General features: G+C 67.0%; 47 protein-coding genes and 6 pseudogenes (1 of these 53 cut by a window edge). 36 read left to right on the plus strand and 17 right to left on the minus strand.

Annotated elements, in window-relative coordinates; all coding sequences use genetic code 11:
* Nucleotides 1-22: 22 nt before the first annotated feature.
* From ACFVT5_RS14580 to ACFVT5_RS14610, 7 genes are all read left to right on the plus strand, one after another.
* Nucleotides 23-1,051 carry a LacI family DNA-binding transcriptional regulator gene (locus tag ACFVT5_RS14580; protein ID WP_389886230.1) on the plus strand — a complete coding sequence of 343 codons (1,029 nt, stop codon included), beginning with the start codon at nucleotides 23-25 and terminating at the stop codon, nucleotides 1,049-1,051.
* Between the two features lie 106 nt (nucleotides 1,052-1,157).
* Nucleotides 1,158-2,429: an extracellular solute-binding protein gene (locus ACFVT5_RS14585; RefSeq protein WP_389886232.1), complete on the plus strand. Its 1,272-nt coding sequence runs from the start codon at nucleotides 1,158-1,160 to the stop codon at nucleotides 2,427-2,429.
* 9 nt (nucleotides 2,430-2,438) lie between these two features.
* Nucleotides 2,439-3,422, plus strand: coding sequence for a carbohydrate ABC transporter permease (locus ACFVT5_RS14590; protein WP_389886235.1), 984 nt, complete (start codon nucleotides 2,439-2,441; stop codon nucleotides 3,420-3,422).
* Between the two features lies 1 nt (nucleotide 3,423).
* Entirely contained in the window at nucleotides 3,424-4,329 is a 906-nt protein-coding gene (locus tag ACFVT5_RS14595; protein ID WP_389886238.1) for a carbohydrate ABC transporter permease, read from the plus strand.
* A gap of 6 nt (nucleotides 4,330-4,335) precedes the next feature.
* Nucleotides 4,336-5,409 carry a glycosidase gene (locus ACFVT5_RS14600; protein WP_389886241.1) on the plus strand — a complete coding sequence of 358 codons (1,074 nt, stop codon included), beginning with the start codon at nucleotides 4,336-4,338 and terminating at the stop codon, nucleotides 5,407-5,409.
* Entirely contained in the window at nucleotides 5,406-6,620 is a 1,215-nt protein-coding gene (locus ACFVT5_RS14605) for a Gfo/Idh/MocA family oxidoreductase (RefSeq protein WP_389886243.1), read from the plus strand. Before ACFVT5_RS14600 ends, ACFVT5_RS14605 begins: the two co-directional genes overlap by 4 nt.
* Nucleotides 6,620-8,266 (plus strand): glycoside hydrolase family 13 protein, encoded by a 1,647-nt coding sequence (locus tag ACFVT5_RS14610; RefSeq protein ID WP_389886246.1) that lies wholly within the window; start codon nucleotides 6,620-6,622, stop codon nucleotides 8,264-8,266. The genes ACFVT5_RS14605 and ACFVT5_RS14610 overlap by 1 nt, the downstream gene beginning before the upstream one ends.
* Nucleotides 8,267-8,663: 397 nt before the next feature.
* Here the strand turns inward: ACFVT5_RS14610 and ACFVT5_RS14615 are convergent.
* Nucleotides 8,664-8,840: pseudogene (locus ACFVT5_RS14615) on the minus strand (site-specific integrase); the annotation flags it as partial.
* Nucleotides 8,841-8,909: 69 nt separating this feature from the next.
* Between ACFVT5_RS14615 and ACFVT5_RS14620 the strand changes: the two are divergent.
* A pseudogene (locus ACFVT5_RS14620) lies at nucleotides 8,910-9,011 on the plus strand (IS5/IS1182 family transposase); the annotation flags it as partial.
* 32 nt (nucleotides 9,012-9,043) lie between these two features.
* On the opposite strand, the pseudogene ACFVT5_RS14625 reads toward ACFVT5_RS14620, so the two are convergent.
* A pseudogene (locus tag ACFVT5_RS14625) lies at nucleotides 9,044-10,114 on the minus strand (DUF418 domain-containing protein); the annotation flags it as partial.
* Nucleotides 10,115-10,363: 249 nt separating this feature from the next.
* Here ACFVT5_RS14625 and ACFVT5_RS14630 point away from each other — a divergent pair.
* The 3 genes from ACFVT5_RS14630 to ACFVT5_RS14640 all read left to right on the plus strand — a co-directional run bounded on the left by ACFVT5_RS14630 (nucleotide 10,364) and on the right by ACFVT5_RS14640 (nucleotide 12,399).
* The gene (locus tag ACFVT5_RS14630; protein ID WP_389886249.1) at nucleotides 10,364-11,020 is read left to right on the plus strand and encodes a GNAT family N-acetyltransferase; all 657 of its coding nucleotides are present in this window, start codon (nucleotides 10,364-10,366) and stop codon (nucleotides 11,018-11,020) included.
* Nucleotides 11,017-11,919, plus strand: coding sequence for a PaaX family transcriptional regulator C-terminal domain-containing protein (locus ACFVT5_RS14635; RefSeq protein ID WP_389886251.1), 903 nt, complete (start codon nucleotides 11,017-11,019; stop codon nucleotides 11,917-11,919). The genes ACFVT5_RS14630 and ACFVT5_RS14635 overlap by 4 nt, the downstream gene beginning before the upstream one ends.
* Before the next feature lie 99 nt (nucleotides 11,920-12,018).
* Nucleotides 12,019-12,399, plus strand: a complete 381-nt coding sequence (locus ACFVT5_RS14640; protein WP_389886253.1) for a toxin Doc — start codon at nucleotides 12,019-12,021, stop codon at nucleotides 12,397-12,399.
* Nucleotides 12,400-12,472: 73 nt separating this feature from the next.
* On the opposite strand, the gene ACFVT5_RS14645 is transcribed toward ACFVT5_RS14640, so the two are convergent.
* Complete coding sequence (locus tag ACFVT5_RS14645; protein ID WP_389886256.1) at nucleotides 12,473-13,132, minus strand: helix-turn-helix domain-containing protein; 660 nt, start codon at nucleotides 13,130-13,132, stop codon at nucleotides 12,473-12,475.
* Between the two features lie 110 nt (nucleotides 13,133-13,242).
* Between ACFVT5_RS14645 and ACFVT5_RS14650 the strand changes: the two genes are divergently transcribed.
* Nucleotides 13,243-13,593, plus strand: coding sequence for a hypothetical protein (locus ACFVT5_RS14650; protein ID WP_389886259.1), 351 nt, complete (start codon nucleotides 13,243-13,245; stop codon nucleotides 13,591-13,593).
* A gap of 572 nt (nucleotides 13,594-14,165) precedes the next feature.
* On the opposite strand, the gene ACFVT5_RS14655 is transcribed toward ACFVT5_RS14650, so the two are convergent.
* Nucleotides 14,166-15,035 carry a hypothetical protein gene (locus tag ACFVT5_RS14655; RefSeq protein ID WP_389886262.1) on the minus strand — a complete coding sequence of 290 codons (870 nt, stop codon included), beginning with the start codon at nucleotides 15,033-15,035 and terminating at the stop codon, nucleotides 14,166-14,168.
* Nucleotides 15,036-15,440: 405 nt separating this feature from the next.
* Between ACFVT5_RS14655 and ACFVT5_RS14660 the strand changes: the two genes are divergently transcribed.
* The 3 genes from ACFVT5_RS14660 (at nucleotide 15,441) to ACFVT5_RS14670 (ending at nucleotide 18,392) form a co-directional block, all read left to right on the plus strand.
* The gene (locus ACFVT5_RS14660; protein WP_389886265.1) at nucleotides 15,441-15,698 is read left to right on the plus strand and encodes a trypco2 family protein; all 258 of its coding nucleotides are present in this window, start codon (nucleotides 15,441-15,443) and stop codon (nucleotides 15,696-15,698) included.
* A 543-nt stretch (nucleotides 15,699-16,241) separates the two neighbouring features.
* Nucleotides 16,242-17,834, plus strand: a complete 1,593-nt coding sequence (locus ACFVT5_RS14665) for a multicopper oxidase family protein (RefSeq protein ID WP_389886268.1) — start codon at nucleotides 16,242-16,244, stop codon at nucleotides 17,832-17,834.
* 180 nt (nucleotides 17,835-18,014) lie between these two features.
* Nucleotides 18,015-18,392 (plus strand): hypothetical protein, encoded by a 378-nt coding sequence (locus tag ACFVT5_RS14670; RefSeq protein WP_389886271.1) that lies wholly within the window; start codon nucleotides 18,015-18,017, stop codon nucleotides 18,390-18,392.
* A gap of 83 nt (nucleotides 18,393-18,475) precedes the next feature.
* Here ACFVT5_RS14670 and ACFVT5_RS14675 read toward each other — a convergent pair whose 3' ends face one another.
* From ACFVT5_RS14675 to ACFVT5_RS14685, 3 genes are read right to left on the minus strand one after another with little or no spacing between them, the layout of a single operon-like run.
* Nucleotides 18,476-19,552 (minus strand): MAB_1171c family putative transporter, encoded by a 1,077-nt coding sequence (locus ACFVT5_RS14675; RefSeq protein WP_389886274.1) that lies wholly within the window; start codon nucleotides 19,550-19,552, stop codon nucleotides 18,476-18,478.
* Nucleotides 19,545-20,051: a hypothetical protein gene (locus tag ACFVT5_RS14680; protein WP_389886276.1), complete on the minus strand. Its 507-nt coding sequence runs from the start codon at nucleotides 20,049-20,051 to the stop codon at nucleotides 19,545-19,547. Before ACFVT5_RS14680 ends, ACFVT5_RS14675 begins: the two co-directional genes overlap by 8 nt.
* Complete coding sequence (locus ACFVT5_RS14685) at nucleotides 20,048-20,485, minus strand: helix-turn-helix domain-containing protein (RefSeq protein WP_389886279.1); 438 nt, start codon at nucleotides 20,483-20,485, stop codon at nucleotides 20,048-20,050. Before ACFVT5_RS14685 ends, ACFVT5_RS14680 begins: the two co-directional genes overlap by 4 nt.
* A gap of 279 nt (nucleotides 20,486-20,764) precedes the next feature.
* On the opposite strand from ACFVT5_RS14685, the gene ACFVT5_RS14690 reads away from it, so the two are divergent.
* Complete coding sequence (locus ACFVT5_RS14690) at nucleotides 20,765-21,106, plus strand: hypothetical protein (RefSeq protein ID WP_389886282.1); 342 nt, start codon at nucleotides 20,765-20,767, stop codon at nucleotides 21,104-21,106.
* A 120-nt stretch (nucleotides 21,107-21,226) separates the two neighbouring features.
* Nucleotides 21,227-21,727, plus strand: coding sequence for a hypothetical protein (locus ACFVT5_RS14695; protein ID WP_389886285.1), 501 nt, complete (start codon nucleotides 21,227-21,229; stop codon nucleotides 21,725-21,727).
* Here ACFVT5_RS14695 and ACFVT5_RS14700 read toward each other — a convergent pair.
* Together ACFVT5_RS14700 and ACFVT5_RS14705 are read right to left on the minus strand one after the other, a co-directional pair.
* Nucleotides 21,706-21,846, minus strand: coding sequence for a hypothetical protein (locus tag ACFVT5_RS14700; RefSeq protein ID WP_389886288.1), 141 nt, complete (start codon nucleotides 21,844-21,846; stop codon nucleotides 21,706-21,708). The two genes, ACFVT5_RS14695 and ACFVT5_RS14700, sit on opposite strands and share 22 nt — an antisense overlap.
* A 348-nt stretch (nucleotides 21,847-22,194) precedes the next feature.
* Nucleotides 22,195-22,728: pseudogene (locus ACFVT5_RS14705) on the minus strand (IS982 family transposase); the annotation flags it as partial.
* On the opposite strand from ACFVT5_RS14705, the gene ACFVT5_RS14710 reads away from it, so the two are divergent.
* Entirely contained in the window at nucleotides 22,722-23,219 is a 498-nt protein-coding gene (locus ACFVT5_RS14710; RefSeq protein ID WP_389886711.1) for a hypothetical protein, read from the plus strand. The pseudogene ACFVT5_RS14705 and the gene ACFVT5_RS14710 sit on opposite strands and share 7 nt — an antisense overlap.
* Here the strand turns inward: ACFVT5_RS14710 and ACFVT5_RS14715 are convergent.
* A pseudogene (locus tag ACFVT5_RS14715) lies at nucleotides 23,220-23,401 on the minus strand (rhamnose isomerase); the annotation flags it as partial.
* Between ACFVT5_RS14715 and ACFVT5_RS14720 the strand changes: the two are divergent.
* Together ACFVT5_RS14720 and ACFVT5_RS14725 are read left to right on the plus strand one after the other, a co-directional pair.
* Nucleotides 23,375-23,509, plus strand: a pseudogene (locus ACFVT5_RS14720) (substrate-binding domain-containing protein); the annotation flags it as partial. The pseudogenes ACFVT5_RS14715 and ACFVT5_RS14720 sit on opposite strands and share 27 nt — an antisense overlap.
* A 151-nt stretch (nucleotides 23,510-23,660) precedes the next feature.
* Nucleotides 23,661-25,502: a twin-arginine translocation signal domain-containing protein gene (locus ACFVT5_RS14725; RefSeq protein ID WP_389886291.1), complete on the plus strand. Its 1,842-nt coding sequence runs from the start codon at nucleotides 23,661-23,663 to the stop codon at nucleotides 25,500-25,502.
* A 537-nt stretch (nucleotides 25,503-26,039) separates the two neighbouring features.
* Here ACFVT5_RS14725 and ACFVT5_RS14730 read toward each other — a convergent pair.
* From ACFVT5_RS14730 to ACFVT5_RS14740, 3 genes are read right to left on the minus strand one after another with little or no spacing between them, the layout of a single operon-like run.
* A complete protein-coding gene (locus ACFVT5_RS14730; RefSeq protein WP_389886714.1) occupies nucleotides 26,040-26,264 on the minus strand; it encodes a hypothetical protein in 225 nt (74 codons plus the stop codon).
* Complete coding sequence (locus ACFVT5_RS14735; RefSeq protein ID WP_389886294.1) at nucleotides 26,261-27,268, minus strand: LacI family DNA-binding transcriptional regulator; 1,008 nt, start codon at nucleotides 27,266-27,268, stop codon at nucleotides 26,261-26,263. Before ACFVT5_RS14735 ends, ACFVT5_RS14730 begins: the two co-directional genes overlap by 4 nt.
* Nucleotides 27,269-27,273: 5 nt before the next feature.
* Nucleotides 27,274-31,290, minus strand: a complete 4,017-nt coding sequence (locus ACFVT5_RS14740) for a glycosyl hydrolase (RefSeq protein WP_389886297.1) — start codon at nucleotides 31,288-31,290, stop codon at nucleotides 27,274-27,276.
* 245 nt (nucleotides 31,291-31,535) lie between these two features.
* Here ACFVT5_RS14740 and ACFVT5_RS14745 point away from each other — a divergent pair, with 245 nt between their 5' ends.
* From ACFVT5_RS14745 to ACFVT5_RS14770, 6 genes are all read left to right on the plus strand, one after another.
* Entirely contained in the window at nucleotides 31,536-31,706 is a 171-nt protein-coding gene (locus tag ACFVT5_RS14745; protein ID WP_389886300.1) for a hypothetical protein, read from the plus strand.
* A gap of 243 nt (nucleotides 31,707-31,949) precedes the next feature.
* A complete protein-coding gene (locus ACFVT5_RS14750; protein ID WP_389886669.1) occupies nucleotides 31,950-33,380 on the plus strand; it encodes an arabinose isomerase in 1,431 nt (476 codons plus the stop codon).
* Nucleotides 33,377-33,949 (plus strand): helix-turn-helix domain-containing protein, encoded by a 573-nt coding sequence (locus ACFVT5_RS14755; RefSeq protein ID WP_389886303.1) that lies wholly within the window; start codon nucleotides 33,377-33,379, stop codon nucleotides 33,947-33,949. The genes ACFVT5_RS14750 and ACFVT5_RS14755 overlap by 4 nt, the downstream gene beginning before the upstream one ends.
* Nucleotides 33,950-34,030: 81 nt before the next feature.
* The gene (locus ACFVT5_RS14760; RefSeq protein WP_389886305.1) at nucleotides 34,031-35,239 is read left to right on the plus strand and encodes a phytanoyl-CoA dioxygenase family protein; all 1,209 of its coding nucleotides are present in this window, start codon (nucleotides 34,031-34,033) and stop codon (nucleotides 35,237-35,239) included.
* Between the two features lie 55 nt (nucleotides 35,240-35,294).
* Entirely contained in the window at nucleotides 35,295-36,458 is a 1,164-nt protein-coding gene (locus ACFVT5_RS14765; RefSeq protein WP_389886308.1) for an SGNH/GDSL hydrolase family protein, read from the plus strand.
* A gap of 328 nt (nucleotides 36,459-36,786) precedes the next feature.
* Entirely contained in the window at nucleotides 36,787-36,909 is a 123-nt protein-coding gene (locus ACFVT5_RS14770; RefSeq protein WP_389886311.1) for a hypothetical protein, read from the plus strand.
* A 123-nt stretch (nucleotides 36,910-37,032) separates the two neighbouring features.
* On the opposite strand, the gene ACFVT5_RS14775 is transcribed toward ACFVT5_RS14770, so the two are convergent.
* The 4 genes from ACFVT5_RS14775 to ACFVT5_RS14790 all read right to left on the minus strand — a co-directional run bounded on the left by ACFVT5_RS14775 (nucleotide 37,033) and on the right by ACFVT5_RS14790 (nucleotide 42,927).
* Nucleotides 37,033-38,748, minus strand: a complete 1,716-nt coding sequence (locus ACFVT5_RS14775; protein WP_389886313.1) for a hypothetical protein — start codon at nucleotides 38,746-38,748, stop codon at nucleotides 37,033-37,035.
* Between the two features lie 205 nt (nucleotides 38,749-38,953).
* Entirely contained in the window at nucleotides 38,954-39,760 is an 807-nt protein-coding gene (locus ACFVT5_RS14780; protein WP_389886316.1) for a helix-turn-helix domain-containing protein, read from the minus strand.
* A gap of 153 nt (nucleotides 39,761-39,913) precedes the next feature.
* Nucleotides 39,914-41,875: a DUF2264 domain-containing protein gene (locus ACFVT5_RS14785; protein ID WP_389886319.1), complete on the minus strand. Its 1,962-nt coding sequence runs from the start codon at nucleotides 41,873-41,875 to the stop codon at nucleotides 39,914-39,916.
* Nucleotides 41,872-42,927 (minus strand): hydroxyacid dehydrogenase, encoded by a 1,056-nt coding sequence (locus ACFVT5_RS14790; RefSeq protein WP_389886672.1) that lies wholly within the window; start codon nucleotides 42,925-42,927, stop codon nucleotides 41,872-41,874. The genes ACFVT5_RS14785 and ACFVT5_RS14790 overlap by 4 nt, the downstream gene beginning before the upstream one ends.
* 231 nt (nucleotides 42,928-43,158) lie before the next feature.
* Here ACFVT5_RS14790 and ACFVT5_RS14795 point away from each other — a divergent pair, with 231 nt between their 5' ends.
* The 10 genes from ACFVT5_RS14795 to ACFVT5_RS14840 all read left to right on the plus strand — a co-directional run.
* The gene (locus tag ACFVT5_RS14795; RefSeq protein WP_389886322.1) at nucleotides 43,159-44,037 is read left to right on the plus strand and encodes an AraC family transcriptional regulator; all 879 of its coding nucleotides are present in this window, start codon (nucleotides 43,159-43,161) and stop codon (nucleotides 44,035-44,037) included.
* A 404-nt stretch (nucleotides 44,038-44,441) separates the two neighbouring features.
* A complete protein-coding gene (locus tag ACFVT5_RS14800) occupies nucleotides 44,442-45,296 on the plus strand; it encodes an ABC transporter permease (protein ID WP_389886675.1) in 855 nt (284 codons plus the stop codon).
* A gap of 62 nt (nucleotides 45,297-45,358) precedes the next feature.
* Nucleotides 45,359-46,222, plus strand: a complete 864-nt coding sequence (locus ACFVT5_RS14805) for a carbohydrate ABC transporter permease (protein WP_389886678.1) — start codon at nucleotides 45,359-45,361, stop codon at nucleotides 46,220-46,222.
* Nucleotides 46,223-46,419: 197 nt separating this feature from the next.
* A complete protein-coding gene (locus ACFVT5_RS14810; protein WP_389886325.1) occupies nucleotides 46,420-48,081 on the plus strand; it encodes a sugar ABC transporter substrate-binding protein in 1,662 nt (553 codons plus the stop codon).
* Between the two features lie 165 nt (nucleotides 48,082-48,246).
* Nucleotides 48,247-50,790 (plus strand): glycoside hydrolase family 78 protein, encoded by a 2,544-nt coding sequence (locus ACFVT5_RS14815; RefSeq protein ID WP_389886327.1) that lies wholly within the window; start codon nucleotides 48,247-48,249, stop codon nucleotides 50,788-50,790.
* Between the two features lie 222 nt (nucleotides 50,791-51,012).
* Entirely contained in the window at nucleotides 51,013-52,155 is a 1,143-nt protein-coding gene (locus tag ACFVT5_RS14820; protein WP_389886330.1) for a glycoside hydrolase family 99-like domain-containing protein, read from the plus strand.
* Nucleotides 52,156-52,458: 303 nt separating this feature from the next.
* Nucleotides 52,459-53,511, plus strand: coding sequence for a LacI family DNA-binding transcriptional regulator (locus tag ACFVT5_RS14825; RefSeq protein ID WP_389886333.1), 1,053 nt, complete (start codon nucleotides 52,459-52,461; stop codon nucleotides 53,509-53,511).
* Between the two features lie 298 nt (nucleotides 53,512-53,809).
* On the plus strand, nucleotides 53,810-54,250 hold the full coding sequence (locus ACFVT5_RS14830; protein ID WP_389886336.1) for an Lrp/AsnC family transcriptional regulator: 441 nt from the start codon (nucleotides 53,810-53,812) through the stop codon (nucleotides 54,248-54,250).
* A gap of 213 nt (nucleotides 54,251-54,463) precedes the next feature.
* Nucleotides 54,464-57,424, plus strand: coding sequence for an aminotransferase (locus ACFVT5_RS14835; RefSeq protein ID WP_389886339.1), 2,961 nt, complete (start codon nucleotides 54,464-54,466; stop codon nucleotides 57,422-57,424).
* Nucleotides 57,425-57,638: 214 nt separating this feature from the next.
* Nucleotides 57,639-57,671: the 5' end (the start) of a flavin monoamine oxidase family protein gene (locus tag ACFVT5_RS14840; RefSeq protein WP_389886342.1), read on the plus strand. 1,356 nt of this gene lie beyond the right edge of the window; the window shows 33 of its 1,389 coding nt (coding positions 1-33); its start codon is at nucleotides 57,639-57,641; its stop codon lies off the right edge, out of view.

Here is a 57,671-nt window from a genome sequence, read left to right on the forward strand (position 1 = left end):
GTCGCAAGAAAGCGGTACGCGCATGACCCGTCGTCCCACCATCGCTGATGTGGCGAAGCTGGCCGGGGTGTCCCGTGCGACCGTTTCCTTCGTCCTCAACAACCGTCCCGGCGTGGCGTCGGACACGCAGCGGCGCGTCCGGGCCGCGGCCGAGGAACTGGGGTGGACGCCCAGCTCCAGCGCACGGGCACTGTCCACGGGCCGGGCACGTGCGGTTGGACTGGTCCTGGCCCGCGAACCCGAACTCATCGGCACCGACCCGTTCTTTCCCGCGTTCATGGCGGGTATCGAGACGGTCATCTCCGAAACCGGCGACGGTCTGATGCTCCAGATGAGCCGCCCCGAGAGCGAGGTGGACACCTACCGCAGGCTCGCGGCCGACCGGCGCGTGGACGGCGTGTTCCTCACCGACCTGCGCGCCGACGACACCCGTCCGGCCCTGGTCGCCGAACTGGGCCTGCCGGCCGTGGCCGTGGGAGCGCCGGGGGCCGGCACCGGTCTGCCGACGATCAACCTCGACGACCGACCCGCCGTCCGCGAGGCCGTCCGGCACCTGGTCGGCCTGGGGCACCGCGACATCGCCTACGTGGCCGGTCCCGACGAGTTCGTGCACGCACGGCGCCGCCGTCAGGCATGGGCGGACGCACTCGCCGAAGCCGGCCTCCCGCAGGGGACGTTACTGCCGGGCGGCTTCACCGCCGAGGGCGGAGCACGGGCCACCCGGACGCTGCTCGCAGCGCCCACGCCGCCTACGGCCATCGTCTACGGCAACGACCTGTCGGCCACGGCCGGCATGGCGGTCGCCCAGGACGCCGGACTGCGACTGCCCGGCGACCTGTCGGTGGTCGGCTTCGACGACGTCCCGCTGGCCTCCTACACCAACCCTCCGCTGACCACCTGCCGTGCCAACCCGGTGTCTTGGGGCCGGGCGTCCGCCCAGGCACTGGTGGAGCTGATCGAGACGGGCACCACCGGCGACGTGGAACTGGAGCCCGCCGCCCTGGTGGTGCGCGGCTCCACCGGCCCCGTGCCGGTCCGCCGGGACATGTGACCCCGCGGCACGCCGGCGCGGCTCCGCCCCCGGGACGGGGCGGGGCAGCCACGTACCGGCCGTGCCGTACCGCAAGCGATTCATCCAGCCAGAAAAGGAACCTCCAATGAAGAAGGCCCTCCTCGCCATGCTGCCGGTGGCCGCCCTGGCGCTCTCCGCATGCGGCAGTGGCGGATCGGACTCCGGCGCCTCCAACGACGCCCGCGGCCCCGTCACGATCTGGTACTCCAACAACGCCCAGGAAGTCGCGTGGGGCAAGAAGATGGTGGCGGACTGGAACGCCGCCCACCCCAAGGAGAAGGTCACCGCCCAGGAGATCCCCGCGGGCAAGAGCTCCGAGGAGGTCATCGGCGCGGCGATCACAGCCGGCAACGCACCGTGCCTGGTCCTCAACACCGCACCGGCCGCCGTACCCGGGTTCGAGAAGCAGGGCGGCCTCGTTCCCCTCGACGACTTCCCCGACGGCAAGCAGTACCTGGAGGAGCGCGTCGGCAGCAGGCTTTCCCAGTACGCGTCGCCGGACGGCAAGTACTACCAGATGCCATGGAAGAGCAACCCGGTGATGATCTTCTACAACAAGGCACTGTTCAAGAAGGCCGGGCTGGACCCGGAGCGCCCCAAGCTGTCCAGCTATCAGGACTTCCTTGAGACGTCGCGCAAGCTCGTCGGCAGCAAGGCCGCCAAGGCGGCGATCTGGCCGGCTCCGACCTCGGAGTTCTACCAGTCCTGGTTCGACTACTACCCGATGTTCACGGCGCAGACCGGCAAGCAGTTGGTCCAGGATGGCAAGGCCCAGTTCGCCTCGCCCGACGGCATCAGGACCGCACAGCTGTGGAAGAGCATGTACGCCGACGGTCTGGCGCCGAACGAGAGCTACAACGGCGACGCCTTCGCCGACGGCAAATCCGCCATGGCCACCGTCGGTCCCTGGGCGGTCTCCGTCTACGGTGACAAGGTCGAATGGGGCGCTGTGCCGGTGCCGACCGCCGACGGCACCCCCGGCAAGGGCACCTTCAGTGACGAGAAGTCCATCGGCATGTACACCTCCTGCAAGAACCGCGGGACGGCCTGGGACGTCATGAAGTTCGCCACGGGCAAGGAGCAGGACGGCAAGTTGCTGGAGGCGACCGGCCAGATGCCGATGCGCACCGACCTGGCTGCCGCCTACCCGTCCTACTTCGCCTCGAACAAGGCGTACAAGGTCTTCGCGGAGCAGGCCGAGCACACCATCGAGGCACCCAATGTGCCCAACTCCGTCGAGGTCTGGCAGACGTTCCGCGACGCCTACACCAAGTCCGTGATCTTCGGCAAGGGCGACCTCACCGCGTCCCTCAAGGAAGCGGCGGCCAAGGTGGACAAGCTCGCGGAAGGCCAGTGAGCACCCGCCATGTCCTCCACCCCTTCTGACACCCACCGGCGCCCGCGCGCCGGTGGGACCACACGACAGCGCACCGCCGGGACCACGGGAAAGGCGCCGGGGCCCGGGCAGCCGTGGCGGTCGCGGCTGGGCGGCCACCAGCCCATCGGCGCGCTGTTCGTCTCCCCGTACCTGCTCTATCTCGCCGTGATCTTCGTGTATCCCTTCGGCTTCGCCGTGTGGATGTCCTTCCACGACTACTTCTTCGCCGCCCCCGGCGTCCAGGTCGAGCGGCCCTTCGTGGGTCTGGACAACTACACGACGGTGCTGACCGACCCCGACGTCTGGCGCTCCTTCGTCAACATCGCCGTCTTCCTGGTCATCAACGTGCCGCTGACCGCGGTCGCCTCCTTGGCCCTGGCCAACGCGCTGAACAAGAAACTGCCCTTCCGGTCCTTCTTCCGCACCGCGTACTACATCCCCTACGTCACGGCCAGCGTCGCGGTCGTCGGTGTGTGGATGTTCCTGTTCAATTCGGACGGCCTGGTCAACCGGGCGCTCGGCCCGCTGGCGCCGGACCCGACGTGGCTGGTCAACTCCCACCTCGCGATGCCGGTCGTCGCGGTGTTCGTGGCCTGGAAGCAACTGGGCTTCTTCGTGGTGCTGTACCTGTCGGCGCTACAGAACGTGCCGAACGAACTGTACGAGTCGGCGGCCCTGGACGGCGCCGGACGGCTGCGCACCTTCCGCTCCATCACGGTCCCCGCGGTACGGCCCGCCACACTCCTGGTCCTGATCCTCGCCACCATCACCGGCGCCAACCTGTTCACCGAGCCCTACCTGCTCACCAGCGGCGGCGGACCCGACGGCGCGACGACCTCACCCGTGCTGCTCATGTACCAGAGAGGTCTGCAGCAGGGGCACCCGGACGAGGCGGCAGCCATCGGCGTGATCCTCGTCGTGCTGATCACCGCCATCTCGCTCGTCTACCGGCGACTCGTGGAGAGGGACTGAGATGACCACCGACATCGCACCCCGTCCCACCGGCGGGCGCCGCGCCGACAAGCACACCCCGCAGACGCGTCCGCGGTCACGCCCGCGGTCGATCGGATCGCGCATCGCGCTGCTCATCGGTGCGTTCGCCTTCCTCTTCCCCTTCTACTACATGCTCATCGGCTCCCTGCAGAAGGAGCCCGACTCCAGCCCCTCCGGGGCGTTCCCCAAGCCGGCGAACCTGAGCCTGCACAACTACGCGGCGATCGACTCGGCGATCTCGCTGGGGCGTTCGCTGGTGAACTCCGGCATCTTCACCGGCGGCGTGATCGTCTGCACCACCGTCTTCGGTCTGCTCGCGGGCTACGCCCTGGCCCGGCTCCACTTCCGCGGCCGGGGCTCGACCTTCGCCCTGGTGCTGCTGGTCCAGGTCGTGCCCTTCCAACTGCTGATGATCCCGCTGTACGTGCTGATCGTCCGTGACTACGGACTCGCCGACTCCTACCTCGGCATGATCCTGCCCTTCGCGATCAACACGAGCGCGGTCTTCATCTTCAGGCAGTTCTTCCTGCAACTGCCGGCCGCCTTGTTCGAGGCGGCCCGCCTGGACGGTGCCGGCGAGTTGCAGATCCTGTTCCGCGTCGCGCTGCCACTGTGCAAGCCGGCTCTGCTGTCCGTCGTACTGCTCAGCTTCACCGGGCCCTGGAACGAGTTCCTCTGGCCGTTCCTCGTCACGAAGCAGCAGGACATGCAGCCTCTGGCCGTCTCCCTGGCCAACTACATCAGCACCGTCGCTGCCGCCGCCGCCAATCCCTTCGGCGCCATCCTCGCCGGGGCCTGCGTCCTCGCCGCACCGGCGGTCGCCCTCTTCATCGTCTTCCAGAGCCGCTTCACCTCCACCGAGATCGACTCAGCAACGAAGGGCTGAACCCCCGTGTCCCACAGCACCACCACCTCTGTCCCCTACACCCTCACCCGGGTCGGCGTCGTGATGTCCCCGCTGCCCGGCGAGGCCCACGAGGTCGAAGGCGTGCTCAACCCTGCCTCCGGGCGCACGCCCGACGGCAGACTGCACCTGCTGCCGCGGCTGGTCGCCGAGGGCAACGTCTCCCGCGTCGGCCTGGCCGAAGTCACCCTGGAGGAGGGCGTACCCATCGGAGTCGAGCGCCGGGGCGTGGTCCTCGCGCCCGACGCCGGCTGGGAGCGCGGCAAGAACAACGCGGGCGTGGAGGACCCCCGTACCACCTGGATCGAGGACCTGGGCCGTTACGTCATGTCGTACGTGGCTTACGGGCCGCTCGGACCCAAGCCCGCACTCGCCGTCTCCGAGGACCTCGTCCATTGGGAGCGCCTCGGCCCCGTCCAGTTCGCCTACCAGCCCGACCTGGACACCGACCTCAACCTCTTCCCCAACAAGGACGTCGTGCACTTCCCCGAGCCCGTGCCGGGCCCGGACGGCGCGCTGTACTACGCCATGCTGCACCGCCCGATGTGGGACCTCGGCTGGTTCCGGCCCGGCGAGGGCGTGCACCTGCCCGCCGGCGTGACCGACGAACGCCCCGGCATCTGGATCTCCTACGTCCCCGTCGACGAGGTGAAACAGGACCTGAGCGCCCTGACCCGGCCGCGCCACCACCGCCAGGTCGCGCTGTCGGAGTACCCCTGGGAGCAGCTCAAGATCGGCGCCGGTCCGGCCCCCGTCCGGGTCGACGAGGGCTGGCTGCTCATCCACCACGGTGTCTCCGGCACCATCGATGAGCCCTTCGCACCGGTGCAGACCGTCAACTACGCGGCCGGCGCGATGATCCTCGACCCCGCCGACCCGGCCCGCGTCGTCGCCCGCACCGCCGTACCGCTCATGGCCCCCGAGACCGAGGAGGAGCGCTCCGGCACCGTGCCCAACGTGGTCTTCCCGACCGCGATCGAGGAGATCGACGGCGTGCGCTATGTCTTCTACGGCATGGCCGACGCACACATCGGTGTGGCCCGCCTGGACCGGTCCGAGTGACCTCCGGCCCCACCGGGCACGGCGTAGCGCTGGTCGGCTGCGGCGCCTTCGGCACGTTCGTACTGGACGCGATACGCGACATCCCCTCCCTGCGGGTCGTCGCGTGCGCCGACGCCGACCGGCGCAGGGCGGATGCCCTCGCCGGCCGGTACGGCGCGGCCGTCCACACGAACGTGCGGGACGTGATCGCGCTACCGGACGTCGACGTGGTCGTCCTGGCCACCCCTCCCGCCGCACACGCGGACGCCGCGGTCGCCGCCCTGCGGGCCGGCAAACATGTCTTCTGCGAGAAGCCCATGGCGCTCACCGTCGAGGACGCCGCACGCGTCGAGGCGGAGAGCCGCCGCTCGCGAGGCGTGTTCACCGTCGACCACGTATTGCGCTACAACCCCGTCCTGCGGCTGCTCCAGCGGCTCCGGCAGGAGGAACTGCTGGACCCGCTGCGGCGGTTCGCCCTGGAGAACGACGCATCCGACGAGGACCTCGGCCCGGACCACTGGTTCTGGGACCCGGCGCACAGCGGCGGCATCCACGTCGAACACGGCGTGCACTTCTTCGACACCGCCAACGCGCTGATGGGCGGCGACCCGCTGGAAGTGCAGGGCACCGAGGTGCGGCGGGAGGACGGCACGGTGGACATCGTGGTGGCCACGGCCACCCACCCCGGCGGCGCGGTCGCCACCCACAGCCACTCCTTCACCCACGCCCACCGCGCCGAGCGCCAGTTGATGCGGCTCGACTACGGTTTCGCCGAGGCCCGGGTCACCGGCTGGATACCGACGTATGCGACGGTCACCGCGTGGACCGACGAGGCGGGCGCGGCCCGCTGGGAGGAACTGCCCGCACGGACCGCCGAACTGCTCGCGGTTCCCGGGCTGCGGCCACACGGACAGGAGCGCATCACGGTGTCCGTGGCCCGCGACGCCGGCTCCGCCCAACCTGCCCGCGGCCGGGGGATCACGCGCAGCGTCCCGCACCGGGTCGACTGCGTCATCGACCTGGGAGGCGAGGACCGCAAACCGCATGTGTACGCCGAGAGCGTGCGGGCCGCCATGACGGACCTCCTGCACTGCGCGGCACACGGCGGCACACCGCAGGCCGACGCGAGGGCCGGGCTGACGGCGTTGGCCGTGGCCCGAGCGGCGACCCGGTCCGCGCAGAGCGGCCGGACCGTCGCCCTCACCACCGCCGTCCCCGCCGGCGGCGCCTGATGACGGCGGGGACGGTGCCCGCAGCCGTGGGTCCCGCACCGTGGTGGAGAGAGGCCGTCTGCTACGAGATCCATCCGCGTGCCTTCGCCGACAGCGACGGTGACGGCATCGGGGACCTGCCCGGAGCCACCGCACGCCTGGACCACCTGGCGCATCTGGGCGTCGACGCGGTGTGGATCACCCCCTTCTATCCCTCGCCGCTCGCTGACGGCGGCTACGACATCGCCGACCACACCGGTGTCGCGGCCGACCTGGGTACGCCCGCCGACTTCGACGCCCTGGTGGCGAGGGCCCACGCGCTCGGCATCAAGGTCCTGGTGGACGTGGTTCCCAACCACACTTCCCACCGGCACCCGTGGTTCCGCGAGGCGGTCGCCGCCGGGCCCGGCTCCCCGGCCAGGGAGCGCTACCTCTTCCGGGAGGGGCTCGGCGAGAAGGGTGAACTGCCGCCCAACGACTGGCAGTCCGCGTTCGGCGGCCCCGCTTGGACCCGGATCGACGAGGCGGACGGCCGCCCCGGTCAGTGGTACCTGCACCTGCACGCGCCGGAACAGCCCGACCTCGACTGGCGCCACGCCGGGGTGGTCGCCGAGTTCGAGCGGATCCTCAGGCACTGGCTGGACCGTGGTGTCGACGGTTTCCGCGTCGACGTCGCCCACACCCTCTTCAAGGCCGAGGGCCTGCCCGACGCCGGCCCCGGCCAGCACCAGGACGCCCACCGCAACCACCTGATGCCCTACTACGACCAAGAGGAACTGCACCCGCTGTTCCGAGACTGGCGGGCCCTGATGGACCGGCACCCCGCCCCCGCGGGAGCCGTGGCCCCGCACGAACGCGTCATGGTGGCCGAGGCGGGCATCTTCGACCGGGAGCGACTCGCCCGCTATGCCGCCCCGGGGGAGATGCAGCAGACCTTCAACTTCGCCTTCCTGGAATGTCCTTGGGACGGACCGGCGATGCGGAAGGTGGTCGAGCAGTCGGCGCACGCCATGCGGGCGGTGGGCGCTCCCGTCACCTGGGTGCTCTCCAGCCACGACGCGATCCGTCCCGTCAGCCGGTACGGGGGCGGCCGGCCCGGTGAACGGCGCGCCCGTGCCGCGGCGCTGCTGATGCTGGCCCTACCCGGCGCGGCCTACGTCTACCAGGGGGAAGAACTGGGCCTGCCCCAGGCCCACATTCCCGACGGCCGGATCCGGGACCCTCTGTGGGAACGCTCCGATCATCGGCAACGGGGACGCGACGGCTGCCGGGTGCCGCTGCCCTGGGCGGGCAGCGCCCCTCCGTACGGCTTCAGCGACGCCGCCGCCGAGGACTGCTGGTTCCCACAGCCCGCCGACTGGGCGGAGCTCTCCGTCGCGGCACAGCGGGACGACGAGCGGTCCATGCTCGCCCTGTACCGGGCGGCACTGCGCCTGCGGCGCGCCCACCCGGCCCCGGACACCGTGCTACGGGTCCAAGGTCCCCCGAACGGCGAGTGGTTCGCCTTCGACCGATCGGCCGGGCTGCGCTGCCTGGTCAACTTCGGCGCAAGGCCGGTCCCGCTGGACGACCGTGCCGAGATACTGCTGTCCAGCGCACCGCTCGACGGCCGCGACGTCCCCCAGGACACCGCCGTCTGGATGACCCAGGGGGAGTTCCAGCAGTGATCGGCGGACCAGGAGTCGACCTGACCGCAAACGGGACCGCTGATCGGCATCGCCGCCTACGCGTCCTTCGACGGAGGCGGTACCTGGTCCGGCAGCGGGCTGTCGCCCGGCCTTGTGGCGGACGCGGACGGCAACGTGGCCGTGGCCTTCGATGCGCGGGGACGAGGTCTCGTGTGCGGCGTGGTGGCGAACGGGACGACGCTGACCGCCAGGCTCGTTGAGTACCTCATGGCTTCCTCCAGGCCCCCGACCCCTACGGCACGCGAGACGCAGCCGAGGAACGGGCTTTGGCGGAGTGGTCCTCCCAGCGGACGCGGACGCCGCAGGTTTCGCCCCGGCGGGTTCCTCGGAAGGCGATGAGCCGCCGGAGCGTGTACAGCCGGTCGGCCGCGACGAAGTTAATGGCGTCGAACATCTCTGAGACCTGGTGAACTCGGAGCTTGTCAAGGCGCAGATGCCCGAGGTGAGGCTTGAGGTGGATACGGATGTCTGACTCGTAGCGTGAGCAGCCGCTCTTGCGTAGACGTTTGCGTCCGGCCAGCCAGGTGTCCCGCCACTCTCCGACAGTGACTTTTTGGTATGGGAAGGGGTGGAGTATTTGAGGTCGGCGTGATCCTCGGTGCACAAGTCGGGCTTCCGGACCGTGCCTGAACGTCGGCGTTACGGCAGTGATCTGTCCGATGCCCGGTGGGGGTTGGTCGAGCCGGTCCTGACCGCCTGGCGGACCGAGCGTCGTGGCCGCAGGCGCCACGACGGTATCGACAGCGTGGTCCACGCGCGCAGCAACCACTCCAGCGGGCCGTAGGCGTGGTGTCGCAGCCACCATCGGCTGGCCACTGACTGCGCCGCGAACAGGGCCAGGGCGATCGCCGCGACCCCGATGGGTGCGACGCGGCCTACCAGGGCGGCCCCGAAGCCGGTGAACAGCAAGGCGCAGACCAGGGACTGGCCGAGATAGTTGGTCAGCGACATGCGGCCCGCCGGCGCGAGCGCGGTGACTACCGCCTGGCCGTAGTGGCCATGGGCGATACGGAGCACGGTCGCCGCGTAGGCGGCGGCCAGTAGGGGTGCGGTGAGCACGTCGAGGCCCATGGCGAAGAGCTGGTATGCGGACGCAGGGTGGTTCAGGCTCGCGTTCGCGTAGACGACACCGCCAAGCAGTCCGACCGTGAAGCCGGTCCACTGGAGCCGCCGCAGCAGCCGCTGGTGCCGGTCGCTGTCCGCGAGGTCTCGCCGGCGTCCGGCCGCCAGGCCCAGCAGGAAGGCGGCGAGCGCGGACGGCGCCTGGAAGAAGACCAGCAGGAAGGCCACGTCCGGCAGCTCTTTGAGGTGGGCACCGATGACCGATGCCGGCCCCCCGCGCAGAGCCTCGGTCGCCTGGGCCGCGTCGGATGCCGCGGACGAAGAGATCGTGCCACCCCCACCCGCCTGCCAGACGGCGAGCGCGAGGAGCGCGTACCCGACGGCGGTCACCGCCAACAGCGCTACCGCGATCCGCACGGCGGTACGGGGCTGGATGCGGCGCAGAGCGAGCAGGATCAGACCGAGGACGGCGTACAGGGTGAGGATGTCGCCGGGAAAGAGGACGACGGCGTGCACGGCGCCGATGACGAGCAGGCCGGTCAGACGTCGCAGGAAGCGTGGCGTGAACCGGGCGCCGCGTCGCTCGGCCGAGTCGATCTGCAGCGTGAAGCTGTAGCCGAACAGGAACGAGAACAGCAGGAAGAACTTCGCCTCGAAGAGCACCGCCACCAGCCAGCGGACGGCCTCGCTCAGCGGGCCGCCGAGACCCGGGTCCTCCAGGCCGGTGCCGTGATAGGCAGAGGCGATGTAGGTGATGTTGACCATCAGGATGCCGAGCAGTGCGAAGCCGCGCAGTGCGTCCACCTGCGCCAGCCGGGTGCCACCGCCTGGCCGCTGCTCGCCTGGCGTGGGCTGGGGGCGCGAGGGGCTCTCCGTACGCGGTCGGATGCTCACGACACTCCTCCAAAACTATCGAACCTCAAACGATCGTTTCTCAAACGAGCGTACTATGATCGTCGACAGGGGTCGACCACGCGGAGTCGCACGGCGGCCCGCGATGAGAGAGGGAGGACCATGGGCGCACCACAGGAGGCGGCAGGCCGGGGCGACAGTGGTGCCGCCCATCTGCACCGGGGGATCCCCGAAGGAACCGAGCGGCAGGTGGCCGCCTTGTACTGGGAGGCGTTCGGCCGCAAACTCGGCAGCGCGCTCGGCCCGCCCGAGAAGGGGCGGGCGTTCCTCGCCTCCCACCTGCACCACGACCGCGGCATCACCGTGCTCGACGGCGCGGGCCGGGTCGTCGGCGTCGCCGGCTACGACCTCGCGGGCCGCGCCCTGACCGGCGGCACAACACGTGACGTGCTGTCGGCGTACGGCCCGCTGCGAGGACTGCCCCGGCTCGCCCTCCTCGCCCTGTTCGCCCGGAAACCCGCCGAGGGCGAACTGGTGATGGACGGCATCTGCGTGGCGGCGGCACACCGCGGCAACGGCATCGGCGGCCTGCTGCTGCGCGACATCGCCGCCGTGGCCGCGGAGAACGCCTGTTCCCGCATCCGGCTCGACGTCATCGACGTCAACCCGCGCGCCAAAGCCCTGTACGAACGCCACGGCTTCAGTGCCGTACGCACCCAACAGGCCCCGTTTTTGCGGAGGTTGCTGGGATTCGGCGCCGTCACCACCATGCATCGCACCGTCACCCCCGACGACCTGGATGAAGGAACTCCCCGTTGACCCACGCACAGCCGGAGCACGCCCCGCGTCCGGAGATCCCCACGCGATTGCTCGTGCAGGCCCTGGTCCGTGAGGACGGAACGGTTGACGCCGACGAGCTCTACGGCGTCGCCGGACTCCTCGGCATGACCGATCAACAGGTCCGGCTGTGCGTCAAGCGCCTTGTCACCGAGGGCCGGTTCGCCCAGGAGGGGCGGGGACGCAAGGCCGTGCTGCGGGCAGTGTCCGATGCCGCGACAGCTGCCATCGCCCCTGATGCCGCCCATGTCGCACATGCCTATCGACAGGACCGCGGGCTCGCGCCCTGGGACGGCACGTGGCACCTGTTCGCCTTCGCCATCCCCGAAGCCCACCGCGCTGCCCGCGACACCCTGCGGGAAACCCTGCTGCATCTAGGCGCGGCCCCCGTGCAGGGCGGCCTGTACGTTGCCGCCAACCCCATCGCCCGCCTGGTCGAGGCGCGGGCCCGCCAACTCGACGTACTCGCGTCCGTCACCTTCCTCACCAGTACCGACCTGCGCATTGGGGACATCATCGACCCTCGGCAACTAGCCGCCGGGATATGGCCGTTGGGCGAGATTGCCGCCGGCCATGAGCGCCTCGCCACCTTCGCGACGCACTGCGCCGACCGACTCGCTCGCGGATCGGACCTGCCCGGGGTCGAGCGGCTCACCCTCGCCGTGGAACTCGCCGCGGAGTTCAGCCGGGCCATGACCCCCGATCCGCTACTGCCCCCGGAGCTGCTGCCCCGCCCCTGGCCCGGCAATCGTGCCCGCCGGCTCACCCAGGAATGCTGGACCGCTCTGCGCGCCCTCCCCGAAGCTCAGGACACTCCCACCCCGCTTCCCCGCCTGTTCCGCCTCTACAGTGACGCGATCACCGCGCCCGACGAGCAGTGATAGGCGTCGAAGAACCCGAAGCCGAGGTAGACAACACCCGCCGGACGAGGCGTTCCCAGGCGAAGTGCCGCCCGCACAGCGCGGCGGAGCCGCCGCCTGATGCCGCCCCTCTACTTCGGCGTCTCCTGGCTGCTGGACGTCCAGGAGAGCGCGCTGGGCCACGACGACCTGTCCGTGGCGGACTACTCTGCCCTGGTCGCTGCCGTCGCCCGCCGCAAGACCCGGCTGCCCACCCTCGCGACAGCCGACCCGGACCCGGCATGGCGCGCCGCCGCCCTGCTGCACACGATCGTGCGCCTGGAGCCGCTCCCGCACCGCAACAGCCTGTACGCCGCGTTCATCGCCGCCCAGTACATGGCGCAGGCCGGCGAGGGCATCGATCCCCCCTACGGAGCACTGCCCGACCTGGTCCGCAAAGTCCGTGACACCCGCGTCGACATCCAGGACATCGCCGGCCAACTGCGAGGCTGGAAACTGTAGTTCCCTGCCCGGGAGGCTTCGTGCGGCCTGGGGGACTGGCCCTCGAATGTTCTTCCCGGGCGAAGCCCTGGTGTCAGCGCATCAGGTGGCAGGTGCGCCAGCGGCGCCCATCACGCGCCGGCGCGCCACGCTCCCCTTCGAGGTTCCTCAGGTGATACGCGACCGACGACGGGCTCTTCAGCCTGACGGCGGCGACGGCGATCTGCCGCACCGACGGGCCCTCACCGTGTTCCACGGTCCAGCGCCGTACGGCCGAGAGGATCTGTTCCTCCCGCTCCGTGAGGTGCTCCGGGCGCCGGCTCACCGCTGCCCGCCCGAAAGGGCCCGGGCCTGTTGACGCAGTTCGGCCCGCGCCGCCCGCGCGCCACCGCCTTCTTTGAAAAGGGTCAGGAAGTTCGCGCGTTCCGGCTCGGCCTGTACTCGCCCCGAGCCCTTCACCGGCGGTGACATTCAGCGCGGCGAACAGGTTCGTGGTGAAGGGCTTCAGATTCTCCTCACGCCAGACGCGGGCGTTGTAGTGGAACGAGACCTTGATGCCCTCCGCCTGTTTCAGATACGCCGACAGGGTGCGCGTGGACCAGTGCGTCAGGCCCGTTTCCGTGGGCGGCGTCATCTTCGACAGCGCGATCACACGCCCCTGGGTGGACGGCGGCACCTGAATCTTCCTGCCGCCGCGTTTCCTCTCCGCCAGACCCGCGAGGCCCTCCATGCCCGGCTCAACGAGACGAAGCACTTCAGGTGATACGAACCGGATCACGGGACACTAGGTCGACTTGGAATGCGGTGAAGTTTGGTGATGTGCCTCAGTCGGCCATGTCTGTTCGGACACAGATCGGGGATGTAATGACGCCAAGGACCTACAAGGGTTTCAACGCCAAGGTCACGTTGTACGACGACCGGGTGGAGATCAAGCGGGGGCTCACAGCCCGTATCGGTGGCAGCGAGGGTTGTGTTGTCGCCCTCACCGACCTCGTTCAGCCTTTGTCCAAGTCGCCGACCCCGTTCCTCAACGGGTATGTCTTCCTGGCGACAGACTCCGATGCTGCGCATCTGAGGTACTGGGCAGATGCCCCGAAGACGAAGATCGGAGGGCAGCGGCAGGCGATCCTGTTCGGCTGGTTCCAACGCTCAGCCCAGGCGGATTTCCTCGCTGCCTTGATGGAAGCTTGGGGATCCGTACGTCCACCGAACTGACCGCCGTGCGCAGCATCGTCTACCCGGCCCAGCCCACTCCGGACCGTTCACCGCCAGTCTGACCGTGCGACCCGCGAGCAGATCGGCGTGACCGACGAGGACTGACGCAGCATGCCCCAACCCACATACCACCGCGCCCCGTTCGGCACCTGCCGGGCGGGGCGAGGGCGTCGGGATCTAGCGTCTCGTGATTCCGTTTGAGTCACTTCGAGTTGTTCCTGACCAGTTCTTCATGGTGCTCTGGGCGAGGCGAACCTTCGCGAGGACCTCGCCCGTGGTGACGGTCCAGGTGAAGGGCTTGGCCTTCTCGTTCCAGGAGTTGACGTAGTCACGGATCTGCTTGATCAGGACGTTGACGCTGGAGAACGTGCCGCGGCGGATCGACTGCCGGGTGAGTATCCCGAACCAGAACTCGACCTGGTTCAGCCACGACGAACCGAGATCGCCTGGTACCCCGGGGGACCGTCCCCCGGCAGTCCGAGAGTGCTGGCCGGGTCGGGGAGAGGGTCTGTCGGGCCGTGGTGAACGGCTGAGGCCGGACGCCTGGCCTCATGCAATTTCAAGCGGCGTGCTCAGCGCACTCCTGGCGTGTCCGGCAAGCGCACGACGGCGGTACCGGCCTGTGATTCGCCGAACCCCCAGCCTGCAACAAGTGAGCAGCCGACCGCGTCCAGGACCTCGGTTTGCCACGGCCAGTAGCCGGTGCCGCAGTAGAAGCCGCCCTCGCTCCGCGCGCGCTCCTTGGTGAGGCAGAGCATGCGCAGATGGTCGCGGAGCGCGGGGTGCGTGACCGCGCTCAGCCCTTCTTCCCAGGGCTCGTCGGCGGAGCAGGCGTACCTGATGTCGTGCATCGACACCAGGTGTTCGGGGCCGCGCTCGGTGAACGTGGCGGCCCGCATCGCATCGGTGAGAGTGCCATCGGTGGCGACCCGCAGCAGCACGGTCAGCCAAGTGTTCAGCTTCTTGGATTCCTTATTGGTCAGATCGACCCCGTGGCGGCTCAAGAGCGGTCCCAGTTCCGCGCCGTGCACCAGCACTTCACCTGCTTCATCGACCGAGGAAACGGTCCGCAGGTCGGCGACGAAGGCGTCGTCGAACGGTCGGGGGCCCTTGTGCCCGCCGTCGCCCCACGGTCCCGTTCCTGCCAGGAGGTCGGCGTCGAAGCGAAACAGCGACTCGCTCAGGTCGAACCGCCATGCCCAAGGGGAGAAGGGATACTCCCCGTCCGGGTCCGGAAGGTGCCTCGGCTCCCGGCCTGACAGCGCGTCAGGGGTGGCCCAGGGATTCGGGAACAGGAACTCGTCGAGGGGGTCCGAGGCGTAGTACACCCCGTGTCTGGCGGCGGGGTCGACGGCCGGTTGTCCGTCGAGCAGTATCTCGAAGGCATTGGCCAGCGCGGCATCCCACCCGCTGGGGTCAGCCACCGGGGCCGTCTCGGGCATTACGATGCACGCTCCTTCATGTCGTGTCGCGTGGGTGGACGCAAGGTACCAGCCGCGATTGGCACTCCCGACGCCGAAGTCCGCCGGGCCGTCGCACCGGGGTGCCGGTGCCCAGAACAAGGCGTAGTCGGGTATGAGTGTTCAACGATCTCCGTGGTCAAAGCCGCGCAGGACGGGCTCCAGCTCCTGCGTTATGTCGCCTTCTTCACTTGTTGTTGGCCGGGGTGCCGGCGGACGGCCCCGGCGCAGCCTGGAAGGGGCTTTCTGGTGAGGAACGGTCTGCAACAGACGGCGCGAGCCGCGCCGTCGGCCGGCCCGCGCCTGAAATCGAGTACTCCGGATTGAGCTGTAGGTGGGGACGCTCCGTGGGTTTGGTGTGGTGAAACTCCGCGAGGGCCGGGCTGGATGGGACAGACTGCCATCGGGGCGTCGGAGCCGGGCGCCGGAGTTCGGGGGGAAACTGCGGACGCGGGAATTTCACTGAGCGAGGCGTTGCAGGAGCTGAGGCGGGAGTTATACGCGGCGCAGGACGTGGGTGTCGGCCAGCAGTTGCGGTTCGAGGTGGAGCAGGCGCAGCTCACGCTGGAGGTGGAGTTCCGCCGCGACGGCAAGGGTGGTGTGAAGGTCGAGGTCGGGCTTCCCGGTGCCAAGGCCGGACGCTGACCCGTAAGTCTCTGGGGATCACTGTGTTCGTCTCGTTCCGCCCGGACCGCTCGGCGGCCTCCAGCTGTAACCGCTCCCGGAACTCCCGTCGTTCGGCGGTCAGTCCGCCGCCCTGCGCATTTCGAGTCCCATGGAGATACCGCACCGATCAAGGAGCGCCAGCCCCGTACGACACCACGAGTTCAACCTCAGTGGCGGCCTGTCCGGACGAGGCCGTCCATGCGCATCTGGCCTTCCTCGCCCGGCGCCGCAGCGAGCGCCCCACGGAGGAATACCGGGCGCCCAGTGACGAGGAACGGGTTCATGGCCGGCGACGTATCCAGGGCCCGCGACTTCCTGGTGCCGGACGTACGGTGGATCGGTCCTGGGAACAAGTGTGGCCTGTTCCTGTAGTTCGCGGGGACGCGATCTCCTGGATCTCATCTCCGGGAGATCCCTTGGATGTCCCGGAGATGCGTTGGATCTTGTTGGCAGCGGTCTGTGTCGAGTGTCAGCCTCAAGCGGAAGGAACAGACATCATTCGCTCTCGCAGAAAGGGCCTCTGTGCCTCCGCGCCCCTCCTCCCGGTCCAAGCACCCGACCCGACGCCGCGTCCTGCTCTCCACCGGCGGTGTCGCGGTCGCCGCCGGAATCGGCTGGGGCGCCAACTGGCTGGCCGCCTACAGCAGTCACGAGCGCAGCAACGTCGGCGAACTCAGCTTCCGTAACCGTCTGCGGATCCCGGAGCTGCTCGACCCGCCCGCCGCCGGGGACGGCGGCAAGCGGTACCAGCTGAAACTCGCCCCCGGCACGAGCCGGTTCCTGCCCGGCAGGAAGACCGCGACCTGGGGCGCGAACGGTCCCTACCTTGCCCCCACCCTGCGCGTGGCCAACGGCGACCGGATGTCCGTCGCAGTACACAACGCACTGCCGGAAGCCACCACCCTGCACTGGCACGGCATGCACCTGCCGCCCGCCATGGACGGCGGCCCCCACCAGATGATCGCCGCCGACGCCACCTGGCGTCCCGAGTGGACGGTCCACCAGCCCGCCGCCACTCTTTGGTACCACCCACACCCGCACGGTTCCACCGGCACCCATGTCTACCGGGGAGTGGCCGGAATGATCATCGTCGATGACGCGGTGTCCGCCCGGGCGGGATTGCCCGCCACATACGGCGTCGACGACATACCGCTGATCCTCCAGGACAAGAACTTCCACGACGACGGCTCACTCGACTTCACCGAGACCACCCTCAGCGACGATCTCGCGGCGGTCGACAGCCTCGGCGTGCTCGGCGACACCATCCTCGTCAACGGCACCTACGACCCGCACTTCGAGGTCACCACCCAGCGCCTGCGCCTGCGCCTCCTGAACGGCTCCAACGCCCGCGTCTACGAACTCGGCTTCCCCGATGCCAGGACGTTTCACCTCGTCGCGGTCGAGAACGGACTCCTGCAGCGGCCCCGCGCGCTGACCCGACTGAGACTCGCTCCCGGCGAACGCGCCGAGATAGTCATGGCGTTCGAGCCCGGAGAGAAGGCGCTCCTGCGCAGCTTCAAACCGGACTTGAAGGTCGGCTTCCCCACCAGCCGCTTCTCCGGTGGTGACGACACCTTCGACCTCCTCGAACTCCGCGCCGCCCAGAACCTCAAACCCTCGCCGGAACTGCCCACCCGGATCGATGGCGCCCCCTCCGCCATCACCGTCCCCGACCGGGCCACGACCAGGAAGTTCAAACTCGTCGGCACCCAGATCAACGGCAAACCCATGGACATGAACCGCGTCGACGAGGTCGTCCCCGCCGGAACCACCGAGATCTGGGAGATCGAGCGCGGCGACGGCCAGGTCCACGCCTTCCACATCCACGGCGCCACCTTCAACGTCCTGGACGTCAACGGCGAGGAACCACCCGCCTACATGCGAGGCCCCAAGGACACCGCCTACCTGCCCGGCACCGGCACGATCAAGCTCGCCGTCCGGTTCGACACCCTCACCGACGAACAGCGCCCGTACATGTACCACTGCCACGTCCTGCGCCATGAAGACAAGGGCATGATGGGCCAGTTCCTCGTCGTCGCCCCAGGCCGTGAGACCAAGATCTCCAAGACCATCACCCCGGATGACGCCCACGGCAGTTCCCATCACGGGACCTGACCCCGGACCTTCCAGCTCAAGGCCCAGACCGTACTTCCAGTCCAGTGGGAACGGCATTCCTGCGGCAACGGGGCAAAGGCGCCACGCGTCTCCGACTGGGCCGCAGCGAAGCGGCTCTCCATTCATGACTTCGACGGCGATCACGCCACCCGCGACTGGTGGGTTCGCGCCCACCGCGGCTTGGGTCGCCCCGACGAGATCGTCTACTACCTCGCCTGCGCACCGCTCGGCACTCCCGTCGCCGAGCTGGTGCACATCGCCGGAACCCGCTGGGCGATCGAGGTGTGTTTCCAGGCCGCGAAGAACGAGTGCGGCCCGGACCAGTACGAGATCCGCCGGTTTCCGGTCCGGTACCGGCACATCACCTGGCCATCCTCGCCCACGCGTTCCCCGCTGCGACGGGCGCCGCCGCGGAAGCAGAGAAGGAGGGCCGCGGAAACGGTTCCGACGCCCTCACACCCCCTCACCGTGGCAGAGATCCGGCGACTGGCGGCAGTTGGCCGCCCCACGCCGGCACACCTGCGACGGACCGGCCACGAACGGAACTGGTCCCGCTGACAGCGCCGTCACCAGGCCACCGCTCACCCGCTGCCACACCAGTAGGAATAGCGACTACGACTGGAGTGCCGAGTGCCGAGTGCTTATGGCTTCGTGCGGCGGCGGTCAGTTTTCGTGATGTTGTGGTACGCGTCGGCGAGGCGGCAGAGGTATTCGGTGTCGCTGCCCAGGTCGTGGCCGCCCGAAGTGGTGGTCTTGGATGAAAGCGGGGGCATGTCCTTTTCGCGGGCGTGCAGGGCTGCGGCGATTTTGGCGGCTTCTCGTTGGTCGTCTTCAATCCCGGTGGAGGTGGATTCGTCGACAGGGAGGTAGGGGCGTATCGCTAGCAGTCCGTCGCGGATTTCGATCACTCGCCGGTACAGGTGCAGCCGCGTTGGGAAGAGTGTGTTGCCATGCAGCAGACCCGGGGGTTCCAGCGCGATGGCGCGTTCGGCCTGGTAGAGGGCGGACCACAGCGGGCCGAGCCGTCGGTAGAGTCGGTACCGACGCATCCACTGCGCGATCGCCGGCACTGCGACCCCGGCGAGCACAAAAAGGTGGGCCGTTGTCGGCAGGGCTTTGCTCATCATGTAGCCCCTTCCCAACGAGAAGTCGATGGGGGCTCTGGCGGAGATGGCGACGACGGTTTTACTGGTCATGTAGCAAGCCGCTGTGCCGATTCCGGCGACGACCAGGCCGAGACCGAGACGTAGTGCCAAGTCCGGCGCTTTGAGCGCGTCCCGCAGGCAGAGTCGCGCGATGACGGTGAACTCGGGCAGCAGCGCCACGGCATAGGCGATGCAGTATTCCATTACCCATGGCGACTGTGGGTACAGGTTCGGGGTGAGAGCGAACAGGAGACACATCGCGGCACCAGCAAAGACCGCCCACGTCGTGTGCACGCGTGCGCGTGCGTCGTAACCGTGCAGCCGCAGCAGGATCTGAGCCCCTGCCCAGACGGCGGCGAGCATGGCTACGTGGCCGACGAGCCGTTCGATGCCGGGCAAGCCGACGGCGGGGGTGAAGGTGATAGCAGCAGGAGTGAGTGCCGTCTGTGACACGGCAAGGCCGAGCACGCACATCCGTACGAGCCGACGACCGGGCGCGGGTCCGGGCCGCAGCCACAACAGCATCCCCCAGGCAAGCAGGGCCGGGGCGTAGTTTCGCACCGGTTCACCCACGGTCGCGACCGTTCTCCAGGGCGGATCGAAGCAGGCCGGCTATGGAGTCGTCGTGACGCGCCGGGCGGTCGTATTGGCCGAGCAATGACGCCAGGAACTCGGCTTCCTGCTCCTCGATGCTGGAATAGCCGGTGCGGCCCAATACCCGGCGAATCATGTTCGGGTCAAGGCTGGGCAGCAGTAATCGTGCCTGCTCAGCGGGGCTGAGCGTGACGGGGAAGTGGTCGCACAGCATGTGCCCGATCTCGTGCAGCACGATGTGGTTCTGGTGCGGCACGGTGGTGTGCTGCTCGTACGCGATCAGGTCAGCGGTGTCGGTCGCGATCCACAGCCCGCACACGTCGAACAGGTTGGGCACAGGCAGCTGCTTGATCGGCCGCCCGCGCCGCGCACTCAGTTCGGCGCACAGCGTCGGGACATCGAACGAGTCCGGCAGTCCCAGGTCCCGGAGTACCGCGGCGCAGCGGCGCCGTACCTTTCGCCGGCTGGCCCCGTTCATTGGTCCGCATCGCCCGGCGGGTCGGGCAGTCCTTCGAGTTCGCGGACGCGGTCGACCATGTCGCTGATCGCCTCAAGGCTCTTCGTCGACAACCCTCGTGCGCGCAGGGCGATGTGCCGCACCGGCGCGTCGCGCAGTGCGCTGAGCAGTGCGAGTTCGGCGTCGATGCGCTCGGCTTCCGTGTCGTCGAAGAAGTACGCCGCAGGTACGCCGAAGAAGGCTGCGAGAGCTTCAAGGTGACGCTTGGTCGGGTTGTCACGGATGCCTTTGCGTAGCTGCCACAGGTAGGTCGACGAGATGGTGGGGCCGCCCTGAGTCTTGATCGCTTCGGCGACCTCGTCGAACGTGTACTCGTCGCCGTCGGGTGGACGAACCGCGCTGAACAAGTGGTCCAGCTTCGTCGCCAGCGCGCCTCTGACGATGCCGTCTGCCATACCCGCATCCTACTCGTCAACTGATGTGAATCAGGCTCAATCAATCTATCCATCTCAGTTGACGAGCCTCGGTCGCGCCCGTTACGGTCCTACCGTCCCGGCGAATCTGACGGGGCACCATCTGGGCGCGGTCCTGGCGCCCGGTTGCCGATCTCGGTTCCGTGTTGGCCATCGGGCAAACAGGAAGTCGCGACAGCACCCCGAGCGGATTTCGCTCGGTGCCGGCGTCCTACTGCTTTCCATGCAGGACAACGCAAGTGACGGCAAAGGAGCAATACCGTGCGACGTAGAAGAATGCTCGCCGTCGGCGCGACAGTTGGCGCACTCTCGCTGACCGGCTTGGTGTCGGCGACCGCATCGGCAGCGCCGATGAGCGCCGGATCCGGCGTCACGCAGCCCCAGAGTGATGTGTCCACGCAAGGCACGGCGCCGGACTGCGTGACGTTCAAGGTGCACACAATTCCTGGCTTCGTGCGCGTCACCAACGGCTGCAACACCAGCCTGCGGCTTCGCCCGATCATCTCGTTCGGACCCGACGGCACTTGCCAGCAGGTCCCCGCCGGTAGCCACCATGACTGGTGGCTACCGATCCTCCGGATTGACCGCATCGAAAGCTGCTAGTGCTCTGACCGCGTACCTGGCCGGGTTGAGTGGCTGTGGGGTCATTGATGCCCTCTACCTGGCCCAGGTCTCCGCTTATGCACGGCTCGTGCAGCCGCTTTCGGATGAAGGGAATCGACCATGCCCGTCTTCGGGAGAAGAATCAGGCGCGCCGTGTCGGCCATCGGGTCGGCAGTAGTGCTCGCAATGTCGCTGACCCTGACAATGGCTGGGACGGCCACCGCCGCTCAGACCGCAGCGACGAGCCTTGACCGGTTCGCGAACTACGAGTCCAAGAGGTGCATCGAGGAGAACTCGTATTACAACGTGGAGTCCCAGGACTGTGGGATCGGCTATTCGGATCTGTACTGGCGGTGGACTGGCACCACCAACACGTCCTCGACACTCCAGAACTACACATGGGGCCACTGCCTCGACAGCAACTCGGCCGGGGACGTCTACCCCAACGGGTGCAACGGTGGGAACAACCAACTGTGGCAGGTCATCCAACCCGCGGCGAGAAGTGCAGTCATGCTCCGGAACACGGCGACCCGTCTTTGCCTTCACCAGGTCGCTCGCGGCCTCTACCGGACGACGACGTGTGACCGCAATGCGCACGATCAGCGCTGGACCATCGGCTGAGCGACCGGTACGTCAGCGCAGGAGTGACTCTCGTCCACGACACTGATGACGGCGGGCTGCGCGGTCCGAGCGGTGTGGTTGCGGTGGTTGGAGTTGGCGATGGTGAACTGGCGCAGCAAGCCGGGGCGTCGAAGGAGCTGATCACCTGGGATCTCAAGGTCGACTCCACGGTGTGTCGGGCCGACCAGCATGCCGCCGGGGCAAGGGAAAAGGGGAGCTGCAGAAGGAGCCGCCGGGCGGTGTCAGCGTCGAGCCGGACGACCACGGGCTCGGGCGCTCGCGCGGCGGCCTGACCACCAAGCTGCACCTGGTCGGCGAGCAGGGCCAGAAGCCCATGTCCATTGTGATCACGGCTGGTCAGCGGGGCGATTCTCTGCGGTTCGAGCCTGTCCTGAACAAGGTCCGTGTTCCGCGTCTTGGGCCGGGCAGGCCGCGCACCAGACCGGGTGCGGGCCGACCAGATGAATCCGGTCCGGCGGCACGAGGTGGATGCCGAGGCATTCGGTGGGGAACGTTTCGAACTCCTTCCCGGCGAAGCCCTTGTCCGCAAGGCTCACCTGACCCGCGCGGACCAGACGGTGGTCGCGTTCCAGGAGCGCGGTCATCACCTCCCGCTCGCCGAGCTTCGGGTTCGCGAGACACCAGGTGACCGGCATGCCCTCGGTGGTGGTGACCAGGTAGAGCCGCAGGCCCCAGAAGAAGCGCGAGTGGCTGCGGCAGTAGCCGTAGCCGGCGTGCCCGGCGGGATCGGAGCGCTTGACGGTCTCCCTCGACGCGGCGCAGGGCAGGGGTGTGGAGTCGATCAGGCGCAGGTCGTCGTGCCCCGTGGGCACTTGCCGGGCCAGTGCTTCGATCACCTGGGAGATCAGCGGGCCGGCCGCGTTCAGACGCTTGTTGTATCCGGACTGCTGGGCCAGGTAGCGGAACAGATGGGACACCCGGGCGTGTGCGAAGCGCATCCAGTGCCGTGCCGAAGGAAATCCGAGCAGGACCCGTGGAGCGTCACTTTTGCGACGGGCACACCGAGACCTGGTGGGCCGCCGATGCCCACCTGGGCGGTTACGGCCCCGACTCACCCTGTCGGCGGGTCGTGGCCACCACCGACCCGGCCGGCCTGCCGGAGGAGGTTACCTGGTACCTGGCCACCAACCTGCCCCACCCCGACGCACCCCATGCCACCACCGGCTCGCACCCGTCGGCCGACCTCGCCGAGATCGTCCGCCTCTACGGTCTGCGGCCGTGGGTCGAGCAGAGCTACAAGCAGGTCAAGGACGAACTCGGCTGGGCCGACGTCCCACCAGCCCCAACAGCCTTGCTGGCCCAGGGCCTTACGAGCCATCCGTTCCTGGCTCACCCCCGCCATCACCCTGAACCGATGGTGGCGAGCCTGGACGGACAAGGACCCACCCCCCGACCTTCAGGCCCTGATCGACGCGGTTACCACCGGACATGGCATCGACCTCTACTGCCGGATTTATCGAACTACCGGTAACCACAGCTTGAGGTCCTTCGACCCCGTCGCGTCCATAATGTCGACGCACCCCAGCAAGTGGTTCACCGCCTTGCGACGCACCTTCGGATCCGGGTGGCAGACGCTGCCGAGCTTGTAGTCGTCGGCCTGAAGGTGTTGGAGTTGATGGCGCCCAGCCCGACGACTTGGCCATCGTGGGCTATGACGACATTGAGTTCGCTTCCGCCGCGGCCGTCCCCCTCACATCCGTCCGCCGGCCAGCCGTTCGCATCGGCACGTTCGTGGGCTCTGTCGCTGATCTGGTGGTGGAGGCGATCTGTCCGGCACGGGGAATCACCTGATCCAAGAAGCCTGTGCTCGTGATCGCGTGATGAGACCAGCGAGCAACCGACGCGTGGCGTCCGAGCGGAACCCATCCTCACTGGGCCACAGGACGTGGGCGACGAACCACAAGATAGTCCGATGATTGCTCAATACGGGTCTATCGGCAAAATTTCCTGTGACAGGTATGGTTCTGGCGCGGTTCTCGAAAGGGTCGGCGGCGAAGACTGGCGACTGCAAAAATTCCCAGATTCCAACGGAGGGTTTGCGATGGCCTCAAACACGGAAAATTCCAATTCTTCCGGTAAGCCGGACCGCCGGGATTTCCTCAAAGCAGCCACCGCAGTGGTCGGTGGATCCGTTCTCGGTCTCTCGATGCCTACCATTTCCGTAGCTGATGGCGGTAGGGCTGTCCCTGTCAGAACGCTCGTGGGGGCAATTCGGTGGGATGCTTGGGTGGGTGGAGACTGGAAGGTGGGAAGCAGCGTAAACCGTACGTTGTCACCGGACAGGTATCAATTCCGTTTGCCGTTCTATGCTGATATTACGAGGCCCCGGCCTGTGCTGGTCGAGCAGGACTTCGATGCTGAGGAGTCCGGCGCGGCGCCTGCCGGTTGGAAGGTATCGGCACCTCCTGGAACAGTTGTGTCCGTGGTGGAGATGCCAGGCCGAGAGGGCAAGGCAGCGTACCTGCAAGGAACCTCGACGGCGGCTATGACCCGTGCATTTTCTGCGCAGAAAGGTGCCTTGACTGTGCAGTGGCAGTGGAAAGAAGCTGCCGCTGGCAAATGGTCCGCGGCAAGGCTCTGTGGTGGTTCTGCTGTCGCGGTTGAGCTGGCCACCCGAGGTGATGCCGGCGCTAAGGAACTCGTCTATCGCACACCTGACGGCGCATGGAACGTTGTCCAAGCCGTCGCGGATGACGCGTGGTATTCGATTAAGATCATCGCTGATCCCGCTCCCCCTGAGGGGGCTTCACCCTGGGTCGACATCTTCGTAGATGGACAGCGGAAGGTGCACAATGCGCCGTTCCGTAGCCCTACGGCAACGCTCGACGCTCTAACTTTCGGTACCAGCGAGAATGCGTCTTGCGAAGTCTACATTGACAACGTCCGCGCAGAGATAACCGAGGTGGCAAATAGCGATGCGACCACCCAGAGGGTCATGGACCGGGAGATCAAGTACGCGAAGCAGGCTGGAATCGACTACTGGGCCTTCGTTTACTACCCGCAGCAACCGCTGGCGCGAGCCAGAGAGCTGTACTTCGCCAGCAAGCGTAACGGTGATGTCAATTGGTGCGCGATATTGGACGGTAACTTCACCAGCAACTACGCCACGAATCTTCCGAAACTCGTGGCCCGGTTCAGTGATCCGAATTACCAGCGCGTGTTGGAGGGGCGGCCACTCGTGTACTTCTTCGGCGGTGCCACGGCGGACTGGGTCGTTAAGATGAGGGCCGCTTGTTCGCAGGCCAAGCTGCCCGATCCGTACATCGTGGTCATGGCGTGGACCGCGCAGAGCGCAGCCGATCTTAAGGTCAAAGTAGGTGCCGATGCGGTGAGTCGCTATGCGACTGGGATGAAGAATGGGCAACCCTATTCTGATCTCGTTGATCATGAAACAAGCCTATGGGATCAGTACGCCGTTTCGGCAGGAGATGTCGTACCGACCGTATCGACTGGTTGGGACAAGCGTCCTCGGTATGACTATCCGTTTCCCTATGAATCCAACTATGAAGTGCTCAAGGACGAGTGGACGCAACAGGCGACACCTGAGGAGATCGCAGCACACCTCCGAGGCGCCGTGAGATGGAACAACTCCCATCCCTCCAACGCGCCGGCCAACACCGTCCTCATCTACGCATGGAACGAATTCGACGAAGGAGGATGGATATGTCCGACGCTGTCCGAACTTCAAGAGGCGGGCAGGCCGCTGCGCCTCGACGCCATCGCGAAGGTCCCTCGATCCGGTATCAGGAAGTGAGTGTTTACGGTCTCTGAAGGCGCAGGCGCAGGGCGTTGACTCGGAGGCGATCGAGAACGAAGTGAGTCTGACGTATGCGGCTCCGGGAGGCGACCGGCTTCCGCGGCTCGGCGAGAGGCAGATCGCTTGGCTGGAGCAGGAGTTGGAGCGCGGGCCGCTGGTTCATCGGCTGGGCGGACCAGCGGCGGAGTCCGGCGCGCGAAGGCGCTGATCCATCGGCCATTTCACGTGGGTCCACAGCGTCGAGAGCGCATGGCAGTTGCTGGAGCGGCACGTCTGGGTCAAAGGGCGAGCCGGCGAGAAGGCCGCGGTCCGGAAGGAGGGGACCGGGCCGCAGGTAAGAGCATCGCAGGGCAATGCCGCGCCTGATCGTCTTCGAGGACGAAGCAGTCCAGCCGCTGGGCTCAGTCAAGATTTTGCGGAGCAGGGGATCCGGCTCGTCCGTACCTCTGTCGCTTCAGAATTTTGAACCGATTGACGTGTCCTTCGTCAGGGCCGGAACTCCAGGGCAGCGTCAGCCCATGTGCGCGAAGGTGTTCACGTGACCGCGAGTTGCTGCCAACTCCGAGCAGCGGGCCGGCACTTCGTTCCGTCGTCGTGGTCGGCCGGCCGCTGCCCGGCAACCGCAACGACTGCAAGGCATAGGCGGAATCCGGCGCGATGGAAGCAGTCGACCAGACAACACTCGGCATACCGCGCGACCGCATTGATCCCGTCGAGAAGATCGGCGAAGAACGCGTCGAGCGAACGTTCCGCAATCACGCGACCCGCGTCGAGTCCCGTGGAACGAGCCGAGGGCTGAAGACGCGGGTCTCGTGGACGTGTTCGTCACTGGCTTCAATCTCGTCCATGAGCAGCTGTACGGCGGTACGGCCCAGGTCTTCCACCGGCTGCTGGATGGTGGTCAGAGGGACGGCCGCGAGCGTCGCGACGTCCAGATCGCCGTAACCGACCACGAGCACGTCGTCAGGGACACGGACGCCGCGTTCCGCCAGCCCCTGGCACACGCCCACCGCAAGAAAGTCGTTCGTGCAGAACACCGCGTCCGGGAGAGTGCTCAGGTCGCGAGCGATGGCGGCTCCCGCGGCGACCGTCATCTGCCCGGCGACGGCCTGCTCGAGCCGGGCGCCGCGATGGCTGCGGATCGCCTGGCGGGCTCCCTGGTACCGATCGGCGCACTGCCTGATCCCGGGGCCGCCGTTGACGACGAGGACGTGCCGGGCACCGCTGTCCAGCAGGTGCTCCACCGCCAGACGCCCGCCGGTGACGTCGTCGACGGCGACCGAACAGCCTTCCTGCGGTGGCATCTTCCGGTCGGTGAGGACCAGCGGGATACCGCGCCGGCGCAGCCTGGTCAGGCGGTCCGGGTCGGCGCTCAGGGGGACGACGACGACTCCGACCGCGCGCTGTTCGGCGAGCATGTCGAAGTAGTCACGCTCCCGGTCGGGATGATCGCCGCTGTCGCACAGGACGAGCGAGAAGCCGTGCTCATATGCCGCCTCGGCCGCCCCCCGGGCGATGCGTGCGTAGAAGGAGTTGACGATGTCCGGGAGGACGAGCCCGATCGACGACGCACGGCCGCTGCGCAGGCCGGCCGCCCCCGGGTGCGGCACGTAGTCGAGGTCGGCGATCACGGACCGAACCCGGTCGGCGGTGCGGGCGTTGACGCGCTCGGGGCGGTTGAGGACGTTGGAGACCGTGGATACGGAGACGCCTGCCGCGGCCGCGACATCCTGGATACGCGCGGGGGGTCTGGTGGTCGTCAAGCCCCTCACCCTCCGATCGCCTCGGTCTCAGCGGCGTGTGCCGTCTCCGCCGGTGGCGGTGCGGTCATGATAGTGACCGGGCCGAGCAGACCCGAGACCAGCTGTGAGGGAAAGGTCCAGGCGGTGGGGGTGGCCTCGCTGAAGTACGGGGCCAGCGTGTTGTACACCGTCACGTCGATGCGTACCGTGCGGCCGGCCGTGCCCGGCAGTGGGAAGCGGTACGGGGCGCAGAAGGCATCGCCTGTCTTCTCGCCGTCGACGGCCACCTCGACGGAGCCGCGTATCCGGCCGAGGTCGAGCACGGGCGTCACCGCCGGGTCGGAGCCGGGCGGGATCGTCACCGTACGGGAGTAGCGCAGCCCTCCGCTCCAGCCGGCGAGCCCGATGGCGTGCCAGTCGCCCAGCGGGACGGGGGCCTCGGCGATGCGGACGGTGGCCGGTCCGGACAGGGCGCTGCCGCCGCGAAGGGTAGCCGTGGGCTCGGTGACGATCTCCAGTTCCGCGGGTGCCTGCAGCGGCTGGTCCAGGTGGAGTGCGGTGTCGTCGAGCCTTCGCTCGGTGCCGTCCAGCGTCACCGCGGCGGCGAGCCGTAGGGGTAGATTCACCGCGACTGTGCCGGCGGGCAGCGTGGCCCGCAGCCGTTGCGGCGCCGGCACGACGTCGTCGGTGGCACGCACCGCGTCCACGGTCGCGCCCAGGGCCGGAACACCGTGCAGCCATGCGGTGCCGTGCAGCGGGTGCGGTCGGGTGGCGGCGTAGCAGGGCTGCAACTCGGTCCAGCGGCCTCGGTGTTCGATCGTCGTCCCCCGCCAGTCTCCCGATTCGGCTTCCCAGCCGGAGCCGCTGACGAGGGCGACGACTGCGGATTGCGTACGGGCGACCAGATCAGCGAAGAGCACGTCCCCGGCGTGCGTACTGTCGGCGACCAGCTCCAGTAGGTGCTCGCCCGCCGTCAGGTGCAATGTGTGGCGGAAGAACATCGGGGTCGCGCCCCGGGCCGACTCGTAGTACTCGACCTTCTCCTGCCGGGCCACGGCGGCGCCGTCGAGCAGCACGGTGACGCCGGTGGCCGCGCCGACGGCGAGGACGGCCTCGGCGGCGTCGTGGTCGAGCCACACGCGGGCACGGTAGGTGGCCCTGCCGGACGGCCGTACCCCGTCCGGCAGGCGCATGAACTGGGGTCGGGGGGAGAACTCGCCGGGCCGGGTCAGACAGAAGTAGCTGCCGAGCGGTTCGGCGTCGGCGTCGGCCGCGTGCCCGGTGCGGACGTCGGCGTCCGAAAGCTCGTACTCGATGACGTTCAGCGGCTGGTCGACGTCGATGCGGACCGTGGCCAGATAGCCGCTGCCGGTGGGGAGTTCCACGCCGTTCCACCACAGGCGCTTGCGGGCCGGGGCGCCGACGTGCAGGTCGGCGGCGCCGAGCCGGTCTGCCTCGACGATGGCCCGAACCCGGGCGAGGGTGCCGTCCGTCGGCATGCGGAGGCGTACGAACTCCTCGCCGACGAACCCCTTGTGGCCGAGTGTGCCGTAACCGGGATCGGCCGCGCCCCGGTCGGTGGAGTGGAGCGAGACCTCCCATCCGCCCGCGTCGTCGGCCAGCGGCTCCTGCCCGGCGAGGACGCGGGCAACGGCGTCGCGGTCCAGCGGGTCCGGCGCCTGCGCGACCGGGACCGGGGAAAGTACCCGCACGCGGTTGCCGTATGTCGCGCGCGTCATCTGCGCAGGGCGACCGACAGACCCCTCGGACCAGTGGAAGTTCCAGATCTGCAAGTCCTCGACGGACGACGCGGCGGGCAGCGCCATGTCACCCCAGGTGTTGTCCATGGTGGGGACGAGTCGACCGCGCCAGCCCGTCGATATGTCAGTCGTGACCACGGCCGGAGCGGGCGATACAGGCGTGGGCGCGGCGGTCGACGCATCGCCTTCCCGCCAGGCCACGATTGCGGCGGGCGCGCCGTTGAGCGGCACCTCGATCTTGGAGCGCCGCCCGGACACCGTGACCGGGGCAGCCTGGCGTACACCGGTGGCAGGGTCCCAGACCTCCGCTTCCGCCACGACGGCGTTCACCTCGACCGACGACATTCCGGCATAGCGCGCCGGTTCGAAGTCGAAGTCCTCCCACTGCCGGGTCATGGCGTCGCGCAGCGGATGGCCGCTGGCGTTCGGGAACGCCCCGGTGACCAGGGCGACGGCCTCGGCTCCCTGGCGGCGGACCAGGAGCGGAACCTCTCCGGTGGCGTAGTCGAACCGGCCGGCCACGGACCTGGCACCGGACTCGGGGTCGGCGACGCGCTCAAGACGTGGGTGGGCAGCCAGTGCGGTGACCACGGAATCGTCTCCGTCGGTCCCGGCCGCGAAGGCGGGCAGCCGGCCGACGACCACGACCCGGCCGCCGACGTCGAGCAGCGCGATGAGCTGCCGTGCTGTGGCGGTCTCCAGCACGCTCGCGGATGGCAACAGGACCGCGGAGAACCGTAGTCCGGCCACCCGAAGCGCGCCGTCGGAGACGTCGGCACGCTGGACGGAGTCGTCGTCGATGACGTCGAAAGCCACCCGCTGCCGGTCAAGTTCACCGATCCGGGTGTGGAACCAGTTGTTGGTGCCGCACAGTTGGAGATAGTGGCGCTGCGTCTCGTCCAGTTCCGTGTGTGCTCCGCCGGCCTGCCCGTCGCCGAAGTGGTCGACGGGCAGGTCCAGCGGCAGCAGCGCCTGCGCGGTGGTGGTCGGGTGCAGGACAGCGACGCCGGCACTGTACGTACCCCACGACATGATCGACGCGATGCGGGAGACGGCCCGGGAGAAGGCCGGGTACTGCTTCCAGTACGGCTGACGCCAGTCGGTGGACGGCGGCGCCCATTCGAACCAGCCGCCCGCGGTGCCGAAGTAGGTGGCGTGCGGGTTGTACAGGTTGGCGCCGCTGCGTAGGAAGGGCAGCAGCCAGTCGTACGTATCTTCCAGCGTCCCGCCCCAGCCGGAGGAGTGGAACGCCTCGATCCACACCCGCTCGTGGCCGTAGAGGTGGGCCATTGAGGAGTGGACCTTTGCGTCCCCTTCGTGGTCGCTGCCCGCGGCGCTGTACCAGCGGTGGGTGCGGAAGTAGTCGGTGTAGAGCTGGGTGGACTGAGTGGGGTGTCCCGCCCGCGCAGGGTTGCTCTGGTCGGCGCCCAGCAGCATGCCGCGCCTGTCGTGCCATTGGCCGAGCGGCTTGAAGAGCGCTTCCTCGGTGAGCTCGGCGCGCACGCTGTAGTAGTCGGTGCGCACCTTGGCGGCCCGCCGGCCACCGTGCCGGAACAGCGCGGGCAAATGGTCGAGGAGGTCGTAGCCGCGGCGGGCCAGGAACTCCGCGGGAAAGCGGGACGTCCAGGAGTTGGTGGCGGGCAACTCGTCCTGGAAGCTGCCGGCGATGACGTTGCCCAGATGCTGCGGAACGCGGCGGTCGTATTCGCCGTGGATGGTGTCCATCAGGAGACCGACGGCACGCGGGTCCAGGTAGTCGAAGGCCGTCGGGACAGAGGTGACCAGCAGGACCTCGGTGCCATCGGGGGTGTCCGGGAGACGTAGTCGGCCGCCGTCCGCCCCATAGGCGCCGATCAGTGTCTCGGTGCCCAGCAGGTCGACGCGACCGCCGGTGACGACGGCATCGCGGCAGCGCAGCGCCTGGCCGGCCGCCTCGGGGTGCCGGTGGGTGATGCCGCCCTGGACGTTGGCGCCGGAGAAGCCCACCTGGTCGTAGAACCACAGCCGCATGCCGAGCCGCTGCGCGATCTCGCAGGCGTCGGTGAAGCGCGCCCACCACTCCTCGCTGAACCAGGCCGGGTCGTCGGCTTTGGCGCCGAACGTGGGCCCTGCCGGGGCCAGGTTGATCACGACAAGGTTGTGAATGCCACCTGCGGCGAACTTGCGCATCTGCCATTCGAGCCGTTCCCGGGTGACCTTGGCTCCCGACCACCACCACAGCGGCGTCGGACCGAAGTCGCGGGGAGGGTCCTGGAACAACTCGGTGAGGGTGCGGGAGAGCACGGTGCCGCGGTCCTTTCGCCGACTTCGGATGCCCCACGATGTAGAACGTTTTTAGAGATGTCACCGTACGCGTCGGGCGCGGACTGCACCAGCCTCCAGTTGCCTCTCTCAGGCGCGATTTGCCTGCTTTCTGTAGCCGTACCTGGCGATGGGGAGTTGCTGTAACCGTCTTGAAAAACGTTCCAACCCGCCCTACGGTCACTCCCATTGCTCAGCGTCAGCCCTCTCGTGCGTTCACGTCCCCAATGACGGGCACGTCGTGGGGACCCACCTGCGCGCCGGCCTGGGCGGGCTTCGCCGTCGCGGCGTTCTTCACGCCGGTGTTCCCGAAGTACAGCGCGCGGGTGCTGCTGTGGTCGATCACCGCCTGCGCGGCGATCTCCATCGTGGTCGGCGTCCACATCGTCCGTGCTTGATCCCCAAGGCCGCCGCGGCAGTCGTACGCATGGACTCGCCGACCGAGGCGAGTGCCACAGCGCGGCCGGTCCCGGCTCGGACCGAGGCCGGGAACAGCGCCCGAACGTCCCTACGTAACAGCTGGCGAGAAGATCGCAGTCGCCCATCTGCAGAAAGAAGGCACAGCCCCAATGACTCCGAAGGAATCCGTACTCAGGGCCGATGCCACCGAGCCGGACGGGCCCGCTGACGCAGCGGATCGGATGGCCGCTTTGCGCCGGCTCCTTCCGCCCGCACCGCTCAGGGCGGCCCGGATCGGCCTGGTGGCGGGCGGCCTGGGCGCCTACTGGCCGCAGTTCCCGGACCTGCTCCCGCAACTGCGGGAGTCGGCCCGTTACGTCACCGAGCGGTTTGAGGCGCTGGACGCCGAAGTAACCGACGTCGGCTTCATATCGGACGCCCGCGAGGCCGAAACCGGCGCCGAGCGGCTGCGCCAGGCGGACTGCGACCTGATCGTGGTGTTCCTCACCACTTACCTGACGTCGTCGATGGTTCTGCCGATCGCGCAGCGTTCGGGGGCCCCGGTCCTGGTGATCGATCTCCAGCCGACCGAGCGGATGGACCACGCGTCCTTCGACACGGGCATGTGGCTGGCCTACTGCGGACAGTGCCCAGTCCCCGAGGTGGGCAACGTCTTCCGCCGTGCGGGTATCCCGTTCCGTTCCGTGTCGGGCTGGTTGCGTGACCCCAACGCCTGGCGCCGCATCGAGCAGTGGGTCGCGGCGGCGAAGGTCCGAGCGGCGCTGCGGCACGCACGCCACGGCCTGATGGGCCACCTGTACCCCGGGATGCTCGATGTCTCGACCGATATGACGCTGCTGTCCGCTCAGTTCGGCTCGCATGTCGAGGTTCTCGAGTTCGACGATCTGCGGGTCCGGGTCGCCGATGTCACGGACGCGGAGGCCGAGGAGCGAATGGGCCTGGCTCGGCAGATCTTCACCATCGACGACTCCGTGGTGGCGGAGGACTTCGCCTGGGCGGCCAGGGTCTCCGTCGGACTCGACCGGCTGGCCGAGGACTTCGGGCTGACCACGCTCGCCTACTACCACCGTGGACTCGGCGGCGAGCAGCACGAACGACTTGGCGCCGGAATGATCCTGGGAGCATCGCTGCTCACTGCACGTGGCATTCCGGCCGCCGGTGAATTCGAGCTGCGCACATCGGTCGCACAGCTGGTGTCGCAGAGCCTGGGCGCGGGAGGCTCGTTCACCGAGATCCAGGCGCTCAACTTCACCGACGGCGTGGTCGAAATGGGACACGACGGCCCCGGGCATCCGGCAGTGAGCGCACAAGATCCGCTGCTGCGGGGACTGGGTGTCTACCACGGCAAGCGCGGATGGGGCGTTTCCGTGGAGTTCGATGTCAAACACGGCCCGGTCACCGCTTTCGGTATCGGTCAGGACCAGGACGGCACCTTGGTGTTCATCGCGTCGGAGGGGGAGACCGTCCCCGGGCCTCTGCTGGAGATCGGCAACACCACCAGCCGGGTCGACTTCGGCAGGGACCCCGGCGAATGGGTGGACGCCTGGAGCGAGACAGGCATCGGCCACCACTGGGCCCTGTCCACGGGCCACCGAGTCGCCGACTACAAGGCGGCCGCCCACCTGATGAGGGTGCCCTTCCGGCAGGTGTGACTCAGGCAGCGTACGAGCCGCACCGTCGGCTGCCACGGAGCGTGGTCCGCACCCCGGATCCGGTCGGCCTCGGCCTGCACCTGGTGCACCTGGACGACCTGCCCGAGGCCCGCCGCCACCTCGACGGCCTCGCACGCCTCAGGCGGCGCCCGGGCCCGGACACCTCCGCGCGGACCACCGCCGCACTGGCGGCGCTGCTGCTGGAGATCCACGCCCAGGCCGCCCGAGTTGCCGGCGACTTGCCTGTGCTGATGGACCGGCGCATCCACGACGTGGTGGAGTGGTTGACCCGCCACCCGGCCCGCCGCCTGGACGTGCACGCCGCCGCCGCGTCAGCCGAGTTGTCGGCGAATCAGGTCTCCCGCCTCTTCCGACGCGAGACCGGCCGTTCCTTCCGTGCTTACCAGATCGCAGTACGGATCGACCGCGCCCGCGAGCCGCTGGCCGAAAGCGGCATGACGGTGAGCCAGGTGGCGACGGTCCTCGGCTACGCCGACTACCACCTGTTCGCCCGCCAGTTCAAGGACCACACCGGCACCACGCCCGGCGCCTGGAAGCGCTCCGCCTGAACGGACATCCTCCAGACCGGTCCAGCGCCCGCAATCCACGACTTGCGCCCTCTCGGCCGCCTTCACCCGGGCCTTGCAAGCATGGACTTCGAGGAGTGGGCGCTCCCGGAGGGGCGCGACCGCGACGAGCTGATGGACGGCGTAAGCAAGCTCCAGAGCTTCTGCGCCCACGAGCCGCGCCTGGCCGAACTCGCCCGCCATCCCGCGATCCTGGCCACCGTCGCCCGGTTCCTGGACGCCGAGCCCGTCCTCCTTCAGGACATGGCCCTGCTCAAGCCGCCGGGCGGGGGACGGGAGAAGCCCTGGCACCAGGACAAGGCATTCTTCGACATCCCGCTGGGAACCCCCGTCGTGGGTGTGTGGATCGCTCTGGACGAGGCCACGATCGGCAACGGCTGCATGCATCTCCTGCCCGGCACCCATGCCGAAGGCCCGGTGGTCCACTTCGCCCGCCGCGACTTCCAGATCTGCGACACCCAAGTCCAGACCCACCGCGACACCGCTGTCCCGCTGCCACCCGGCGGCGCCCTGTTCTTCGACGGGCTGCTGCACCACGGCACCCCGCCCAACCTGACGAGCACCCGCCGCCGCGCCGTGCAGCTGCACTACGTGCCCGGCCAAAACCGTGCGGACTCCGCAGGAAGACCGGCTGGAGGTCTTCGGCGCGGACGGCAAGGACGCCACCTGCTGAGCCACGTGACACGGCGTCCGGTGTTCCACCGACGTCTGTCGTCGGGGCCACAATGCCCCTGCCTCGCACAGTGTCGACTCCACGGTGAAGCTGTGCAGAGCCTACCCGTCGAATTCGAGACCAGCCACTCTTGGCAACTCCTGCCACTGGAGCCGGGGTTCGGCTCCGGACAGACGTGCCGGCGGCGCCTGGACCGTCGGCAGAAGGCCGGTGTCTTCGAGCAACTGCACCGGCGAACTCGACTGGACCGCACGTGCGTGGACGGCTCCCACGTCCGCGCGAAAGGGGGGAGCCGCGACCGACATCACCCAGACTCCCAACCTGGTCGATGGCATCCCGCCCGTCGCCGGACGGCCCGGTCGACCGCGACGGAGGCCCGAGTCCGTCCTGGGCGACACGGCGTACGACTCAAAGGCCGTGAGCCGCGAGTTGCGGCGCCACCGCATCCTGCCGTTGATCTCCGGATCGGACCTCCGATCAGATCGCTGACCAGCGGTGAGTGGATTGAAGCCAGGAAATATTGTCCAGTGATTGAGCAACGTAGTCCAAGGACTATCGGGATGCCAGTCGCTACCGTTCCTTTGGGTCGAATACGTTGAGAAGGCGCGTACGTCGACACTCGTGGGCCCCAAACACATCAAAGGAGACGACGGTATGTCTGAACGGGATTCTGAGCTTGAGGAAAGAGGCGCCAGCGGGATCAGTCGGAGGGCGCTCCTCAAAGCAGCACCGATCGCAGCAGCCGGGATTGTTCTGGGTGCGTCCAACCCCGCAGTCGCAGCGGAGCACGCCAGTGGCGGCACCCTCCCCGCAGCAGTGCCCGACGTGCAACCAACTCGTCACGCAGATGGTTGTGTCTCATACCCTACGGGATTGATTCCGACCAGTGATAAAAATATCCAGTACCTGGGCCGCTGGAAGGAACAAGCGAACGGATATGTTTACGGGTACTATGAGAGCGGTCTTGAATTCGACTTCACTGGAACATCCCTTTCCGTGACGCTTGAAGATGCTTGCAGGCTTCTTTACAAGGTGGATGGAGGTGCATTTCAGCGAAATATCAACGCGAGGGGTACGTTGGCAATTGCATCAGGTCTTGAGCGGGGGGTGCATTCGGTGAAGATTTATTCGGAGTACCAGCAATCCTTCCCCAAGGTGAAGTATTTTGAGATCGACCCTGGCGCAAGCACGAAACCTTGCGCCAAAAAGCCCACCATGGAGTTCATAGGAGATTCTATTTCGGTAGGGTATATCGGAGCAGGGTTGGTCAATTCGCTGGGGAGTTCATTTAGCTGTAAAACTCCTGAACTGCTGGGCTTTTCTCATAATACCGTTGCGTTTGGCGGGATAGCCATGGCGCCGGGGTCCGGTGGGCCGGACGCAACGGGAATGGTGAGTCGTTACTCGAAGCTGTCGGAATATGTCCCAGGTGAATCAAATGTACCGGAATGGGATACCTCGAAATATGTACCCGACTATCTCGTGATAAATCTCGGCACGAATGATCCTTCAACCGGGGCGAACGCGCCGAATTTCAAGCCTGCATATATGACATTCCTTGAAAATGCGAGAACACGCTATCCTGACGCGGTGATTTTTGCCATGTCGCCATTTAACGGCGCTCATAGAAATGAGATATCTGAAACGGTAAGTGCAAGGAATTCTACTGGAGACGCGAAGGTAATATATATCGCCACGTCCGGCTGGATTGATACCGCGACAGAGACGACTGACGGCACGCATCCAACCATCGCTGCTCAGGAGAAGATTTCCATCAATCTGGCGACATCGATTCAGAATTACTTGACTGCGCGGTGAGTGATTCGGCCTTCCGTCTGCATCGCCCGCAAGGGCATCGACTCCAGCGAACGACTCGGCCGCCGGCGTGCGATGCCCCGGAGGACAGGTCCCGCTCGTCCCGCAGTTGCAGAACTCTCTGACGCAGCCGCCCGCAGACCCCAGTGCGGGACCCGATGACAAACCGGCGGCGCACGGTCGACTTCGACACATCCTTGTCGGTCGGACATCCCGTCACCGAGCCGGTCCCAACGCGCGATCCGCGCCCTGCCCGAGGAGGTCCGGCACCCCGCGCTGGAACAGGACGGCACCCTGCGCGCCGACGCCGAGGTTCGCCCAGCTGACCGGCATGGTCGACCTGGACGACTACCTCGACGGCACCCGGATCATCGTCGGCCGCGAGCGCCCGCACCTCGGCACCCAACTGTCCGTGTTCGACCTCGACGAGGGCATGTCCATCAGGTCTTCCTGACCGACATCCCCTACGCCGAGGCGGTCGCCGCCTTCGCCCGCGGATCGCCGCGACCTGGCCCGCGGACGGACCAAAGGCGACGGAACCGGTCGTCCGCTGTCTCCCGCCGAGAGGTGCATGGTGCTACACGGTTCGAGGAACGGCTGCGATGGCATCCAGACGCAGTGGCCTGTGCGCGTCTCGCAGTTCGTGCAGTGTCGGGCAGATCCAGCCGCCTTCGTCGAACTCGTTCCAGGCATAGATGAGGACGGCATTGGCCGGGTTGTTCGTCGGGTGAGCGGCCCCCCACGTGATGGCGGCACTCAGATGGTCCGCGATCTCCTCGGGGGTCGCCTGCTGGACCCAATTATCTTTGAAGTCCATGTAGTTGGGCTCCCAGGATACGGGGTAGTCATATCGAGGCCGTTTGTCCCAGCCTGTCGTCACGGTAGGGATGACCTGGCCACCCGCAGCGGCGTATTGCGACCACAAGGCGGTCTCGGAGACGGCCAGTTGTGCATACGGCACGCCAGTCGCCGCCCCGGTCGCGTATCGGCTCACCGCATCGGCCCCGACCGCGGCCTTGACGTCCGCCGCGCTCTGCGCGGTCCACGCCATCACCACGATGTACGGGTCGGGCAACCCTGCCGCGGTCGCGGCAGCCCGCACCTTGGCGACCCGGGCGGCGTTGGCGTCGGACAGGAAGTAGAGGAGGGGGCGGCCCCCCAGCACTCGTTGGTAGTTCGACTCGCTGAACCGGGATACCAGTTCGCTGAGATTCGCATCGAACGCGGCGAGGAAGTCTCCGGTCAGGATCGCACACCACTTGACATCATTCTTGTACGCGCTGGACAAGTACAGTTTCCTGCCTCGCGCCAGTGGCTCACTGGGGTAGTAGACAAAGGCCCAGTAGTCGATCCCCGCATCACGGGCGTAGCGAATCTCCTGGTCCATGACGGCCTGCCTGGCCGCGTCGCAGTTCACCGATTCGGTCACCTCGACACTGACCTTGTCGACGTACAGATCGACGGAGAGGCTCTCATTGGTGCGGAAGGAGACGGTGTTGACAATCGATGAGACGGTGAGCAGCGGTGCGTGATTCACCTTGCGCACCCCGTCGACGAAGACGTCTACCCACGGCGTCGCCCCCTCGGGCGGAGCAAGGTCGACGATCATTTTCATCGCATACCAGGTGTCGTCCGCCACGGTCTGGATGATGCTCCAAGTACCGTCGGGTGCGCGCAGCGCGAGCTGCTTGGTGCCGGCGTCCACGCGGGTGGCGATGTCGACGACCGCCTTCGCCCCATCATGCAGCAGCGCCCTGGACCATCGGCCGGTTGTCGACTCCTTCCACTCCCACTGCACTGTGACAGCTCGGCTCTGAGCAGTGAATGTACGGTCCATCCCTGCCATCGACGACCCCGACGCATCGTGCAAGCGCACACTCTTTCCCGCACGACCCGGCCCATCCACCACGGATACCGCGGTGTCGACCGGCGACGACACAACCCACCCCGACGGAGCGGATCCTGTCGCCTCCGCATCGAAACCCTGCTCCACCAGGACTCGGTCGGCCTCGGTGATACTGGCGTAATAGGGCATCCGGAACTGGTATTTCTCCGGAGACAAGGTCCGATTCACGATGCTGCCGACCCTCCAATCCCGGCCGACCCATGCATCCCACCGGATCGCCCCCACCAAAGTGGGTTCAGAGCCTTTCCCTTTCCGTCCGGAAGCTGCCTCAGCGGGAATCCCTGTCAAGCCGAGAGCCGCCCCGCCGGAAACCGCCGCTGCGGCCTTGAGGACACCCCGTCGTCCCGGCCCGCCACTCGCATTCAAACCCGACTCGTCAAAAGACATGATTCACCTCTGCCAATCCGCTGCGCGTGGAATTCTGCCTTTGCTGCCAGTGAGTCACCAGCAAGCCATCGCTGCGGTCACGGGCAACCGCGCCCGTGAACACGCGTCAACTTCTCGTTGATGGACAGTAACCGGCCGGAACTTCCGCCGCCTGGCACTGTCTTGAGCAAGAGTCGGACTATGTTGGCTGGTTCGCCACACGAGATCATTGAGAGTGGGCGCCGGTGAGCGCACGGTTGCGGAACGCCGTGGGGCTGACCCCGAAGAACACGCGAAAGCGTCGTGCGAAGTGGGTCGGATCCGGCCAGCCGACTCGAAGGCCGACGGTGGATACGGGCAGGTCGGTATGGGCGAGCAGGGAACTGGCGCGCTTCGCACGGCACTGGTTGAGATAGGTGATCGGAGGCACGCCGGTCGCCTGATGAAAGACCCTTACGAGGTGGGTACGGTCGACAGCGAGCCGGGACGCCAACTCGCCGAGAGTCCATGGGTGCGCCAACTCGGCCTCGATGAGGCGCTGGGCAGCGACCGCGACGGGATGCCGCTGAGGCCGGCCGACGAGAGAGTTGGCCTGCCTCTGCCAGGCGCGGTCGAGAATGTCGAGATAGATGAGCAGGTGCCCGACTGCCTGGGTCAGGGAACGCCCCTTGCCGGGTCCGACGCTGGTGATGCTGTGCAGCTCCGCCACGCACCGGTTGAACTCCAGTGAGTTGAGCTGAATCGGCGGAACTGGGAGCACCCGTACGCCCGCATGGTGCACCGCGTGCAGCAACGGCAGAGGCTGGTCGAGGAATGCCAGCGTCTCGGTGACGAACGCCGGTGCTACGAAGCAGTCGAACAGGACCAGATCCGAACACTGAACGTATCCATGAGAGTGGCCAGGTGGCACGATCACAGCGCTACCGGACCGGACCTGTCGGCCCTCGTCGGAGGAGACGTAGGTCGCAGTCCCACCCGTCACGAGGGTGACTTCCAGGAACTCATGCTCGTGCGGCGCGGCTGTTCCGTCCAAGTCATGGAGGTGAGCCCATACCGGGAGACCGTCGGGACTGCCCGCGCTCTCGTCGTAGCGTGAATTTCGCCCCGACGGCCTATGCCCTGTTGTCAACTTGGCTCCCGGATTTCTGGTGGCGCCGACTGTGGCCTGTGCCTCGCCACGGGCTCGTCAGATGGGCAACATGAACTCCGTGGGCTCGCCCTGGTGCCAGGAGACGACTACCTGGTCTCCTTGGCCGGCCATGGCCTCCACGGTGACCAGGGGAGCAGGTTCGTGGTCCGGCCGGCGGGACAGCCCGACCACGGCGATGACGATGTCGCCGACGGATACGGCCTGTGTCGCGAGCCAGGGCACACCGGTGTACTCGCCGAGGGGGCTGGTTCCCTCCTCGACGGCGATTCCGGCTTCGTCCAGTCCGCGTACTCCCCGGATGAAGGAGCGCAGATCGTCACGGCCCGTTTCGGCGAACACGCGTTTCTGGTAGGTGTCCGAGTCCGACCGGAGTGGCCTGGAGGAGGCGACGGGCCAACCCCCGATGCGTAGCCTCACGGCCGATGTCGGGCTGTCCACGCGAGCCATGCGTACCTCGATGCCACCGCGAACAACCGATGCGACGGTGAGAACCGGACCAGGAGTCACCGCACCGACTGGGCCCGTTCCCAAGTTCGGGCCGGTTTCGCTTGCCGCGTCTGTCCAGCGGACAGGTCCCTGTGAAGCGGCGACGAGCACACCATCCGCCAGTTCCCGGGCGAACAGCGTACGGAACCCGCTCCGATGGCTGGCCCTGCCGTCGGCGTCAAGCAGTACTACCGAGTTGTCGACCGGATTGGCGACCGACGGGCCCGTCAGCGAGGGCAGGGTCGCCGTGGAGTACCCGAGCCGGGTGTAGAGCGGGGAGTCGGCGCAGGATTCACCGGGCTGTGCCGTGTCCGTGCCATGGTTGAGCACGGTGACGATGCCGTCCGACCGGCGTGCGGACACCAACCAGCCGGGTGCCTCGACCACGCGGGCGATGTCGCCGGTCTCGATGGGCAGTGGTTGCTCGACGTCGGTCCACACCGCGTGGTCGGACGGAAGGAGCAGGCCGAGCATGCCTTTCGCCGCCCAGTACGGAGAGGCCGGTCCAGAATAGGACTGGCGCATCTGGGGCCAGGGGCCGTGCCATCCGAGGCTGAGCAGGCCGTCCGGTTCGAGCGCGTCGTGCTTCACGAAATGCGAGACGATTCCGCTGGCCGCGCGTCGGAGCAGCCCGGGCGCGTGCTGTCCCGAACCGGTGATCGCGGACACCCACAGCGGGGCGGCGGAGGCGAAGCGGTAGGTGAGGCTGCGGCCCTGCAGCAGGGGGGAGCCGTCGGCGCCGATGAGGCGTAGTACGTCATCGGTGTAGCGACCCAGATCAGCGGCCCACTGATCACGGAGCGGCTCCGGACACAGCGTTCCGGTGACGTCGAACAGCCGCGTCCACAACATCGGGTACAGGTGCAGCGCCCAGCCGTTGTAGTGGTCGAATCCCCGTCCGTGGCCGTCGGCCAGCCAGCCGTTCGGCCGTCGTAGTGCTGCGTGAACGGCGAGGCTTTCCTCGATTTCCGCAGCGGACCAAGGGCCCCCGACCTCGCGGAGGAACGATTCCACGATGATGCGGAACCATGTCCAGTTGCTCTCCGGGTACCACTGTCCGAGTACGGCCGACAGCCAGTTGACGGTCTGCTCGCGAACGCGTTGGTCCAGGCGGTCCCAGAGCCAGGGCCGGGTCACCTGCAGGGTCAGCGCAATGGACGCTGCCTCCACCTTTGCCTGGTGCAACCCGTCGTCGGGCCGTGGCCAGGGCTCCGGCGACGTCGGATCGGTGCCGGCCGCCAGGCCCCTGGCATACCCCTCAAGGTAGTTCCGTGGATCGTCGCCTCCACGCCCTGCCGCGAGAAAACCTGCGATGAGAAAGGTGCGGGCGAACCCCTCCAAGCCATCGGAGGTCGAGCCACTGACGCTGGCCGGGCCAGGAAGATCGATCCGGGCACCGGCAGGCGAGCGGTAGGAGTCGACCGCGGTCAGCATGCGGTCCGCCAGCAGCTCCCAGTGTTCCCGTGTCCATCCGGTGTACGGGGAGCGGAAGACGTCGGGTGGGCTGGTCATGCTTGCACCGCCAGGCTCTGTCGGGTGAGGGGGCATAGCGGGGGTAGGCCGGCCGAGTAGCGCTCCAACTCGGTGAGTGCCGCACGGGCCATGAGGTGTGTCTCTGCCCCTTGGGATCCCGCTACGTGCGGGGTCAACAAGACGTTGGGAAGGTCGTAGAGGGGGGAGTCCGCGGGAAGGGGCTCGGGATCGGTGACATCGAGGATGACGTCCAGCCGTCCCGACGCGCAGGCGCGTTCGAGTGCCGAGGTGTCCACCAGTGCCCCGCGGGCTGTGTTGATCAAAGTGGTACCTGGCCGTAGCTTTGCCAGTTCCGCTTCGCCGATCATGTGCCGGGTCTCAGGCAGCAGCGGGGCGTGCAGCGACAGGACGTCGGCGCGCGGCAACGCCTCGGCCATATCGAGCAGTTCGGCACCTGCCGCGTTCACCTGCGCGGGATCCGCGTACGGATCCACCACGAGGATCGGTCCCTCGTGCAGCGTCCGCAGGAGGGCTGCCACGCGGCGTCCGATCCTTGAGAAGCCCACGATCACGACCGTGCGATTGTGCCCGCTCAGCTCGCCCCGGCGGTCGCGGTAGGCCAAGTCCTCCCGGTACTTGCGAGCGTCTTGGGCCAGGAAGGGCACCTTCTTGAAGGACCACAACACTGCGGCCAACGTGTACCGGGCGACTGGTTCCGCGTTGACGTCTGCCGCAGAGGTGACCACGATTCCGCGGTCGAGGACCCGTTCGTCGATGTGCCCCCGCACACTGCCGGCCGCGTGGAAGACGGCGCGCAGACGTGGCGCGGCATTCAGCACGTCGTCGTCGAGCGGCGGGCACCCCCAAGAGGTGATCAGCACCTCCACCTTCGACAGCCGGGTGCGAATGTCAGGGGAAGTCAACTCCTCGGTCGCCAGCGGCTCGGCGACTGATGCCGCAGCACGAAGACGTATGAGCTCGGGTTCACCGAACTGAAGGTGCAGAGAGTCGCTCGCCATGGCCAACAGCGTCTCCGGGCGGCGCGCACGCGGCTCCTGAGCACCAGGCTCGTGCGCTGGAGGCTTGTGCATCACAGCCTCTCTCCCCACGAGGTGGCCGTCGCAGGCAGTCGGCAGGGGAGTCGCTCGGGCAGATTGCCCCTCCCGCGTACGGGGCGTGGAACCAGGTACATGAACACGGGCCGTTGCTCTGTCACGAACGTGATGCTATTGAAGGGGGTGCAGATGCCATGCAGGGCTGGATTGTGCGGAAGTGGGACGAAGTTGCCTCGTGGGTCGCGATACAGATATGAGCGGGCGACCGTGTTCCGCTCGGATGGTCTGCCCGTCTGGGCCGATCGTCACGACATCACCGCTGACGTGGCTGCCCATGACCACGACTTTCTTGAGATTGCCCTCGTTACCCAGGGGCGCGCCCTCCATGTCGCCGTCGATGGCGACCACCCCGTCCGCCCAGGTAGCGCCGTAGTGATCCCGCCGAACCAGTGGCATGCTTACCGGGAGTGCGAGGATCTTGTGGTCTTCGACTGCTTCGTGGCGCCGGAGCTGGTCCACAGCACGCTGCCGTTCCTCGACGCCGAGCTGCCCCTGATGGCCGGACTGCACGCCTCGACCCTGCCGCTTCCGCAGCGGGTTCAGCTCGGTTCGGGTGAGCTGAGCGCGGCGATCGCAGAGCTGTACAGCATGAGCGACACCACCGCTGGGCCGCGCTCCCGTGTCCAGATCATCGGGCATCTCTTGATCTACCTCGATCTTCTCAACCACTCGTGGGCCGCGGAAGACTCCATGGAGCGTCGTCGGCGAGCCAAGCTCCATCCCGCGGTGTCCAGCGCTGTCAAGGTGATGGAGGACGACCCGGGTCGCAGCTGGACCCTTGCCGAACTGGGTGCCCTGACCTCGATGGAGCGTACGTACCTCGTCCGGTTGTTTCAGCGCGATCTCGGAGTCTCGCCGATCGCCTACCTCAATCAACTGCGGGAGCAAGCCGCGGCCCGGCTCTTGGTGCAGACCGATCAGTCGGTCGCGAGGATCGGCGCGCAGCTCGGCTGGGGAGACGCCGGCTACTTCGCGCGTCGATTCAAAGCCGCCTACGGGCTGACGCCCTCCGCCTACCGGAGGCGCGCCCTCAAGGGCCAGGACTGGGACCATTCCCCGACTGGCCATGAATCCACAGGCCGGTGATCGAGAGCTACGCCACCGCACGGGACGCGAGTGTCGGCCTCGAAGGTCACTCGGCAGTCGCCCGCCGGGGGGCGTGGCACCCTCGGCTACCCAGCCGTAGGACAACTCTGTCCGACTCTCGCCCAATTCAAGCCATGGTGACAGCCAAGTTTGGCCAATAGTGTCGCGACCGTGACTGAGCAGCGTTACTCCCATGTGAACTCCGCCGGAAGATCTCGTCACTCGGGATTCCCGGCATGAGCGGGCCGGAGGCGGGGCTCGCCGAGATCGGCTCGACGGACCGCACGGCCGGGCGCGACGAGCCTCAAATCGTCGCCGGTCCGAACGAACCTCCCCGTCGGCAGACGCGACGGCGATTCATGAGGCTCGGCCGCCTTCGACGTGACCGGTTGTTCGTTATCCTCATGCTCCCGGGGCTGGCCTACTTTCTGGTATTCCACTATGCGGTTCTCTTCGGTAACGTCATTGCCTTCAAGGACTACATTCCTTTCGATGGGTTCTGGGGGAGCGCCTGGGTCGGCGTCCAGAATTTCAACGACCTTCTCGGCGACCCCGGCTTTTGGCATGCGGCCCTCAACACCGTCGAGATCGCCGGGTTGCAGCTGATCTTCTACTTCCCCGCCCCGCTGGCCCTGGCTCTGCTGTTGCACAGCCTCACGTCCCACACTCTTCGACGGTTTGTGCAGTCGGTGGTGTACCTGCCGCACTTCATGTCCTGGGTGATCGTGGTCGCCATGGCCCAGCAGATGCTCGGCAGTACTGGTCTTTTCAACTCCGCATTGTCGGGAGTGGGACTACACACGGTCGACATCATCGGCAACCCGGAACTGTTCAAACCGCTGACGGTGCTGCAGGTAATCTGGAAGGATTGCGGCTGGGGCACGATCATCTTCCTCGCGGCACTGACCCAGGTCGACGATCAGCTCTACGAAGCCTCGGCCATCGACGGGGCGGGCCCGTGGCGGAGGTTCTGGCACGTCACCCTGCCTACTATCCGGCCCATCATCATCCTGCTTCTCATCATGCGGATCGGGGAGATCCTGTCCGTCGGCTTTGAGCAGATCCTGCTGCAGCGAACAACCGTGGGTCCCGAAGCAGCTGAAATCATCGACACCTTTGTGTACTACAAGGGCATCGTCGGCGGGAACTTCGGCTTCGGTGCCGCAGCCGGCCTCTTCAAGGGTGTGGTGGGGGCGATCCTCGTCTACGCCGCGAACAAGATTTCGCACCGCCTCGGGGAACAGGGAGTCTACAAGTGAGCGCTGTCAGTGAGACTCGTTCCAGAAGCCGTCGGCCGGTCAAGCAGGTGCGCCCGGTCTGGATGGAGAAGCCCCGAAAGGTCACCCTGGCCGCAAAAGGCGTCGCTCTTGTGGTGATCGTCCTCCTGGTCCTCATGCCTTTCCTGGTGGTCATCGCCACCTCGCTGTCGTCGACAGAGTCCGTCGTTGAGAATGGCGGCTGGGTGGTGTGGCCCAGTGACCCGTCCCTGAAGGCTTATCACCAAATATTCAGCGGCGGCATCGTCACCCATGCGCTGTGGGTGAGTATCGGGGTCACGATCGTCGGGACGGCAGCCAGCATGGTGTGTACGGTGATGCTGGCCTACGCGCTTTCCCGCCCCAAGGTCTTCGGCGGTAAACCCATGCTGCTGCTCGTACTTTTCACCTTCCTCTTTCCGCCCGGGATGATCCCGACCTATCTGATGGTCAAGAACCTCGGGCTGCTCGACAACTATGCCGCGCTCATCGTTCCGGTGCTGATCAGTGTCTTCAACCTGGTGGTCCTGCGTGGGTTCTTCCAGTCCGTTCCGGAGGAGCTTTACGAGGCAGCCCGGCTGGACGGCGCCGGCAACTTCAGGATCCTGGTCGCCGTGGTGTTGCCGCTTTCGAAGGCCGCGCTCGCGATGGTGTCCCTCTTCTATGCCGTGACCTATTGGAACTCATGGTTCCAGGCGTCGATCTATATGGAAGACGACCACTGGCCGCTGCAACAGGTGCTCCGCACATACGTCCTGAGTGGTGGTCAGATCGCCAGTTCCACCGGCGCGGGCGACGCGGCCATGGCCGCCCCGCAAACCATTCAGATGGCCGTCCTGGTCGTGGCAACGGTACCGATCCTGCTGGTGTACCCGTTCCTGCAGAAGTACTTCGCCAAGGGCGTTCTTTCCGGCGCCATCAAGAGCTGAATTCGAGCCGAACCCCATCTCTGGAGCCGGGGCATCCGGCCGCACCGCCACGCTCCTCGAATGCCGGCCTCCGGGGTGGCCGTCGCGCTGAACAACGCCAAGTGGAGACAGGGCCCGCCGGGCTCCACTCACCGCAAGGGCGGCTGCAACTCATGGGCCGCAGGCATCAATCACTCTTCCTGAAGGGATGTACGACCATGCACACCCCCTCCCGCCGTTCCGTGTTGCGCTCCATCGGCATAGCCTCCGCCGCGATCGCCGCACCTCCTCTGCTGAGCTCCTGCACCACCTCCAGCTCTTCGGGCAACGCCACCAACAAAGGGGTGGAACTGGCGCCGTGGCCAACCTATGCGCCCAAGGCCACCATCACCCCGGACCTCAAGGGCGACGGCGTCACCGGCATCCAGGACACCTACCTGAAGTACCCCTCCAAGCTCACCAACGGGACGTCCGAGACCCCGGGCGACGGCTCCACGCTCAAGGTCATGACCATCACGTATGGCACTGCCCCCACCCCCCGTGGGCAGAACAAGTACTGGCAAGCCATGGAGAAGGCACTCGGTGTGAAGATCGACTTCTCCCCGGTGCCGGCCGCGGACTTCGCGGCGAAGATGGCTACGCTGATGGCCGGCGACGACCTGCCGGACATCCTGAACATCGGCGGCGGCTCCACGCTCCCCCACGAGGCTCCTTTTGTCCTCAAGACAATGGCCGACATCTCGGAGTTCGTGTCCGGCGATGCCATCAAGGACTATCCCAACCTCGCGAACATCCCGACCGCTTCCTGGAAGGCGGCAGGTCGCTTCCGCGGCGGTATCTACGGTGTCCCCGTTCAGCGAGCCAGGCCGGGCCTGGCGCTGTGGATCAACAGCACCAACTTCGAGGAGCACGGCTTCCGTCCCGACGACAGCGGCTACAGCCGAGAGGACTTCACGCGCCTCCTCAAGGAACTCACTCACGGCAGGCAGTACGGCATCGGTGCGGCGAAGGACAACGGGCTGAACTGGTTTGGCGCGCACGCTCAATTCCACGGGGTGCCGAACGCCTGGTCGGTCTCCGGGGGAAAGTTCAACACCTACTACGAGAGCCCTCACTTCAAGGAGATGCTGGCCTACCTGCACACGCTGTGGAAGCAGGGGCAGTACTACCCCGACTCCGCCGCGACTGCGACCGTCGACCTCAAGACGCAGTTCTACAACGGAACTGTGCAGTCCTACACGGATGGCTTCGGTGCCCTTGCGACAACACTCAGTCAGGTGCGGGGCTTCAAGGCGACGCCGATGATCTCCTACTCCGCGAACGGAGTCGACGCGACTCCGTGGGCCGGCCCGGGGTACGCCGGCTACACCGTCATCAACAAGAAGCTGTCGAAGTCGAAGATCAAGACGGTCCTCAAAGTGCTGGATTTTCTGGCTTCCCCCTTCGGAACCGAGGAGTACCAGCTCCTCATGTATGGCGTGGAGGGCGTGCACTTCACCTACAACAAGGATGGCGACCCGACGCCGACGGCCCTCGGCAGGACCGAGAATGTCGTCAACCTGCCGTTCTATTTCATGTGCAATGCCCCCCAGGTGCTGTATGTGCCCAATGCGCAGGAGGAGGTCAAGGCCGCCTACGAGTGGCAGCGTCAGACCTGCCCCAAGTTGATCACGAATCCGGCGACTGGCCTGCGCTCCAATACTCTGAGTTCGGCCGGCGCCACGCTCAGCCAGGTCATGGATGACGCGATCATCGGCATCATCACCGGGCGGCAGGCCGTCAATTCGTGGGACTCCGCTGTGAGCAACTGGAAATCCGAGGGCGGAGACAAGATCGCTGCGGAGTACGAGTCCGAGTATGCGGCGGGCACGACCAAGTGATCTCAGTGGCCGGCGCGGCACCTCCGCCATTCGCGCACATCTTGGAACACGGGTGCCCATGCCGGGTCACCTTGGACGACCTGAGGAGACCATGTGCCGCACCACGGAGACAAGCTCCCCCGAGTAGGTGCGCCACGTGCTGAACACCATCGGGAACCACTGGGCATGGGAGAAGCTCGCCCGCGGCTTTCCTGGGCAGTACTCGATGCGCCTGCCGGGTGGCAACAGGTCGCCTACGAGATCGAGTGCGCTGACCCCGATTCCGGCGATGTCGTCTTCAGCGGGCGGATCGACTCCGAGGACAGCGTGCTCGTCCCATGGCCGCACCATGAACTCCAGTCACGCAGTCGGCGGCAGATTCGTGTGCGGGTCTGGGGATCACGGAATGCGCACGCCTCCGACTGGAGCCCGACGCTGACCCTGGAGACCGGTCTTCTGGAGGCATCGGACTGGACGGCGGACTTCATCACGCCCGACGCGCCTGCCGCAGACGAGAGTGTGCCGCTGCTGCGCAGAGATTTTTCGGTCAAGGGACCAGTCCGTCGAGCGAGGCTCTACGCCACGGCGTTGGGAGTCTACGAGATGGAACTCAACGGCGACCGTGTCGGTGACATCGCGCTCGCACCCGGTTGGACCAGCTACCATCACCGACTCCGCTACCACACATACGACGTCACCGAAGCTCTGCGTTCCGGCTCCAACACGCTGGGGGCCTGGCTGGCCGACGGGTGGTTCCGGGGGCGCCTCGGATTCAACGGCGGCATGCGACACATCTACGGTGACCGGAGAGGGCTGCTGGCCCAGCTGGAGATTCAGTACGACGATGGATCCACTGAGTTCGTCGGCACGGACCAGAGCTGGCGCACCGCACCAGGCCCCATCCGGTTCGCGAGTCTGTACGACGGTGAACACCACAACGCGCAGCGAGAGCGTCCGGGCTGGTCCACCCCAGGCTTCGACGACAGCGATTGGCCGCCCGTCCAACTGATGGTTCACGACAGGACAACGCTGGTAGCCCCCGCGGGCCCGCCGGTCCGCCGCACCCAGGAGCTCAGGCCGATCGCCGAAACCACCTCCCCTTCAGGGAAGAGGATCGTCGACTTCGGGCAGAACCTGGTCGGTCGGCTGCGGATATGGGCTGAAGGTCCCCCAGGCGCGGTGGTCCGGCTTCGCCATGCCGAAGTCCTGGAGGACGGCGAACTCTGTGTTCGGCCTCTGCGCCAGGCGCGGGCGACGGATGAATACGTGCTGCGCGGCGACGGCCAGGAAAGCTGGGAACCGCGATTCACCTTCCATGGCTTCCGCTACGCCGAGATCAGCGGGGGAGTTGACGACGTTGAGGTGGTGGCCCGCGTCTACCACACCGACATGCTGAGGACAGGCACCTTCACTTGTTCGGATCCGCTCGTCCAGCGCCTGCACGAGAACGTGGTGTGGAGCACGCGCGGCAACTTCCTTGACGTTCCCACCGACTGTCCGCAACGAGATGAACGGCTGGGATGGACCGGCGACGTTCAGATCTTCGCGCCGACCGCGTCATTTCTGTACGACTGCGCAGGCATGTTGTCCTCGTGGTTGCGCGACCTGACAGCCGATCAGCTCCCCAACGGTTGCGTGCCCTACTTCGTTCCCGCGATTTCGGTACCGCCTCTGGAACTGGAAACCCTCACGCCGGCGGCGGCCTGGGGTGACGTCGCCGTCCTGACACCGTGGGAGCTGTACCGGCAATACGGCGATGGGGACGTGTTGCGCGCACAGTATCCGAGCGCGAAGGCATGGGTCGACTGCATGACCGCCCACGCAGGTGGTCATCACCTGTGGGACACAGGGTTCCAGTTCGGTGACTGGCTCGATCCCTCCGCACCGCCGGACGATCCAACCGCCAACAAGGCTGATCCCTATCTGATCGCAACCGCATACCGCGCTCATTCGACCGCGGTCCTCGCCAGGATCGCCGACACTTTGGGCTATTCCGAGGATCACCAGCGCTACGAAGAACTCGCGCGAGCCATCAGCGATGCGTTCGCACAGCGGTGGGTTCTTCCGTCCGGACTGCTTGACAACGATGCTCAGTCCTCCTACGCCATCGCCCTCCACTTCGACCTCTTTCCCACGTCCGCGCAGCGTGACACCGCGGGACGGCGTCTGGCCGCGTTGGTACAGGAGGCCGACTTTCACATTGCCACAGGCTTCGTAGGTACCCCGGTCATCTGTGACGCTCTTGCCGACTCCGGGCATCTCGATACCGCGTACGCCCTGCTTATGAAGCAGACGTGCCCATCCTGGCTCTATCCGGTGACCCAGGGCGCGACAACGATCTGGGAGCGCTGGGACAGCCTTCTCCCGGAGGGAGATGTCAACCCGGGTGACATGACGTCCTTCAACCACTACGCGCTGGGCGCGGTCGCCGACTGGCTGCATCGCGTCGTAGCCGGGTTGTCCCCCGCCGAACCCGGATACCGCCGGCTCCTCATTCGCCCCCGACCTGGTGGCGGCCTCACCCATGCGTCGGCGGCGAAGGAGACGCCGTACGGGCGAGCCGAAGTCGGTTGGCTACGCGAGGCGGACACCTTTTCCGTCGATCTCACCGTGCCTGCGGGAGTCACCGCCGTCGTGGATCTCCCGGGCCGGGCGCCCGAGACCGTCGGATCGGGACGTCATCGTTGGCACATCCCGGACCCCACATACACGGATGCGGCCGGTGACTGACGGTGATTCGGGACTCGGCTTGGGTAACGGCTGGTGGAAAACCGGGTCCGAGGGGTGGGGCAGAGCTGAGTCGGTGGTACTTCGCGGGTTCCTCGTTGGTCAATTCTGCCCTACTTTTCCTCAATCCGGCCCGCAGCGTGAGCGCTCCGTCTTCAATACAGTCGCAGTCGTGATTGACCAAAGATCTGCATTCAACTCATCGGCCACCTCGGAGATTTGGGGGTGCCGGGCGTGAACAGGCGTGAAGTGACGATAGCGGCGTACTACTTCCCGAACTACCACGTCGACCCACGCAACGAGCGGTGGCACGGCGAAGGGTGGACCGAGTGGGAGGTGCTGAAGAAGGCCGGCCCACGCTTCGAGGGCCACGCGCAGCCGCGTGTTCCGCTGCATGGCTGCGAGGACGAAGCTGATCCGGCGGTGATGGCCGGCAAGATCGAGACGGCCACCCGGCACGGGGTCGATGCCTTCATCTTCGACTGGTACTGGTACAGCGGGCGCCCCTACCTGGAGCGTCCCCTTGAAACAGCGTTCATGCCCACCGCGGCCGATCACGACCTGAAGTTCGCCGTCATGTGGGCGAACCATCATTGGACCAACATCCACCCGTGGAAGTCCGGGACGACCGCCACCGAGCTTGAGTCGGGAAGCGTCGATGCCGCCCAATTCCGAGCAGCCACCGAGTACTTGCTGGAGCGGTATTTTCATCACCCAGCGTACTTGCGGCTCGACGGCCGCCCCTACCTGTCGATCTACGACCTCTCCACCCTCATCGATGGGCTCGGTGGCATCGAATCGACCAAGACCGCGCTTGACGATCTGCGCTCGCGCGCCGCCCGGGCAGGCCACGGCGACGTCCACCTCAACGCCATCGCCCGGGACCAGCCAGTGCTCCCGCAGGACGGTGTGGCGCTCGACGAAGCGGTGTTGGTGAGCCGACTCGGATTCGACAGCGTGACGTCCTACGTATGGGCACACCACCACCCACTGCCTACGCTCCTCACCCCGTACCCGGACGTCCTGGAGCAGGCGGAGAAGGGCTGGGAGAACCTCGCTGCCAGGTTCGACCAGCCCTACTATCCCAATGTGACCGTCGGGTGGGACCCGTCACCGCGGACCGTACAGTCCGACAGGTACGACCCCCGCCATGGCTATCCCCACACCAACATCATCTCGGAGTGCACGCCTGAGCACTTTGGGCAGGCACTTGAGAGGGTGCACAAGTACGTCGCGAAGACCCAGACCCCACTGGTGACCATCAACGCATGGAACGAGTGGACCGAGGGCACCTATCTTGAGCCCGACACCGTCTATGGGTACGGCCATCTTGAGCAGATACGCAGAGTGTTCGGTACCAGACACTGAGCCGGCGCGTCTCAGGTTCCGATCTTATGGTTCGCAAGGCCGGTGACATTGCCCGCGGGTGACACCTGCCGCTGCCCTGCACTTGAAGCTAACCCGACATCCGATCCGACAACACTGTTTTGTGGAGCGGCGGTAGCTACCGTCACCCCACACGACCGATGTCGGGGGTAGGGCGAGGACCAAGGCCAGGCGAGGGCCCCTGCTGACTCCGCTCGGGGGCTGAGAGTTGATGCCCCGCCCGCGGTTCCTATTCGGTTCCCGAGGTGGGGCCGGCACAGGTGTCGCCGGTCCTGATTCTCGACCGTGTATGTGGTTGAGGAGAACCTGATCATGCAGCGCAGAGTGAGTATCAAAGATGTCGCTCGAGAAGCCGGTGTTTCGATCGGCACGGTCTCCAACACCTTGAACCGGCCGAACCTCGTGTCACCTTCCACCCGCTCGCGCGTCCAGGAGACCATTCACGCACTCGGGTTCGTACGAACGGAGGGAGCTCGACAGCTGCACGGGCTCCCGTCTCCTGTCGTCGCCGTAGTAGTACCCCAAGGGGCTGATCCCTTCGGCGCCGAGCTGACGCACGAGGTCGAGAAGGTGGCCGCTGAGATCAGCCTTGGGGTGATGGTCCACTCCGATACCCCAGATGACGCCTCCCGTGCACGGTACGCATCCTTCCTTGCTGCGCAGCGAGTCCTCGGCGTGGTCGTCGCCGTGGAGACCGACACCGACCAGGTACTCACCGCATTGCGCGACTATGGTCTGCCCTGTGTCACGGCAGGCGAGGACCACGGTGCGAGCTTGGGGTACGCGGTGCACACGGACGACGTGGCGGGAGCCCGGACCGTGGTGCAGCACTTGCTTCAACTCGGCCATGAGTTCATCGCCTACCTTGACGGGCCCGCCACTCAGCGGAGCAGGCGTCGCGCCACGGGAGTGGCCATGGCTCTGCGGGCGCCGGGAGTTGCCCCTCGTCAGGAACTTGGCCTGCAGGCACACGCCTTGACCGTGGACGCGGGTAGAGAGGCTGCACGCGTTCTGTTGGGCCTGCGGCAAAGGCCCACCGCAGTCTTCTGCGGTGACGACAGACTTGCGTTAGGGGTGCTGCAATGCTTGTACGAGGCAGGCGTGAGCGTCCCGGAAGACATGGCGCTGATCGGCTACGGAGACAGTATTCATTCCGCGACGGCTGCCGTCCCACTGACGTCGGTGTCCCGGTCGGTGCCCGAGATCGCACGGCACGCCATCCGTATGCTCGCTGTGGAAGGGGCTCCGCACCTCCAGGACTCAGCGGACGAGTGTGCCGTGGTCCAGCCCAAGTTGGTGGTGCGACGGTCAAGCCTTCGTACCGTTATCCACCACTGATTTCGTCCAACTGTTGTCGTGAGCGTCGGACCGGTCATCACAAGCGAGTTGATGATGGCGCTGCGCCAGAACAGTGAGACCGGGGAAGGCATGCCGAGCCGCTACTGGGCACGCGCACGCCGGTACGGCCGGGAACCGAGCAGAACATTGGCGCGGGCGAGCCGGGGAGGGTGTGGTGCACACCACGCGGCCTACACTCGATTCTGTCGTCTGAGCAGTTGATTCTAGCGTTCAGATCCGTCACAGTGATTGAAACGAGTGTGTGATGTGTCGTTTGCGTAGAGTGGAGAGGAGCTTCATGGATGCCATCGATCGCGCGATCCTGCGGGAGCTGCAGATCGACGGCCGCATCCCCTACGCCGATCTGGGGCCGAAGGTGGGGCTTTCCCCCTCGGCTGCGCGGCTACGACTCCAGCGGCTGATTGACGCCAAAGTGGTCCAGGTCGTCGGGGTCACCGACCCGATGACCATGAATCAGCAGACGATGGCGCTCCTGGGGCTATGCATCGAGGGCGATTCCCGGGTGGTGGCAGACGAGCTCTCCCAGCACGATGACGTTGTCTACACCGTCCTGACCTCTGGCCGCTTCGACCTGTTCGCGGAGGTCGTATGCAGTAAGCCGCGCGATCTTCTGGACTTCATCAACGACGTCGTACGGACCATCGATGGGGTCGCATCCGTGGAGAGCTTCCCGTACTTCGGCATCCACACCCACCGGTTCTTGTGGGAAATCCGTTAGAGCCCGTCCGGCGGAACATGCCGCGGTCGCGGGTGAGGCACCCACCTCCTTAGACTCCCGGCTTCACCCGAGAAGGGCGCCTCTTTCGCGGGAACGTCGGTTGCCGACGCTCCCCGTAGCCTCCCAAGAGCGGACTGATCTGCCGTACAGGCCCATGCGGCGTCCGAACGCTCACCCACTTCATGCTTCGCACAGCCAGCCAAGGACCCCTGCATGTCGCACGTAGAGCACCGCACCATCGACTTCTTCAGCGAGCACGGGCTTCGAGTACCGCAGGTGACAGCGGATCAGGCGGAGCAGATCGCCGCGCGGCACCTCGGCGTCACCGCGACTGCAGAGGCGCTGGGGAGCCAGCAGGACGCCAACTTCCTGCTGCGCGCCGACGACAGCAAGGCCCTCGCGATCTTGAAGATCGCCAACCCCGCCTTCGGTCCGACAGAGATCGAGGCCCAGGACACCGCCGCCGCACTGATCGCCGAGGCGCACCCTGAGCTGCGTATCGCCACGGTTCTGCGCCACCCCGACGGGTCCCCTCGATGCCAGGCGGTGGACACCGAGAACGGCCCGGCGGTCGCACGGCTGCTGCGCTACCTGCCCGGTGGCGCGCTCTCGGGCCCCCAGCACCTGTCCCCGGGCACGGTCACGGCCATGGGCGCCGTCGCCGGACGAGTCAGCCGGGCCCTGCGCGACTTCCGGCACTCGGGCCTTGAGCGGGTGCTGCAGTGGGACCCCCGGCATGCCGACCGTGTGGTGGAGCAACTCGCGGAGCACATTGACGAGCCCGACCGTCGAGCCGCCGTACGTGAGGCGACCGCAGCCGCCTGGGCACGCGTTCAGGGGCTCGCCGCCGAGCTGCCGACGCAGGCCGTGCACCTCGACCTCACCGACGACAACCTGATCCGTGCCGTCGACAGCCATGTGCCGGTGCCCGACGGAGTCATCGACTTCGGTGACCTGACCATGAGTTGGGCCGTCGGTGAACTCGCCGTGTCCCTGTCCTCGACGCTCCACCACGACGGTGTCGAACCCCACCACGTGCTGCCGGCGGTCCGCGCCTTCCACGACGTACGTCCGCTGTCGGCGGCGGAGGCGGAGGCGCTCTGGCCGCTCGTGGTCCTGCGTGGGGCCGTCTTGGTCGTCAGTGGCCGCCACCAAGCCGCCCTCGACGAGGACAACTCCTACGTCAAGGCCGCGCTGGAACGCGAGTGGCGGATATTCGAGCAGGCCACAAGCCTGCCCCTGGCTGTGATGACGCACCTTGTCGAGGACACGCTCGGCTTGGCCGACGCACCGGCGACCGTGAACGCACCGCCGCAGTCGCTGCTGCTGCGTGGCCTGGCCGCCGACGACATCACCGTCCTGGATCTGACCACCGGCGCCGGCGCCATGGACCACGGGGCCTGGTGCGAAGCCGGCGTCGAGGACCGGCTGGCTGAGTTGGCGCTCGCGGAGGGAGCCGCTGCCGCAGCCACCCGATATGGACAGGCCCGTCTCACCCAGGCACCACCTCTGTCAGCTGTTTCCCCCGCCACGGTGTCCACCGGCATGGACCTGTGGCTCGACCGGCCCGCCTCAGCGCAGGCCCCGGCCACGGGAAGGATTCTCGCGGCAGAACCGGGCCGACTGGAGATCACGTACGGCCCCCAGGTGCTGACCCTGGCCTTCCCCGACATGGTCCACCCGCTGGTCACCACCGGTACAACGGTCGAGGCGGGCGAGGGCCTCGCCCACTTCGCGTCCGACACCAAGCTCCACATCGCGATCCACAACCCCGACAGTCCTGCCGTGCCCCGCCTGGTGCGCCCCGAGTACGCCGCCGGGTGGCTCGCGCTCACCACCGACCCCGCCCCGCTCCTCGGTCTCCCCGTCGCGGGCCCCACCGGCCAGGCGGACCTGCTCGCGCGGCGCGACGCCGTGTTCGCGACTGTGCAGGAGCACTACTACGCCGACCCGCCCCGGATCGAACGCGGTTGGCGCCACCACCTGCTCTCCACCGACGGCCGTGCCTACCTCGACATGGTCAACAACGTCACCCCACTCGGCCACGCCCACCCTCGCATCGAGCAGGCCGTCGCACGGCAGTTGAGGCGCATCAACACCAACTCGCGCTTCCACTACGCCTCGGTGGTGGAGTTCACCGAACGCCTGATCGCCCATCTGCCCGACCCGCTGGACACGGTGTTTCTGGTCAACTCCGGCTCGGAGGCAGTCGATCTGGGCATCCGGCTGGCCATCGGAGCGTCCGGACAGCCTGATGTCGTCGCCCTGCGCGAGGCATACCACGGCTGGACGTACGCCTCCGACGCAGTGTCCACCTCGCTCCAGGACAACCCCAACGCCCTCGCCACCCGCCCCGGTTGGGTGCACACCGTGGACTCGCCCAACTCCTACCGCGGACGCCATCGCGGCCCCAACGCGCGCCGCTACGCCCCCGAGGCAGTCGCCTCGATCGACGAACTGGCCGAGTCCGGCCGCCCGGCAGGAGCCTTCATCGGCGAGACCTTCTACGGCAACGCCGGGGGAGTGCCCCTGCCCGACGGCTACCTCGCCGATGTCTACGCCGCGGTGCGTCGACACGGCGGCCTGGCCCTCGCCGACGAGGTCCAGGTCGGCTACGGCCGCCTCGGCCAGTGGTTCTGGGGCTTCGAACAGCAGCAGGTTGTCCCCGACATCGTCTGCGTGGCCAAGGCCATGGGCAACGGGCATCCCCTCGGCGCCGTCATCACGTCCAAGGCGGTAGCCGACCGGTACCGGGACCAGGGCTACTTCTTCTCCTCCACCGGAGGCAGCCCGGTCTCCAGCGCTGTCGGCCTGACTGTCCTGGACACCCTGCGCGACGAAGACCTCCAGGGCAATGCCGTACGCGTCGGCGGCCACCTCAAGAAGCGCCTGGAGGCGCTGGCCGACCGCTTCAGCATCATCGGCGCCGTGCATGGCTCGGGCCTGTACCTCGGCCTGGAACTCGTCCGCGACCGCGGCACGTTGGAACCCGCCACGCAGGAAGCCGCCGAACTGTGTGATCGCATGCTCAGCCTGGGCGTGGTTGTCCAGCCGACCGGCGACCACCTCAACATCCTGAAGATCAAGCCACCGCTGTGCATCGACGCCACCGCGGCCGACTTCTTCGCCGACATGCTCGACCGCGCGCTCACCCAATTCGGATACGCCGCCTGACGTCGTACGTCCGCGGGTCGGGGTCCGGGGGCGTACGCGGGTCAGTCGAAGCCGCCGTACGCCGGCGATCGGAGGCGATTATGTGGCGCAATCGTCTCTGAACTCACCGACTGCGGCGCTTTCTTGAGGCTCGTCTCGGCGATGCCCCCCGGAGGCCGGGACTGTTTCCGTACTTCCACGCTTCCGCAAGCGTTCGCTCAAGCGTGACATCCAGGTGTTCGCGCCTCGACGAATAGCTTCGCCTCAA

This window comes from Streptomyces sp. NPDC058001 (assembly GCF_042886315.1).
Classification (GTDB): Bacteria; Actinomycetota; Actinomycetes; order Streptomycetales; family Streptomycetaceae; genus Streptomyces.

Coding starts and splice junctions, on each gene's coding strand:
- ACFVT5_RS14765 (WP_389886308.1), top strand. CDS start 35,295: ATGTCTGAACGGGATTCTGAGCTTGAGGAAAGAGGCGCCAGCGGGATC.
- ACFVT5_RS14685 (WP_389886279.1), bottom strand. CDS start 20,485: ATGGCAGACGGCATCGTCAGAGGCGCGCTGGCGACGAAGCTGGACCAC.
- ACFVT5_RS14610 (WP_389886246.1), top strand. CDS start 6,620: ATGACGGCGGGGACGGTGCCCGCAGCCGTGGGTCCCGCACCGTGGTGG.
- ACFVT5_RS14835 (WP_389886339.1), top strand. CDS start 54,464: ATGTCGCACGTAGAGCACCGCACCATCGACTTCTTCAGCGAGCACGGG.
- ACFVT5_RS14590 (WP_389886235.1), top strand. CDS start 2,439: ATGTCCTCCACCCCTTCTGACACCCACCGGCGCCCGCGCGCCGGTGGG.
- ACFVT5_RS14580 (WP_389886230.1), top strand. CDS start 23: ATGACCCGTCGTCCCACCATCGCTGATGTGGCGAAGCTGGCCGGGGTG.
- ACFVT5_RS14650 (WP_389886259.1), top strand. CDS start 13,243: ATGACGCCAAGGACCTACAAGGGTTTCAACGCCAAGGTCACGTTGTAC.
- ACFVT5_RS14585 (WP_389886232.1), top strand. CDS start 1,158: ATGAAGAAGGCCCTCCTCGCCATGCTGCCGGTGGCCGCCCTGGCGCTC.
- ACFVT5_RS14800 (WP_389886675.1), top strand. CDS start 44,442: ATGCTCCCGGGGCTGGCCTACTTTCTGGTATTCCACTATGCGGTTCTC.
- ACFVT5_RS14680 (WP_389886276.1), bottom strand. CDS start 20,051: ATGAACGGGGCCAGCCGGCGAAAGGTACGGCGCCGCTGCGCCGCGGTA.
- ACFVT5_RS14830 (WP_389886336.1), top strand. CDS start 53,810: ATGGATGCCATCGATCGCGCGATCCTGCGGGAGCTGCAGATCGACGGC.
- ACFVT5_RS14745 (WP_389886300.1), top strand. CDS start 31,536: ATGACGGGCACGTCGTGGGGACCCACCTGCGCGCCGGCCTGGGCGGGC.
- ACFVT5_RS14660 (WP_389886265.1), top strand. CDS start 15,441: ATGGGACAGACTGCCATCGGGGCGTCGGAGCCGGGCGCCGGAGTTCGG.
- ACFVT5_RS14725 (WP_389886291.1), top strand. CDS start 23,661: ATGATTGCTCAATACGGGTCTATCGGCAAAATTTCCTGTGACAGGTAT.
- ACFVT5_RS14595 (WP_389886238.1), top strand. CDS start 3,424: ATGACCACCGACATCGCACCCCGTCCCACCGGCGGGCGCCGCGCCGAC.
- ACFVT5_RS14790 (WP_389886672.1), bottom strand. CDS start 42,927: ATGCACAAGCCTCCAGCGCACGAGCCTGGTGCTCAGGAGCCGCGTGCG.
- ACFVT5_RS14775 (WP_389886313.1), bottom strand. CDS start 38,748: ATGTCTTTTGACGAGTCGGGTTTGAATGCGAGTGGCGGGCCGGGACGA.
- ACFVT5_RS14815 (WP_389886327.1), top strand. CDS start 48,247: ATGGGAGAAGCTCGCCCGCGGCTTTCCTGGGCAGTACTCGATGCGCCT.
- ACFVT5_RS14805 (WP_389886678.1), top strand. CDS start 45,359: ATGGAGAAGCCCCGAAAGGTCACCCTGGCCGCAAAAGGCGTCGCTCTT.
- ACFVT5_RS14760 (WP_389886305.1), top strand. CDS start 34,031: ATGGACTTCGAGGAGTGGGCGCTCCCGGAGGGGCGCGACCGCGACGAG.
- ACFVT5_RS14810 (WP_389886325.1), top strand. CDS start 46,420: ATGCACACCCCCTCCCGCCGTTCCGTGTTGCGCTCCATCGGCATAGCC.
- ACFVT5_RS14655 (WP_389886262.1), bottom strand. CDS start 15,035: ATGCCCGAGACGGCCCCGGTGGCTGACCCCAGCGGGTGGGATGCCGCG.
- ACFVT5_RS14640 (WP_389886253.1), top strand. CDS start 12,019: ATGCCGCCCCTCTACTTCGGCGTCTCCTGGCTGCTGGACGTCCAGGAG.
- ACFVT5_RS14750 (WP_389886669.1), top strand. CDS start 31,950: ATGGCCGCTTTGCGCCGGCTCCTTCCGCCCGCACCGCTCAGGGCGGCC.
- ACFVT5_RS14695 (WP_389886285.1), top strand. CDS start 21,227: ATGCCCGTCTTCGGGAGAAGAATCAGGCGCGCCGTGTCGGCCATCGGG.
- ACFVT5_RS14785 (WP_389886319.1), bottom strand. CDS start 41,875: ATGACCAGCCCACCCGACGTCTTCCGCTCCCCGTACACCGGATGGACA.
- ACFVT5_RS14770 (WP_389886311.1), top strand. CDS start 36,787: ATGGTCGACCTGGACGACTACCTCGACGGCACCCGGATCATCGTCGGC.
- ACFVT5_RS14630 (WP_389886249.1), top strand. CDS start 10,364: ATGGGCGCACCACAGGAGGCGGCAGGCCGGGGCGACAGTGGTGCCGCC.